This window comes from Dyella sp. C11 (assembly GCF_003121485.1).
Classification (GTDB): domain Bacteria; phylum Pseudomonadota; class Gammaproteobacteria; order Xanthomonadales; family Rhodanobacteraceae; genus Dyella.
In genome coordinates this window covers 57,672-115,342 of the sequence record NZ_QAVX01000007.1, presented here as the reverse complement: position 1 = coordinate 115,342, position 57,671 = coordinate 57,672, and the positions used below count along the sequence as shown (strand labels likewise).

Annotated in this window: 46 protein-coding genes and 1 pseudogene; 20 read left to right on the top strand and 27 right to left on the bottom strand. The window is 64.6% G+C overall.

Annotated elements, in window-relative coordinates; all coding sequences use genetic code 11:
* Positions 1 to 5: 5 nt before the first annotated feature.
* Positions 6 to 296: a hypothetical protein gene (locus DK366_RS09000; RefSeq protein WP_109125206.1), complete on the bottom strand. Its 291-nt coding sequence runs from the start codon at positions 294 to 296 to the stop codon at positions 6 to 8.
* A gap of 224 nt (positions 297 to 520) precedes the next feature.
* Here DK366_RS09000 and DK366_RS08995 point away from each other — a divergent pair, with 224 nt between their 5' ends.
* Both DK366_RS08995 and DK366_RS08990 read left to right on the top strand, forming a co-directional pair.
* Positions 521 to 1,099, top strand: coding sequence for a cysteine dioxygenase family protein (locus DK366_RS08995; protein ID WP_109125205.1), 579 nt, complete (start codon positions 521 to 523; stop codon positions 1,097 to 1,099).
* 37 nt (positions 1,100 to 1,136) lie between these two features.
* Positions 1,137 to 2,507 (top strand): FAD/NAD(P)-binding protein, encoded by a 1,371-nt coding sequence (locus tag DK366_RS08990; protein ID WP_109125204.1) that lies wholly within the window; start codon positions 1,137 to 1,139, stop codon positions 2,505 to 2,507.
* Positions 2,508 to 2,554: 47 nt separating this feature from the next.
* On the opposite strand, the gene DK366_RS08985 is transcribed toward DK366_RS08990, so the two are convergent.
* Positions 2,555 to 3,568: a zinc-binding alcohol dehydrogenase family protein gene (locus DK366_RS08985; protein ID WP_109125203.1), complete on the bottom strand. Its 1,014-nt coding sequence runs from the start codon at positions 3,566 to 3,568 to the stop codon at positions 2,555 to 2,557.
* An 86-nt stretch (positions 3,569 to 3,654) separates the two neighbouring features.
* Positions 3,655 to 4,878 (bottom strand): MFS transporter, encoded by a 1,224-nt coding sequence (locus tag DK366_RS08980; protein ID WP_109125202.1) that lies wholly within the window; start codon positions 4,876 to 4,878, stop codon positions 3,655 to 3,657.
* 142 nt (positions 4,879 to 5,020) lie between these two features.
* On the opposite strand from DK366_RS08980, the gene DK366_RS08975 reads away from it, so the two are divergent.
* Together DK366_RS08975 and cls are read left to right on the top strand one after the other, a co-directional pair.
* Entirely contained in the window at positions 5,021 to 5,950 is a 930-nt protein-coding gene (locus DK366_RS08975; RefSeq protein ID WP_109125201.1) for a LysR family transcriptional regulator, read from the top strand.
* A 66-nt stretch (positions 5,951 to 6,016) separates the two neighbouring features.
* Positions 6,017 to 7,420 (top strand): cardiolipin synthase, encoded by a 1,404-nt coding sequence (gene cls, locus DK366_RS08970; RefSeq protein ID WP_109125200.1) that lies wholly within the window; start codon positions 6,017 to 6,019, stop codon positions 7,418 to 7,420.
* A gap of 29 nt (positions 7,421 to 7,449) precedes the next feature.
* On the opposite strand, the gene DK366_RS08965 is transcribed toward cls, so the two are convergent.
* Together DK366_RS08965 and DK366_RS08960 are read right to left on the bottom strand one after the other, a co-directional pair.
* A complete protein-coding gene (locus DK366_RS08965) occupies positions 7,450 to 8,649 on the bottom strand; it encodes an MFS transporter (RefSeq protein WP_109125199.1) in 1,200 nt (399 codons plus the stop codon).
* A gap of 73 nt (positions 8,650 to 8,722) precedes the next feature.
* The gene (locus tag DK366_RS08960) at positions 8,723 to 9,094 is read right to left on the bottom strand and encodes a hypothetical protein (RefSeq protein WP_109125198.1); all 372 of its coding nucleotides are present in this window, start codon (positions 9,092 to 9,094) and stop codon (positions 8,723 to 8,725) included.
* A 203-nt stretch (positions 9,095 to 9,297) separates the two neighbouring features.
* Between DK366_RS08960 and pncA the strand changes: the two are divergent.
* Positions 9,298 to 9,840, top strand: a pseudogene (gene pncA / locus DK366_RS08955) (bifunctional nicotinamidase/pyrazinamidase); the annotation flags it as partial.
* A 109-nt stretch (positions 9,841 to 9,949) separates the two neighbouring features.
* Here pncA and DK366_RS08950 read toward each other — a convergent pair.
* From DK366_RS08950 to DK366_RS08940, 3 genes are all read right to left on the bottom strand, one after another.
* Positions 9,950 to 10,147, bottom strand: coding sequence for a CPXCG motif-containing cysteine-rich protein (locus tag DK366_RS08950; protein ID WP_109125196.1), 198 nt, complete (start codon positions 10,145 to 10,147; stop codon positions 9,950 to 9,952).
* A gap of 25 nt (positions 10,148 to 10,172) precedes the next feature.
* Positions 10,173 to 10,592, bottom strand: a complete 420-nt coding sequence (locus tag DK366_RS08945) for a hypothetical protein (protein WP_109125195.1) — start codon at positions 10,590 to 10,592, stop codon at positions 10,173 to 10,175.
* A gap of 74 nt (positions 10,593 to 10,666) precedes the next feature.
* On the bottom strand, positions 10,667 to 11,113 hold the full coding sequence (locus tag DK366_RS08940) for a putative toxin-antitoxin system toxin component, PIN family (protein WP_109125194.1): 447 nt from the start codon (positions 11,111 to 11,113) through the stop codon (positions 10,667 to 10,669).
* 56 nt (positions 11,114 to 11,169) lie between these two features.
* Between DK366_RS08940 and DK366_RS08935 the strand changes: the two genes are divergently transcribed.
* The 3 genes from DK366_RS08935 to DK366_RS08925 are packed head-to-tail and all read left to right on the top strand — an operon-like array spanning position 11,170 to position 12,909.
* The gene (locus DK366_RS08935; protein WP_109125193.1) at positions 11,170 to 11,442 is read left to right on the top strand and encodes a hypothetical protein; all 273 of its coding nucleotides are present in this window, start codon (positions 11,170 to 11,172) and stop codon (positions 11,440 to 11,442) included.
* The gene (locus tag DK366_RS08930) at positions 11,439 to 11,945 is read left to right on the top strand and encodes a M48 family metallopeptidase (RefSeq protein WP_109125192.1); all 507 of its coding nucleotides are present in this window, start codon (positions 11,439 to 11,441) and stop codon (positions 11,943 to 11,945) included. Before DK366_RS08935 ends, DK366_RS08930 begins: the two co-directional genes overlap by 4 nt.
* Before the next feature lie 49 nt (positions 11,946 to 11,994).
* Positions 11,995 to 12,909 carry an ion channel gene (locus DK366_RS08925; protein ID WP_109125191.1) on the top strand — a complete coding sequence of 305 codons (915 nt, stop codon included), beginning with the start codon at positions 11,995 to 11,997 and terminating at the stop codon, positions 12,907 to 12,909.
* 6 nt (positions 12,910 to 12,915) lie between these two features.
* Here DK366_RS08925 and DK366_RS08920 read toward each other — a convergent pair whose 3' ends face one another.
* Positions 12,916 to 13,878, bottom strand: a complete 963-nt coding sequence (locus tag DK366_RS08920; protein ID WP_109125190.1) for a quinone oxidoreductase — start codon at positions 13,876 to 13,878, stop codon at positions 12,916 to 12,918.
* 194 nt (positions 13,879 to 14,072) lie between these two features.
* Between DK366_RS08920 and DK366_RS08915 the strand changes: the two genes are divergently transcribed.
* Entirely contained in the window at positions 14,073 to 14,993 is a 921-nt protein-coding gene (locus DK366_RS08915; RefSeq protein WP_109125189.1) for a sulfotransferase, read from the top strand.
* A gap of 22 nt (positions 14,994 to 15,015) precedes the next feature.
* On the opposite strand, the gene DK366_RS08910 is transcribed toward DK366_RS08915, so the two are convergent.
* Positions 15,016 to 16,335: an aspartyl/asparaginyl beta-hydroxylase domain-containing protein gene (locus DK366_RS08910; protein ID WP_109125188.1), complete on the bottom strand. Its 1,320-nt coding sequence runs from the start codon at positions 16,333 to 16,335 to the stop codon at positions 15,016 to 15,018.
* 121 nt (positions 16,336 to 16,456) lie between these two features.
* Here DK366_RS08910 and DK366_RS08905 point away from each other — a divergent pair, with 121 nt between their 5' ends.
* The gene (locus DK366_RS08905; protein ID WP_232820979.1) at positions 16,457 to 18,037 is read left to right on the top strand and encodes a tetratricopeptide repeat-containing sulfotransferase family protein; all 1,581 of its coding nucleotides are present in this window, start codon (positions 16,457 to 16,459) and stop codon (positions 18,035 to 18,037) included.
* The gene (locus DK366_RS08900) at positions 18,034 to 19,551 is read left to right on the top strand and encodes a sulfotransferase (protein ID WP_232820978.1); all 1,518 of its coding nucleotides are present in this window, start codon (positions 18,034 to 18,036) and stop codon (positions 19,549 to 19,551) included. Before DK366_RS08905 ends, DK366_RS08900 begins: the two co-directional genes overlap by 4 nt.
* On the opposite strand, the gene DK366_RS08895 is transcribed toward DK366_RS08900, so the two are convergent.
* The 3 genes from DK366_RS08895 to DK366_RS08885 all read right to left on the bottom strand — a co-directional run bounded on the left by DK366_RS08895 (position 19,552) and on the right by DK366_RS08885 (position 25,524).
* Positions 19,552 to 21,378 (bottom strand): tetratricopeptide repeat-containing sulfotransferase family protein, encoded by a 1,827-nt coding sequence (locus tag DK366_RS08895; protein ID WP_198651489.1) that lies wholly within the window; start codon positions 21,376 to 21,378, stop codon positions 19,552 to 19,554.
* Positions 21,379 to 21,450: 72 nt separating this feature from the next.
* Positions 21,451 to 24,378: a TonB-dependent receptor gene (locus tag DK366_RS08890; RefSeq protein WP_109125185.1), complete on the bottom strand. Its 2,928-nt coding sequence runs from the start codon at positions 24,376 to 24,378 to the stop codon at positions 21,451 to 21,453.
* A gap of 354 nt (positions 24,379 to 24,732) precedes the next feature.
* Positions 24,733 to 25,524 (bottom strand): AMP nucleosidase, encoded by a 792-nt coding sequence (locus DK366_RS08885; RefSeq protein WP_109125184.1) that lies wholly within the window; start codon positions 25,522 to 25,524, stop codon positions 24,733 to 24,735.
* 179 nt (positions 25,525 to 25,703) lie between these two features.
* On the opposite strand from DK366_RS08885, the gene DK366_RS08880 reads away from it, so the two are divergent.
* The 3 genes from DK366_RS08880 to DK366_RS08870 all read left to right on the top strand — a co-directional run bounded on the left by DK366_RS08880 (position 25,704) and on the right by DK366_RS08870 (position 29,841).
* Positions 25,704 to 28,118 carry an acyl-CoA dehydrogenase gene (locus tag DK366_RS08880; protein ID WP_109125183.1) on the top strand — a complete coding sequence of 805 codons (2,415 nt, stop codon included), beginning with the start codon at positions 25,704 to 25,706 and terminating at the stop codon, positions 28,116 to 28,118.
* A 123-nt stretch (positions 28,119 to 28,241) separates the two neighbouring features.
* The gene (locus DK366_RS08875; RefSeq protein ID WP_198651488.1) at positions 28,242 to 29,186 is read left to right on the top strand and encodes a DegV family protein; all 945 of its coding nucleotides are present in this window, start codon (positions 28,242 to 28,244) and stop codon (positions 29,184 to 29,186) included.
* A 25-nt stretch (positions 29,187 to 29,211) separates the two neighbouring features.
* Positions 29,212 to 29,841 (top strand): DUF4124 domain-containing protein, encoded by a 630-nt coding sequence (locus DK366_RS08870; RefSeq protein ID WP_109125182.1) that lies wholly within the window; start codon positions 29,212 to 29,214, stop codon positions 29,839 to 29,841.
* A 607-nt stretch (positions 29,842 to 30,448) separates the two neighbouring features.
* On the opposite strand, the gene DK366_RS08865 is transcribed toward DK366_RS08870, so the two are convergent.
* Positions 30,449 to 31,231 (bottom strand): SDR family oxidoreductase, encoded by a 783-nt coding sequence (locus DK366_RS08865; protein ID WP_109125181.1) that lies wholly within the window; start codon positions 31,229 to 31,231, stop codon positions 30,449 to 30,451.
* Between the two features lie 93 nt (positions 31,232 to 31,324).
* Here DK366_RS08865 and DK366_RS08860 point away from each other — a divergent pair, with 93 nt between their 5' ends.
* Together DK366_RS08860 and DK366_RS08855 are read left to right on the top strand one after the other, a co-directional pair.
* Positions 31,325 to 31,543: a hypothetical protein gene (locus tag DK366_RS08860; RefSeq protein ID WP_109125180.1), complete on the top strand. Its 219-nt coding sequence runs from the start codon at positions 31,325 to 31,327 to the stop codon at positions 31,541 to 31,543.
* A 57-nt stretch (positions 31,544 to 31,600) separates the two neighbouring features.
* Positions 31,601 to 32,422, top strand: coding sequence for an ATP-binding cassette domain-containing protein (locus DK366_RS08855; protein WP_109125281.1), 822 nt, complete (start codon positions 31,601 to 31,603; stop codon positions 32,420 to 32,422).
* A gap of 134 nt (positions 32,423 to 32,556) precedes the next feature.
* On the opposite strand, the gene sppA is transcribed toward DK366_RS08855, so the two are convergent.
* Positions 32,557 to 34,416 carry a signal peptide peptidase SppA gene (gene sppA / locus DK366_RS08850; protein ID WP_109125179.1) on the bottom strand — a complete coding sequence of 620 codons (1,860 nt, stop codon included), beginning with the start codon at positions 34,414 to 34,416 and terminating at the stop codon, positions 32,557 to 32,559.
* A 108-nt stretch (positions 34,417 to 34,524) separates the two neighbouring features.
* The gene (locus tag DK366_RS08845) at positions 34,525 to 35,892 is read right to left on the bottom strand and encodes an MATE family efflux transporter (RefSeq protein WP_109125178.1); all 1,368 of its coding nucleotides are present in this window, start codon (positions 35,890 to 35,892) and stop codon (positions 34,525 to 34,527) included.
* 142 nt (positions 35,893 to 36,034) lie between these two features.
* Here DK366_RS08845 and DK366_RS08840 point away from each other — a divergent pair, with 142 nt between their 5' ends.
* The 4 genes from DK366_RS08840 (at position 36,035) to tal (ending at position 42,145) form a co-directional block, all read left to right on the top strand.
* Entirely contained in the window at positions 36,035 to 37,156 is a 1,122-nt protein-coding gene (locus tag DK366_RS08840) for a DUF3667 domain-containing protein (protein ID WP_109125177.1), read from the top strand.
* 473 nt (positions 37,157 to 37,629) lie between these two features.
* Positions 37,630 to 39,798: a primosomal protein N' gene (locus DK366_RS08835; RefSeq protein ID WP_109125176.1), complete on the top strand. Its 2,169-nt coding sequence runs from the start codon at positions 37,630 to 37,632 to the stop codon at positions 39,796 to 39,798.
* A gap of 46 nt (positions 39,799 to 39,844) precedes the next feature.
* Positions 39,845 to 41,131, top strand: a complete 1,287-nt coding sequence (locus DK366_RS08830) for an NAD(P)/FAD-dependent oxidoreductase (RefSeq protein WP_109125175.1) — start codon at positions 39,845 to 39,847, stop codon at positions 41,129 to 41,131.
* 39 nt (positions 41,132 to 41,170) lie between these two features.
* Positions 41,171 to 42,145 carry a transaldolase gene (gene tal, locus DK366_RS08825; protein ID WP_343125618.1) on the top strand — a complete coding sequence of 325 codons (975 nt, stop codon included), beginning with the start codon at positions 41,171 to 41,173 and terminating at the stop codon, positions 42,143 to 42,145.
* 589 nt (positions 42,146 to 42,734) lie between these two features.
* Here tal and DK366_RS08820 read toward each other — a convergent pair.
* The 11 genes from DK366_RS08820 to DK366_RS08770 form a co-directional block, all read right to left on the bottom strand.
* Positions 42,735 to 44,198, bottom strand: coding sequence for an efflux transporter outer membrane subunit (locus tag DK366_RS08820; protein ID WP_109125174.1), 1,464 nt, complete (start codon positions 44,196 to 44,198; stop codon positions 42,735 to 42,737).
* Complete coding sequence (locus DK366_RS08815) at positions 44,185 to 45,381, bottom strand: efflux RND transporter periplasmic adaptor subunit (protein ID WP_232820977.1); 1,197 nt, start codon at positions 45,379 to 45,381, stop codon at positions 44,185 to 44,187. The genes DK366_RS08820 and DK366_RS08815 overlap by 14 nt, the downstream gene beginning before the upstream one ends.
* Positions 45,374 to 48,583 carry an efflux RND transporter permease subunit gene (locus DK366_RS08810; protein WP_109125172.1) on the bottom strand — a complete coding sequence of 1,070 codons (3,210 nt, stop codon included), beginning with the start codon at positions 48,581 to 48,583 and terminating at the stop codon, positions 45,374 to 45,376. The genes DK366_RS08815 and DK366_RS08810 overlap by 8 nt, the downstream gene beginning before the upstream one ends.
* Before the next feature lie 453 nt (positions 48,584 to 49,036).
* The gene (locus tag DK366_RS08805) at positions 49,037 to 50,470 is read right to left on the bottom strand and encodes a HAMP domain-containing sensor histidine kinase (protein ID WP_109125171.1); all 1,434 of its coding nucleotides are present in this window, start codon (positions 50,468 to 50,470) and stop codon (positions 49,037 to 49,039) included.
* Positions 50,467 to 51,165, bottom strand: a complete 699-nt coding sequence (locus DK366_RS08800; RefSeq protein ID WP_109125279.1) for a response regulator transcription factor — start codon at positions 51,163 to 51,165, stop codon at positions 50,467 to 50,469. Before DK366_RS08800 ends, DK366_RS08805 begins: the two co-directional genes overlap by 4 nt.
* Before the next feature lie 114 nt (positions 51,166 to 51,279).
* Positions 51,280 to 52,137 carry an RNA polymerase sigma factor RpoH gene (gene rpoH, locus DK366_RS08795; protein WP_109125170.1) on the bottom strand — a complete coding sequence of 286 codons (858 nt, stop codon included), beginning with the start codon at positions 52,135 to 52,137 and terminating at the stop codon, positions 51,280 to 51,282.
* Between the two features lie 186 nt (positions 52,138 to 52,323).
* A complete protein-coding gene (gene ung / locus DK366_RS08790) occupies positions 52,324 to 53,025 on the bottom strand; it encodes a uracil-DNA glycosylase (RefSeq protein WP_109125169.1) in 702 nt (233 codons plus the stop codon).
* On the bottom strand, positions 53,022 to 53,864 hold the full coding sequence (locus tag DK366_RS08785; RefSeq protein WP_109125168.1) for a response regulator: 843 nt from the start codon (positions 53,862 to 53,864) through the stop codon (positions 53,022 to 53,024). Before DK366_RS08785 ends, ung begins: the two co-directional genes overlap by 4 nt.
* 148 nt (positions 53,865 to 54,012) lie before the next feature.
* A complete protein-coding gene (gene ftsX, locus DK366_RS08780) occupies positions 54,013 to 54,999 on the bottom strand; it encodes a permease-like cell division protein FtsX (RefSeq protein ID WP_109125167.1) in 987 nt (328 codons plus the stop codon).
* Entirely contained in the window at positions 54,996 to 55,673 is a 678-nt protein-coding gene (ftsE, locus tag DK366_RS08775) for a cell division ATP-binding protein FtsE (RefSeq protein WP_109125166.1), read from the bottom strand. The genes ftsX and ftsE overlap by 4 nt, the downstream gene beginning before the upstream one ends.
* 118 nt (positions 55,674 to 55,791) lie before the next feature.
* On the bottom strand, positions 55,792 to 57,528 hold the full coding sequence (locus DK366_RS08770; RefSeq protein ID WP_109125165.1) for a DEAD/DEAH box helicase: 1,737 nt from the start codon (positions 57,526 to 57,528) through the stop codon (positions 55,792 to 55,794).
* Between the last annotated feature and the right edge of the window lie 143 nt (positions 57,529 to 57,671).

The window sequence follows — 57,671 nt, the reverse complement described above, 5'->3', positions numbered from 1 at the left end:
GACGATCAGTTGGCGTTGGCTGGCATGGAGTGCGCCGGCCCGCGCGCCAGGCGCACGATGGCCCACACCACGGCCACGAACAGCATCACGGGAAGGCAAAGCGGCAGCAGCGCAAGCGCAACGATGGGCGCGGCGACAAGCAGTGCAACGCCGCCGAACACCAGACCGAGCACGGCGCCAACCACGCTGAAGAGGCCGCCGATCAGGGAAAAGACGAGCTTGAACACCAGGCCGATCATCGCGATGCCCAGCCACAAGCCCACCACGAACATCAAGAGCACGCTCAACGCAATCATGACGTTTCTCCTGCCGGCATCACCGCCGGCGACCGTTTCGCAAGGACGTGTTGTGGCGCCCGCCGCGGGTTTCAAGGTCATTGCAACGCCAATGTGCGCTTTTGCGTGACAGGGCGCATGTCGCGAAAGTCATGCCGATACCGATGGATCTATCGCCCCGGTGTTACGGGACTTTAACGATATGCGTGGTCCACTGCGCGCCGGTTTCCGTCGAGTAACATCGCATGGCCAAACACATGCAACACCTCAAGGCGCTGCGTGATATCGCGTTTGACTATGGCGTGGGCAAGCACCCCGACCTTGCCACCATGGCAAGGGAATTGAGCCGTACGGTCTTCCAGAACAAACAGGCGCTGGTCGATGACCTGGCCGACCTGCGTACGCCCAACAAGGGCTTTGAACGCTGGCTGGTCGCCCAGCGCAACAAGCCGGAGATCAGCGTGCTGGTCATGGCCTGGCCGGCCGACTACCACACGCCCATCCACGACCACGATGGCCTGTGGGGCCTGGAACTCGCCCTGCACGGCGCCCTGGAAGTGGAATCGTGGGATCGGGGCGACGACGGGAAGTTTTTGCGAATGACCGGCCGCGACTGGCTGGGCCCCGGCGATGTCACCTGGTTCGATGCCGATGACCGTCATGCACACCGCTGCCGGAACCTCTCCCGGCACGAAACGGCGCTGACGCTTCACGTGTACGGTGGCGATCTGGCACAGTACTTCACATACCAAGAAGCTGGCGAAGCCGGCCAGTGGACCAAGCAGATGCAGCGCAGCGCCATTACGGGCTACCTGCACGCCTGAGCCACACACGCTGAAACGTTTTTCTTAAGGGAGTGGCATGTATCGACGGGTCGCCATCATCGGCGGCGGTGCTGCAGCGTCAGCGCTGCTGAGTGAGCTGCTGGAACGCCAGCTGCCACAGCCGTTGCATCTGGACTGGTACACCGGCGGTGTCGGTGCGCCGCGCGGTGTCGCGTATGGCACGCGGTCCGACAAGCATCTCCTGAACGTGCGCGCGGCGTCGATGAGCATGTTCGCCGCCAAGCCGCACGGATTCCTCGATTTCGCGCAGCGTGGCGACGGCAGCATTGCCGGTACCGATTTCCTGCCGCGCCGCCTCTATGGCGACTATCTCGAAGCCGAAGTGGCCCGCTCGCTGGAACGCGCGCGCGCTGCCGGCCACGACGTGCGCGTACTGCCGTTCGCCGTGGACGCCCTCGTGCCGGAGAACGACGGCGTCACCGTGATCCATGGCGAAGAGAACGCACGCGTCGATGCCGCCGTGCTCGCCATTGGTTCGTTGCCGCCGCAGCCGTTGGGTGGCGTAAGCGAGGCCGCGCTGGAAAGCGGCCAGTACGTGACGGAGCCCTGGAGCTTCCTGGCCGGCGCCCAGTCGGACGCGCACCCGCGCAAGGTCGTGCTGGTTGGCCTGGGACTCACCGCAGTCGACGTGCTGCTGGAGCTTTCGGCGCTGTGGCCCAACGCCACGTTCGAAGCCATTTCGCGCCACGGCCTGCTGCCGGAACCGCATCTGAAGCACGCCTCCGCCCCGAGTGACGACGGCAGCGAGCTGATCGAATCCATGCGCGAGGCGCCATACATCCGCACGTGGATTCGCCTGCTCCGCGAAGCGGTGGAACAGAGCGACGACTGGCGCACGGTGGTGGATGGCTTGCGGCCGCATACGCCGTCGCTGTGGGCCCTGCTTCCGGAAGCGGAACGCTCGCGTTTCCTGCGCCACGCGCGCTGGGCCTGGGAACGCGTGCGTCATCGCATGCCTCCGCAGGTGATGGCGTCGATGCAGGCACTGGAAGACGCCGGCCGCCTTCATCGCCGTCGTGGCCGCCTGCAAGCGGTGGACGTGGCTGGCGACAAGCTGCATCTCGACATCCGCCTGCCGCACGGCAAGGGTATCGAAACGATGGATGCCGACCTGGTGATCCAGACGGTGGGCCTCAACACCGATGTGCGCCGCACGCAGCATCCGTTGATCCGTCAGCTCGCCACCAATGGCCACGTGGCGCCCGATCCGCTCGGGCTGGGCGTGGTGGCTTCTACGGAAGGTCGCATCATGCACGGCCAGCAGGCGTGGCCACGCTTTTATGCCATCGGTACGCTGCTTCGCGGCACCTTGTGGGAATCCACGGCCATGCCGGAGATCCGGCAACAGGCGCGTAATCTCGCCGATCGCTTGTTGAAAGGCGAATAAGAAAAAGGGAGCGCATGGCGCTCCCTTTTTTTATCGCCGTGCGCGCATCACCAACCGCTCAACACGACTTTGCCGATCGTGCTCGCGCTTTCCACCTGCGTATGCGCGCGCCGCAGGTTGGCGGCATTGATCGTCCCGATGTTCTCGCGCAACGTCGTGCGCAACACACCCGCATCGACCAGATCGGCCACTTCGTTGAGCAATACGTGCTGCGCCTGCATGTCGTCGGTGTGGAACAGCGAACGCGTGTACATGAATTCCCAATGCAACGAGAGGCTCTTGGGTTTCAGCAGCGTGATATCCAGCGGTGTCGCCGGATCGTCGATCAACGCCAGTTTGCCTTGCGGTTTCAACAGTTCGACCAGCGAACGAAAATGTTGCTCGGTGTGCGTCAGGCTGAGCACGTAGTCCACGCCCTGCGGCGCTACGGCCTTCACGGCCGCCACCAGGTCACCGTGATGGTTGACGGCGTGATGCGCGCCCATGGCCTTCACCCACGCCTGCGTGTCATCGCGTGACGCCGTGCCGATGACGGTGAAGTTGGTCAAGCGACGCGCCAACTGGATGGCCATGGAACCCACGCCGCCCGCGCCACCAATCACCAAGATCACACCGCTGCGCGCCGTGCTGCCACGCGGTACGTTCAATCGATCGAACAGCATTTCCCACGCCGTGATCGCCGTGAGTGGCATGGCGGCGGCTTCAGCGAAATCGAGCGTGGACGGCTTGCGCCCCACGATGCGTTCGTCCACCAGCTGAAACTGGGCATTGCTGCCCGAGCGGTCGATGGCGCCCGCGTAGTACACCGCATCGCCCGGCTTGAACAGCGTGACATCGGCGCCCACGGCGACCACCGTGCCGGCGGCGTCCCAGCCCAGCACCTTGTCGCTGCCTTCGGGGTTGTTGCGCTGACGCACCTTGGTATCCACCGGATTGACCGAGATGGCCTCCACCTGCACCAACACATCACGACCCTGTGGCACCGGCTGCGGCAGCTCGACGTCGATCAGGCTTTGCGTGTCGGTAATGGGCAGGCTGTTCCGGTAGGCGACCGCTTTCATGAAGCTCTCCTGGTGCAAGGATGGTGAGGGGACGATTCTGCGCCGGCGAAAGTCGTCAAACAGTCGTGCCCCTCGGAACGGAAAGATCAGGCGCCCACGGCACACTCGGCAGGGACCGTGCGACGGCGGCGCTCCAGCGCCGCGCTGGTCAGCGTCACCAGCAGGCCCAGCATGGCCACCACGGCGCCAGCGATGCTGACGGAAGGCAGGCCCAGATTCATGCTGATCATCGAGCCGCCGATGAAAGCGCCGATGGCATTGCCGAGGTTGAATGCGGCGATGTTGAGCGTCGAGGCAAGATGCGGCCCTTCGCTGGCCTGCTGCACCACGCGCATCTGCAACGGCGGCACCGTGGCGAACGCAGCCACGCCCCACACGAAGACAGTAACGATGGCGGCGATCGTGTTGTGCATGGTCCAGGCGAAGGCCACCATGATCAGCGCCAGCACGGCCAGCACGCCCATCAGCGAGGGCATCAGGCGCCAATCGGCAAGACGACCGCCCAGCATGTTGCCAATGGTGGTGCCCACGCCGAACAGGATCAGCACCCAGCCAGTGGCACCCACACTCACGTTCGACACCTGCTGCAGGATCGGCGCGATATAGGTGAACACGGTGAAGACGCCACCGAAGCCCAGCACGGTCATCAACAGCGCCAGCAGCACCTGCGGCTGGCGGAGCACACCCAGCTCGCGCTTCATGTTCGGCGACGGCAGGTCGGGCAGCGACGGCACCAGACGCCATACCGCGATGGCAGCGAGCACGCCCAGGCCGGTGACCGCGATGAAGGTCGAGCGCCAACCCGCCCACTGCCCCAGGAAGGTACCGAACGGCACGCCGAGCACGTTCGCCAGCGTCAGCCCGGTGAACATCAGTGCGATGGCACGGGCGGCCTGTCCGCGCGGCACCACGTGGGAAGCCACCACGGCACCGATGCCGAAGAACGAACCGTGACAGAACGCCGCCACCACGCGCGCCACCATCAGCACGCCGTAGTTCGGCGCCACCGCACAGAGCGCGTTGCCGAGAATGAACAGGCCTAGCAGAAGGAGCAGCGCGTTGCGGCGCTCCATGCGGGCCGTGAGCGCCGCCAGCAGCGGCGCACCCGCTGCCACGCCCAGCGCATAGCCGGATACCAGCAGGCCGGCGGACGGAATACTGACGTGCAGGTCCGCCGCCACTTCGGGCAGCAGACCCATGATGACGAATTCAGTGGTACCAATGGCGAAGGCCGCCACGGACAAGGCCAGCAGCGCCAACCGGGATGAACCCGTTGCCGGCACGGCGGCCTCAGAAGGGGAAGTGTTCATGGGAGGGTCCCAGAAGGAAACGGACGCTACTTTGCGCCTTGTCGATCCTTCCGTGAATTGAGCAAACTAGAGAGGCATCTTTTCCTGAAAGTTAAAGATGCCCGGTCATGCCCCTGCCCACGCGGCACCCAGGAAGCCCACGATGGTCGATTTCGAAGACATGCGACTGTTCGTCCGCGCCGTCACCGAGGGCAGCCTGTCGGCAGCAGGGCGCGAACTGGGCCTGTCGCCAGCCGCCGCCAGCAAGCGCCTCACCCGGCTGGAAACGGCGCTGGGCGTGAGGTTGCTGCAACGCAGCTCCCGGCGCCTGTCGCTTACCGAGGAAGGCACCATCTACTTCGAGCGGTGCCAGGCCATCATCACGGATGTGGACGACGCCAACTCCGCGGTCGGCCTGCGCCAGCTGGAGGTTCGCGGCCAGCTGCATATCTCCGCGTCGGTGGACATGGGGCGGCAGTACGTGGGCCCGATCGCCGCGAATTTCGCCGAACAGCACCCGCAGCTGCATCTGCGCATCACCAATTCCGATGCGATGCTCGACCTGTTCGAGGCCGGCGTGGATGTAGCCGTACGCGGCGGCACCATGGCCGACTCCCGACTGGTTTCCCGCCTGCTCACCAACAATTTCCGCGTGCTGTGCGCCTCGCCCGACTACCTGGCGAAACACGGCCATCCCCGTACGGTGGAAGAACTTCACGGTCACCGCTGCCTGATGCTTCACCGCCCCGGCCACAGCGTGCTGCCGTGGATCGTGCAGACTGCGGACGGTCCGCGCCCGCTGCGGGTCGAAGCCGCCATGACCTGCGACAACGGCGACCTGATGCGCACGCTCGCGCTGGCCGGCCACGGCATCGCCTTCAAGTCGGCCTGGGACATTGCCGAGGACGTGCGGGCGGGCCGGCTGGTGCCACTGAAGAGCGACGTGATTCTTCACGATGCCCACGTGTATGCCATTTACCCGAGCCGCGCCTACCTGCCTGCACGCATCCGCCTGTTCGTGGATCATCTGCAACAGGAACTGCAGGCGCGTGAGCAGGAGGTGCTCGATACCGTGCGCGCCGCGATGCGTTGATGAAAGGGGGAATGCCATGTCGCACCAGTTTCTATCCAACGTGTTTCTGATCATGGACATCACCGCATGCTGACGACCTTTATCGGTGCCGTCCTGCTCGTGTTGCACGTGGCGGGTGTGCTGGCCGCGATGCACGCCGTAATGAACACGCGCACGCCACAAGGCGCATTTGCCTGGGCACTGGGCCTGGTATTCCTGCCCTACATCACGCTGGTGCCGTATCTCTACCTGGGGCGCAGCCGGTTCCACGGTTACGTGGACCTGCATCGCGCACGGCGCGACCAGATGCAGGCACTGGCCGACGAACAACTCGCCAACGGCTCCGATGCATCAGATGTCGCCGAACGCTACGGTGAAATCGCCAGCATGCTGGGCGCGCGCTTTCATGACGGGCAGCAACTGCGCTTGCTGGTCAATGGCGATGCCACGTTCGAAGCCATTTTCGCTGCCATCGCCAAGGCGAAGCGCTGCGTGCTCGTGCAGTTCTTCATCATCCACGACGACATGCTCGGCAAGCGCATGCAGCAGGCGCTGATCGATCGCGTTCGCGCGGGCGTGGACGTATGCGTGCTCTACGACGGCATCGGCAGTCATGCGTTGCCGCGCGACTACGTGGAAACCCTGCGCGAGGAAGGCGTGGCCATCCATCCGTTTGCCACGCAGCGACGCAGCAATCGCTTCCAGCTCAACTTCCGCAACCATCGAAAGATCGTGGTGGTGGATGGCATGCATGGCTTCGTCGGCGGCCTCAATGTGGGCGACGAATACCTGGGCCTGAAGCCACCGCTGTCGCCGTGGCGCGACACGCACCTGGAAATCGAAGGCCCGGCCGTCGCCGACCTGCAACGCAGCTTCGCGGAGGACTGGCATTGGGTAACCGGCGAACTGCCGCCGCTGCTGCGGCCTGCACCGGGCACGGGCAGCGCCAACACGCTGATCGTGGCCACGGGCCCGGCGGATCGCCAGGAAACCTGCTCGCTGTTCTTCGTCTCGCTGATCCATTCGGCACGTCGACGACTATGGATCACCACGCCGTATTTCGTGCCCGACCAGGCGGTGATGTCGGCACTGCGGCTTGCCGTCTTTCGTGGCGTGGACGTGCGCGTGCTCATCCCTTCGCGACCCGATCATCACACCGTGTTTCTCGCCACGGGGCTTTATGCGCATGACGCCGTGCGTGCCGGCATCCGCGTGTTCCGCTATCAGCCGGGCTTCGTGCACGAAAAGGTGCTGCTGGCCGATGACGACACGGCATCCGTGGGTAGCATGAATCTCGACAACCGATCGTTCCGCCTGAACTTCGAGATCGGTGCGCTGAATGTCGATCCGCAGTTCGCCGCGGAAGTGGAAGCCATGCTCAGCGAGGACTTCGCGCATGCGCATGAAGTGACGGAAGCGGAATACCAGAAAGCGCCCTATATGCGCCGACTGGCCATGCACGTGGCACGGTTGTTCGACCCCGTGCTCTGACGCGAGCGAATCGTTCGCCTTGCGGTCGGTCAGCTGTCGGCGCGACTCCCATACACGACAAAGAGACTGACCGTAAGCAACGCCGCCGCCAGCGACATGCCTGCGGCCACCACGAACATGGGGCCGTAACGTCCGCCCGACGCAATCCAGCCGCCGAGGGGGCCGGTGATGCCCAGCGCCACGTCGATGAACACCGAATACGCGGCCAATGCCGCGCCGCGATTGCTGCCGCTCACGCGCTCCACCGCCACCACGCCGAGCGCGGGAAAGATCAGCGAAAAACCAATGCCGCTGAGCGCGGCACCCAACATGGCCACGCCCGCATGGTTCGCACACGCCAGCACGATAAGGCCTGCGCATTCCACCAGCAGCGACACCAGTGCCGTGCGATAGCCGCCAAAGTGCGCGATGGTCCAACCGAGTACCAGGCGCACGCCCACGAAACACACGCCGAACACGCTGAGCGTGAGCGCCGCGCCGGACCAACCCTGTTTCGCGTAGTACAGCGTGATAAAGGTGGCGATGACGCCAAAACCCACCGAACCCAGCGCCAGCCCCATGCCGTAAGGCGCCACGCGGCCGAACACGTGATGCATCGGCATGCGCTCGCCCACTTCCACCCGCACCGCAGGTCGGCGCCACGCCAGCAACAAACCGATCGCCATCAGCAGCAGACCGGCGGCGCCGATGCTGATGAAACCCGCCGCGCCATTGAGCACCACGCCAAGCGGCGCGCCAACGGCCAGTGCGCCGTACGTGGCGATGCCATTCCACGAAATCACTTTCGCGGTGTGCTCGGCGCCCACGCGGCCGATGCCCCACATGATGCAGCCCGTCGCCACGCAGCTTTCGCCCATGCCGAGCGCCAGTCGCGCCACCAGCATCACGCCCACGGAGGCCGTTGGCCATTCGCGCAGCAGTGCCGCCACCATCATCAAGGCGCCGCTGGCCGCGCAAGCCATCAAGCCGATGAGGGCCGAACGCTTGGGGCCTGCCGTGTCCGACGTGCGACCGGCAAAGCCGCGACTGAGCAGCGTGGCCACGTATTGCGTGCTGATCACCAGGCCTGCCAGCACGGCACCGAAGCCCAGATCGTCGTGCACGAAGGGCGGCAGTACCGCCAGCTGCATGCCGATCACCAGATAGGCCAGGAACGTGAAAAGCACGATCTGGACGATGCGCAGGGTCAGCGACGATCCGTCGGCAACCGGTTCAACCTGAGTAGTCATGGGTACAACGTAGGGAGAGGGAAAAAACAGTCAGCATGGCCGGCGCGAAGGGGGAATCGCCGGCCACGATCGATCATCCGTGCTGGCGTCGACGGTGAAACAGCAGCCAGCCGAGATAGACACCGACGCATACGCCGAGGAATTCGAACATCACGCGCGCGCCCAGGCTGTCCGGGTCGTGCACTTCGGCCAGGCGTACCTTCAGCAGCTGCAGCGATTGCACGCGACCGTAGTTGAAATAGACCAGGTTCCACAGGTCGCTGCCGCTGGCCAGCACCATGGCGATGACCGAGGCCCAGCTGATTTCCAGCGCGGCGCTCCAGCCCTGGGTGCGTCCGAACAGGTGCAGCAGCCCATAGACGACCAGGGCGATGGCCAATGCGATGGCACCCGCTTCCAGCGCTCCCACGAACCCGTACCCCATCCAAGACTGGTCGAAAAACATGCCGCGCGTTCCCGTCGGTTGCCGTGGCACTCATTATGCCTGCGACGGCCCGCCCGACGGGCGCCGACCTTCGTCGCGGTAGGATTTTCCCTACCCTGAACACGGGATAGCGCGGACAGATCACCCGTCGAGCGCGTCACATCACGATTCCGCTGGGCCGACTAGACTTTCTGGCGCAACCTTTTACGAGCCTCGCCGCGACCATGAGCCATTCCATCAGCCGCCGCGCCGCCCTCATCCTGGTCGACGTGCAACCGGACTTCATGCCCGGGGGCGCGCTCGCCTGCCACGAGGGGGACACCATCGTGCCGGGCATCGACGAACTGCTGAAGCGCGACGTGTTCCAGCACGTGGTCGCCACCCAGGACTGGCACCCCGCCGACCACATCTCCTTCTCCACCTCCCACCCCGGTCGCGAGCCGTTCGAGCGCATCCCGCTGTACGGCCACGCGCAGACCCTGTGGCCGCCGCATTGCGTGCAGGACACGGCCGGCGCCGCGCTGCACCCGTCCATCGACTGGTCGCACGTGGATACGGTGATCCGCAAGGGCGACGACCGCCGCGTGGATTCGTACAGCGGCTTCCGCGAGAACCACGGCCCGCACGGCAAGCGTCCGGCTACACCGCTGCACGGCTGGTTGCGTGAGCAGGGCGTGGACGAGGTCTATGTGTGCGGACTGGCGCGCGATGTGTGCGTGTTGTGGACGGCGCAGGATGCGGTGGAGCTGGGCTATCGCACGCACGTGTAGTGGGATCTCACCCGCCCGGTATCGCCGGAATCGGATATCCCCACGCGCCTTCGCTTCGAGAACATGGGCGTGGACGTGCTGGAGTCGTCCGCGCTGGGCTGAGGCTTCAGCCGTCGTTTTCCGAGGCCACGCTCACGTGCGGCTCGCCGTTGTCATCGACACTCACGTTGATGTCGATGGGACGGCAGCAGACCTGGCAATCCTCGATATAGCTCTGGTGCTCGACGGAGCCATCGACGAGGATCTCGATGGCTTCGCCGCAATACGGGCAATGGATGAGGACGGGTTCGAGCTGGTCGCTCATGTCATCTCTCCTTGCCGGCGGTCGCTCAGCGCTTGGCCAGCGACAGCGACGAACCCCACTTGTTCACCTCGACCACCGCGCTTTCACCGGCCTGCAGCGAAGTATCCACGTGCGCGTCGTTGTCCACCTTGTGGCACGCGCCGGAATTGCGCAGCGCCACGGTGTGCGCACCGCTGGGCACGTAGAACGTGGCCTGCTCGCCGGTTTCCAGCTGCGCGGCGAACTTGTCGTCGATGATCACCTGGCTGGAGCAGCCGGCGCCAAAATAGCCATTGGCGCGCACGATCTGCAGCGTGGCGTTGCCATCGCCGGGGGTCTGGTAGAGGAACTGGCGGTTGGACACCACGTCCTTGATCACCTTGTCGTGATCGTTGGTCACGCCACAGCCGGTCAGCGCCAACACTGCCAACACTGCCGCTCCTGCCGCGTACTGCATGGTCTTCATCACCGAACTCCGTTTGAAATGGTCAGCGGGCTGAGCATCGCCAACCGGCGATCAACCGCCTGTGAATCGTACGCTCAGGCGGCAGGCGGTTCCCATGCCGAAGGACACAGGATGAGGAACCAGCCTTCCCGCGCCGTACGCCGGGCCAGCTGAAGCAACGCCTTGTCCTTGCTGAGCAGGCATTGCGCGCCCGCAGCGTGCGCCAGTTCGAGGAACTTCTGGTCGTCCGGATCGGCGCAGCGCGGCAGCTTGACCGCCGGCCGCGGCAGGTCCCATGGCAGCAGCCTCACATGCTGGTCGAACGCCTCGGCCGCCTTGCCGCGCGCCTCGGCGTCGAGCGAAAACGCGGGGTACTCCAGCACCGCCAGCCACTCTGCACGGCACGGCTCGTCCACCACCGCCTCCACGCGACCTTCCTGCAGTGCCTTCATCAGCGCCTGGCAGGCGGGATCGTGAAAGACGAACAGGTCGAGCGCGACGTTGGTATCGAGGACAAGGCGGGAAGCGGGCATGGCGCGCATGGTCGCACAGCGACGCGGTTAAAATGGTCGCCTCGACGCCACCCCGGATCACCGACATGACTGAACGCCTCTTCGACCATTACCGGGTCCGCGCCACGGCCGTTGCCGAAGGTTCGCGCTACTCGGCGTGCATCGTGGTCGCCCCGCGCGAGCGCACCGGTTTTCCCCAGTATTTCGCCATCTGCGAAAACCGCAGCTTTCGCGACAAGTCGCTGGCGGAGGAAGCGGCCATCAAGGCGCTGGCGGTCATCGAAACGCTGGAAGACGACGGCACGCCCGTGTTCCCCGAGGGCTACACCGGCTTCGACGACGAACCACCTGCCGCATGACTCCGATGAAGTACCTCGGCGGCTACCCACCGAACGTGCTGGACAAGGTGCGTCAGCTGATCGAACGCGACGAACTTGGCGAATATCTGCAAAAGCGTCACCCGGGCCGTCACGACGTACAGAGCGACAAGGCGCTCTACGCATATACGAATGCCATGCGCCAGGAGCATCTGCGCAATGCACCCGGCATTGATCGCGTGTGGTACGACAGCAAGCTCGACGTGATCAACAAGGCGCTGGGCATGCACCCCGCCATCTCGCACGTGCACGGCAGCCGCATGAAGGCGCGCAAGGAAATCCGCATCGCGTCGCTGTTCCGCGACACGCCGCCGGAGTTTCTGCGCATGATCGTGGTGCACGAGCTGGCGCACCTGAAGGAAGCCGAGCACAACAAGGCCTTCTACCAGCTGTGCGAATACATGCAGCCGGACTATCACCAGCAGGAATTCGACCTTCGTTTGTACCTGACGTGGCGTGACGTGTTGGCCGTAAGATCTGCGTGACGCACTTCCGCCGCAACCACGGCGCCGTTTCATTCCATCGGTAGCGCACATGCCTCTTTGGTTTCGCCAGTGGTCCAATCGTCCCCGCACCGTTCAAATCGGCGACCGGCCCTTTATCAGCGAAGGACTGACACAGCGGCTGTGGGATGACATCTACCATTTCGCGCTGACCATTCGCTGGCCGGCGTTTTTCGGGTTGGCAGGTGCCATTTTCCTTGCGGTCAATGCCGTGTTCGGCGTGCTGTACCAGTTGGGCGATCACGCCATCGCCAACCAGTTTCCCCGTGGTTTTGCCGGCGCGTTTTTCTTCAGCGTGGAAACGCTGGCCACGGTTGGCTATGGCGACATGCATCCGCAAACGGTGTACGGCCATATCGTGGCGACGGTGGAAATCTTCACCGGCATGTTGAGCATCGCCCTGGTCACCGGCCTGGTGTTTGCACGCTTCTCGCGCCCACGGGCCAAGATTCTGTTCGCCGATCACCCCATCATTCGCAAGGTCCACGGCCAACGCACCTTGATGATACGCGCGGCCAATGCGCGCCAGAACGTGATCGCCGAAGCCTCGGCCAAACTGCATTTGCTGCTGCGCGAAAGCTCACCGGAAGGCTTTCGCCTGCGTCGCATCCACGACCTCAAGCTCATGCGTGACCGGCATCCCATGTTCATGCTGAGCTGGAGCCTCATGCACGTCATCGACGAGACCAGCCCGCTGCATGGCATGAGCGAGGACGATCTTCAAACCACCGAAGCCACGCTGATGCTCAGCATCGAAGGCATCGACGAAACCACGTCGCAGTCCATGATGGGCCGGCGGCGGTGGAACCAGCGCGAATGGCGCTGGAATCACCGTTATGTCGATCTGGTGCATGACGACGAAAAGGGCATCGGTCACATCGACTACAACGTGTTCCATCTGGTGGAGCCCGTCGATGATGACAACGACGACATCCACCACTTCTGATGGCGTTTACAGCGTAAGCAGCACCTTTCCGATCGCGGCGCGGCTTTCGAGAAATGCGTGGGCACGCGCGCCATCGCGCAATGCATAACGCGCCGCGATGCGCGGTGTGACCTGGCCCTGACGAATCTGATTGAACAACGCTGCCGCGCGTTCGCGGCGTACCTCGGGGCCGGTCAGCACGTTCCACAGGTCGCCGCCCGTGAGCGTGAGCGAGCGATCCATCAGTACGCGCGGATCGACCGGATCGGGATCACCCGCCGCCATGCCATAGAACACCACCGTTCCACCGATGCGCGCCGTCGCCAGGCTGTCGGTCAGCGTGCGACCCACCGAGTCGTAGACCACGTTGGCGCCATGGCCGCCAGTGAGTGAACGCGTGGCCTGTACCCAGTCGCCATAATCCGCGGCCACATCGGCGCCGGCCTGGATCACCGCATCGCGCTTGGACTCGCTGGAAGCGATGCCCACCACCACCGCGCCCAGCGACTTGAGCATCTGCACCAGCAGCAGGCCCCCGCCACCGGCCGCCGCGTGCACCACCGCAACATCACCGGCACGTGCCTGGAAGCTGTCAGTGACCAGGTACTGGGCGGTCAGACCCTGCAGCAGGACAGCGGCGGCCGTATCGAAGTCGATGTCGTCCGGCAGGGGGATCAGACGATCGCGATCCACCGCCACCAGTTCGGCGTTGGCATGCGGCATATCGGCAAAGCCCACGCGGGTGCCCGCCGGGAACTGCGTATCCCCTTCGACCGGCACCTCGACCACGCCGGCACCTTCGTAACCGAGCACCCAGGGCGCCTCGCCACTGAGGTGGTAATTGCCATTGCGACGGTACACGTCGGCGAAATTGAGGCCCACGGACTTCATGCGGACCAGCACCTGCCCCGGGCCCGGCACCGGGTCCGGACGCGGGGTCCACTGGAGGACGTCGGCGGCACCGAAGCGATCGAAGGTAAGTGCGTGCATGGCAAAGGCGTCCAGCGAGGGTCGAACAGCATGACAGATTTGTCCCGTCAAGCCTTTCGACGGGCCGCTTGCGTGACAAAGGTGTCGCTTTTTCCTTACGGGAAGCTGTACTTTTGGTCAACGCTTTGCGAAATCACGCGTTATTCACCGTCATTGGCCGCGCCGTCGCGGCCATTGTTCAGGGAGACAGCGCCATGCGGCGAACCTTTGTCGTGGGCTGCCCACGTTCGGGGACCACCATTGTCCAGGCTCTGCTGGCGCGGCATCCGGCCGTTTACACCCTGCCGGAAACCGCGTTTTTCGAGCAGCTGCATGGCGACCTGGCCTGGCGCTGGGGCGACGCCGGAATGCAGCCGCGCCGCCGCCGGTGGCGGCAATGGCTGGGGCTTACGCGCCAGCACATGCGCGCGACCTTCGCCGCCTTGCATGTGCAGCTGACCGGCCACCGGCCGACGAAACCGGCGGCCGTTCACTGGCGCCTGCTGTCGACCCAATTCCTGACGCTGCTGGACCAGACCGCCAACGCCGAAGGGCGCAGCATGTGGCGGGAGAAAACCCCGAACCACCTGCTCTACATCCCCGAGATCGAGGCCCTGGCGCCGGACGCACGCTTCGTCCACGTCGTGCGCCGTGGCATGGATGTGCTGGCCTCGCTGGCGGATGTGTACCTGCGCTTCGAAAACGACGACGCCTTCGGTGGCGGCACCGTGCATTGGGCGCGACGCTGGAACCGCGCCATGGATATCCACGGGCAGCACGTGGGCCGCGCCAACCACCACTTCGTGTTTCTGGAAGACCTGGTCCGCCAACCGGACATCGAATGGGCCCGCCTGTGCGCCTTCCTCGACCTGCCCCCGGACGCACCACTGGAAAGCGCTCCCCAGCAGTCCATTGCCAACCTGCGCGATGAACCCTGGAAGGTGACGGCCATTGAAGGCCAGGTGCGCGAGGCCGATCGCAAGGTCGACGGCCTGTTCGGTCCCAAGATGCAGCGCTGGCTACAGAACCGCCTCGCTTCCTACGATGACCTGCGCGCCCAGTGCCGCGCCGCCCGCCCCCGGGTCACCCCGCGCGCGCGCCGCGCGTTCGACCAACGAACGGCCGGGGTTGGCTGAGCGCCACCCCGACCGCCTCGATTCACCCCTGCACCGGGACGTCCGACGACCGGTTGAACTCACCGATGGCCTCGACCAGGTCGGTCACGGCCAGGCGCTCCACCTCGGTCAGGTCCGGATTCCAGCTGTCCAGGATCACCACCACGCGCGTGCTGTCGCTGCGGTTCCACGCCTCGTGCTCGAACGTGTCGTCGAAAGTGACGCAGCGCCCCTCCTGCCATGCGTGCAATTCACCACCCACGCTGATGGCGCAGTCCGATGGCACGATCAGCGGCAGATGCGTGACGAGGCGTGTGTTGGTCACGCCGCGGTGCGGCAGGATGTGCGTGCCCGGTCGCAACACGGAGAACAGCGTCTCCGGTGCGTGGTCGCGAATGCGCACCAGGGGCACCTTGTCCAGCACGGCCGACGTGCGCGGACAACGGGCGTGGTGCTCGTCGAAACGGACGCCGTGCCGGTAAAAGAAATACCCGTCCCAGCCGGCCGGCTCCGCACTCGAAGAACGCAGGTGGTCCTTGAGATTCTCCTCGGACTGCTCGCCGAGGAACGGTTCCAGCGACTGGTTTTCCGCCAGCACTACGCGCAATTCTTCGCGCACGATATCGGTGGCGGCTTCCAGCTCCCGTTGCCACGGGAAGCGATCGGTCGAGTAGTAGGGCTGGCTGGGAATGCCGGGAAAATACAGGAATTTCGGCTTCTGGCGCGGATCGGGCAACGACGCCTGACGCTCGCCCAGGTAAATCGCCAGGCATTGCTCCACGCGGCTCAGTTCCGAACGGCCATAACGCGCCCGCAGCGGTTCCAGCACCGCGTCGAACGTCTGGCGCCGGCCCATGTCGATGAAACGCATGGCATGCTTGACCGCCTCGCGCAGGGCCGGCGCCGTGGTCTCGTCGCTCATCCAGCGGCCCAGGGCCTGGGCCTGGTTGACGGCGGCGAAGTAGGTGATGAGGGCTTCCTGCCGCTGGCCCAGTTGTTCGAGCACGGTACCCAGGCGCAGGCGCACCACGAAATGCTGGGGCAGCGCCCGCACGCTCTTGCGCAATGATTCGGCCGATCCCTGCAGGTCGCCAGCCACCATCTGCACCATGCCCAGCTCGTGCAGCACATCACCGTCGCCAGGTTGCGCGTTGTGCGCGGTTTGCAAACACGTGATGGCGGCAGCGGCATTGCCGCGCTGCAGGTGCCGGCTGGCGATGAAGCGCAAGGCTTCAATGTCCAGCGCCGACGAATCGAGCAACGCCCGGAAATGCTCTTCCGCCGAGCTTGCGTCGCCCGCCTGCAAGGCCTGGTGCGCTCGCTCGCGAAGCGCCGAGACACCGCCCTGGAAACCGCTATTCATCGTCTGATTCACTTCGATTGCCTGTGGAGGAAAAACGCCGACAGCGCGCCGGCCCCGGGCATAATAAGCACGTTTTCGCCCACGCTGTGCATTGTGCAGTGGGCCTCGCTCCGGGAAATCTATGAATCGCCTGCACGGGCTGGAAGCAGCCGCTATTCCGCACCTGATGTCCGCCGCCGAAGCGCTTGAATACGGTCGCGCGGACGAAGCCGAAAAACAGCTGGCGCATGCCGCCGCCCATCAGCCCAACCATCCGGAAGTACAACGCCTGCGCGCGGGCATTCTCGGCTTGCGCGGACAACCGGTGCAGGCCATCGACATCATGCGCCAGGCGTTGGCCCAGCGCCCTCAGGACGCGCTGTATCACAACACGCTCGGCACGTTGCTCGGCAACGCCGGCATGTACGATGCTGCAGTGCAGTCGCTGCTGCAGAGCTGCCGGCTGCAGCCCTCGCTGGATATTGCGTGGTTCAACCTCGGCATCATGCTTACCAAAAGCGTGCGCAATGACGAGGCCATCGAAGCGTTCCGGCGCGTCGTGGCACTGCAGCCCCGACACGTGCCGGCACGCGCGATGCTTGCCGACATGCTGCGCACGCAAGGCAAGACCGCCGAGGCAACCACCGAATACCGCGCATTGCTGGCGATCCAGCCAGCATCGGGCGCGGCATGGTGGGGCCTGGCGGACATCAAGAATCAGCGCTTCGACGAAAACGACATCGCGCAGATGCGTGCCGCGCTGCAACGCGCGGATACCAGCGAGAACGACCGCAACGCGATCGGCTTTGCCCTGGCTCGGGCACTGGACGACCAGGGCCTCTACGCCGATGCATTGGCTGCGCTGGAACAGGCGCACGCCATTGGTCGCCGGCAATACCCGTGGGACGCCGCTGCGTTTTCCGCCAACGTGCGCGCAGGCGTCCAGGCTTTCGCCTCGTCGGCGACCAGCGAAGGCGATACGCAACGCGGCCACGAAGTGATCTTCGTGGTCAGCCCGCCGCGCTCGGGATCGACGCTGGTGGAACAGATCCTGGCCTCGCACCCGCAAGTGGAAGGTGCGGGCGAATTGCCCGACCTGCCCGGCCTGCTGTTCGAGGAATCGCGTCGCCGCGGCAAGCATGTTCCGCAGTGGGCCAACGAGGCCACGCCCGCCGACTGGCAACGTCTTGGCGAGGCCTACCTGGAACGCACCGCGCGCTGGCGCACGCAACGCGAACGGTTCATCGACAAGCTGCCCAGCAACTGGATGCTCATCGGCGCGATCCGCGCCATGCTGCCCGGCGCGCGCGTGGTAGTGGTACGACGCGATCCGCTGGAAACGTGCTTCGCCTGCTATCGCCAGCGGCTGGATCACTTGAACGGCTATGCGCGCAGCTTTGACGATCTCGCGGCGTTCTGGCGCGACTTCGACTACAGCGCCAGGCACTGGGGCGAGCGGTATCCCACGCACGTGCGCGAACAGAACTACGAGGCGCTGGCGTCGGATACGGAAACGCAGATCCGCGCCCTGCTCGAATTCGTCGGCCTGCCGTTCGACGAAGCCTGCCTGCGCTTTCACGAAAACACTCGCGAAGTGCGTTCGCCCAGTGCCACGCAAGTCCGCGAGCCGATGCGTCAGGACACCGCACGCACGGACAACTACGGCAGCCTGCTCGATCCCCTGCGCCTCGCGCTTGACCTGCCGGCGTGGCGGGGAGCGTGAACGACGCGGTGCAAGCCGCGCTTGAGGACGGCCGCGCACGCTTGCTGCGCGGTGATACCGCCGGCGCGCTCGCGACGTTCGAGTCGGCCTATGCACAACAACCCGACGCCGGATCGTTGCTGCTCGCGCTCGCCGGTACCTGTTGGCAGGCACAGCAGTACACACGTGCGGAAACCTTGCTGCGCCACTGGCTCGACGCGCATGGCACCGACGCCGATGCCGCCTTGCTGCTTGCACGACTTCTGCAGGAACAGGGGCGCGCGCAGGCGGCCGCGCAGGTCTGTCGCGCCTTGTTCGCCCAGGCGCGACAGCCTGTCGATACCTTGCTGCAGGTCGTGGAATTGCTCGAAGGCCACGGCCGCGCGGAAGATGCCGCCGCCCTGTGCGAAGCGGAGATCCGTGCCGGCAGCACGGATGCGCGCGTACATGCGTATGCCGGCATGCTGGCGCTGGAACTGGGGCAGTACGAGCGCGTGCGTGAGCGCTATGCCTTTGCATTGGCGAATGCACCGGAAGCCGTGGACTGGAACATCCCCATCGGCCTTTCCACCCTGCAGCGCTACAGCGATCCAAGCCATCCAGACCTGGCGTTTTTTCGCGATGTGCTGGCAACGCCTGCATTGAACGAAAACACCCGCACGACCACCTTGTTCGCCCTGGCCAAGGCCAACGACGACCTTGGGCATACCGCGGAAGCAGCGCGCCTGTTCGCCGAGGCCAACGCGCGCGCGCATGCTGCACGACCGTGGCCACGCAAGGCCTGGAAACGCATGGCCGACGCGCGACTGGCCGGAACGTCTCCGCCGTTTACGCTGGAAGCGGACGCCTCATGGACACCCGTGTTCGTCGTCGGTGTGCCGCGCTCGGGTACCACCTTGCTCGCCGAACAATTGGCGAAACATCCCGGGGTATGCAACCGGGGCGAGCTGGGCTGGCTCGATCTCACCGCACGGCAGCTGGAAACCGCCCCTCGCGTGCGTGAAGTGTTTGAACAGGCGGCAGCGCGCTACGCCGCACAATTGCGCCAGGACGACGGCGATGCGACGTGGTTCATCGACAAGCAGCCGCTGAACCTTCTGCATGTCGACCTGATTCTGGCGTTGTGGCCCAACGCGAAAATCGTGTATTGCCAGCGCAACGCGCGCGACACGGCGCTATCGCTGTGGATGCAGAGCTTCAGCGATCCGGCGCACGACTACGCCTACGACATGGCCGACATCGGCCTGGTGATTCACCAAAGCCGCCGACTGATGGCGCACTGGCAACGACGTTTTCCGCACGCCATCCACACCGTGCGCTACGAAGCTCTGGCAGCCGATCCGGAAGCGACGGTGGGAACACTGCTCGAGTGGCTGGGCGTGCCCACGCGTGAAGGCATCGCCACCTCCGCACCGCAAGCCATTCGTACGGCGAGTGCATGGCAAGCCAGACAGCCAGCGCATACGCGCTCGGTGGGCCGCTGGCGTGACTACACGGCCCTCATTCCCGAATTGTCGAATTTGCCCGACGACTGATTACGCGTCGACCTCGTAGCCCCAATGCCTGAGCATCGGATCGAGCGTCGGCAGCACCGGCTCAATCCACTCGCGATACTTCTGCCAGCGCCCCATGGCCTTGCGGTTGACCGGCTCGATCACCTGCGAATAGCTGGGCGTGCCGATATAGGTCTTGCCGCGTGCGTGCTCATGGAAGCCCAGCATGGGCGAGGCATCGTCCAGGCCGAGGAATTGCGCGATGCGCTGCGCCTGTCCAGGCAGGTCGTCCACCACGTCCTCATAGCGCAGGTTCATCGCCGCTGGTTGCAGGATGGTGGACTCATCCACCCAGCGTTGCATGACCTGCACGTAGCCGCGAGCGAGACGGTCAAGGCTGGTACAGGCCAAAGCCAGCGTAGGGGCACGGAAGTCCTGCATGTGGCAACTCAGGATCACGTCGCACGGATGACGCAGCGCAAGGATGATCCGCGCATTCGGAAACAGCCGGTTGATCAACGGCAGCCACATCGTGTTAAGCGGGTTCTTGTCCACGATGCGCACACCCGGACGCCGCTGCACGCGCTCATCCACCATCGCGTAATAGCTGCGACGGAGCTCGTCGGCATCGTACTGCCGCAACACGCTGAGATCGTCGAGGATGCGCTTGTCGTGCGAGGTCAGCAGGTCGGCCAGGCGGTTGAAGAACGGGTTTTCGTCCATCGACTGCAGTTGCGGATGCGCATCGAGCATCTGCTCCAGCAAGGTGGTGCCTGAACGCGGGAAGCCCACCACGAAGACCGGCGAATCCTGTGCCTCGGGTGCGATTAGCTGAGGCCAGCGGCGATACGATTCCACCGTAACCTGGGGCATGTCGAAAGCCACCGCCGGCGCACCCGGCACGACGGCTTCGGGCATCACCACGCTCAACTGGGCAAGCTTTCGCCGATGGGCCTCGCCCAGCGCGCGCATGGCAGCATGAGTGTCCCCGAGTTTGTCGGCGGCGGCAGCCAGCTCGAAGAAATGAGCGGTGTCATCGGCGCCATCCGGCCCAGCCTGCTCCAGCCATTGGCGCGCAGCAGCCGGCTGGTTCCGCCGCATGGCCACCGTCGCCAGCATGTTCATCGCGGTGATGCGCTCTTCGGGCGAGCTGGCAACGCTGCCATCGAGCGTGGAAAGCAACAAGGCTTCCGCCTCGTCCAGGCGGTTAAAGCGCTCGCAGAAGCCGGCCCGCAGCAAGCGAATATCGATGCTGTCGAAACCGCGCAAGACCAGGTCATCAAGTACCTCGGCCGAGCCGGTGACATCAGCTGACATCGAAAGCACCTTGCACAGCTCCAGCTGCAGCTCGGCGTCTGCCATCGGCAGCCATGAACGCCATGGGCGCAACAGGGCCCATGCACCATTCATGTCAGCGCTAAGCGAGCAGGCGCGGGCCGCATAGATGCGGGCCTCCGGCAGGTCGCGCGCGAGATCGTATGCATCGAGCAACACCAAGCGAGCCGAGGGAAAATCACCCATGCGGATCAGCAACAGCCCGTATTGCTGCAGCAGCGTGCGCACGCCGGGATTGAGTGGGATGGCGCGTGCAAAGGCATCACGCGCCTTGAGCAGTTGCCCCGTGGCATCGAGCACGCTGGCGTAGTTGCTCCAGTACACACCGTTGGACGGATGAGCGCGCAACATCTGCTCATACAGTGGAACGGCCTCGGCATGACGCCCCTGGTATTGAAGGCAGAACGCCAGCAGTTGCTGAAGGTTTTCATCCGCAGGCGCGTCCAGCAGGGCCACGCGGCTCATCTGCTCGGCTTGTCGGTATTGGCCGGTGCTGATCACCGCGGCAATCGAATCGTAGGAGTTCTTGGTCATCACACAGCACATGAAAAAAGGGCTGCGTGGAAATCCACGCAGCCCTTGGAGGTTAAAGCACGAACGTACCGATTAGAACTTGACCGTCACGCGGGCCCACCAGTAGCGGCCGATCAGGTCAAAGTCGCTCGGGTCGGTGTTGGCGTTGAGCGTCATGTTCGCGTACAGCAGCGGCGGCTGCTTGTCGAACAGGTTGTTCACGCCGAAGTCCACACGCGTATTGATCGGGGTCAGGTTGTAACCGATCGAGACGTCGTTGTAGACCATCGCGCCGTACTTCAGCACCGTGCCAGCCGGCGCACCCGTCGTTTCAGACACGGTGTCTTCCGGCGAACCAGCAGCGCCACCGTTCTGGAAGCGACCGATGTAGCGCATGCGCCAGTTGGCTTCCCAACCACCGAACTGGTAGTCCACGAAGCCCTGTGCACGCCAACGCGGCATCAAGCAAACGCCGGAGTTGGTCGGGCAAGCGCTTTCGGCGGCCGAACCGTAGGGCAGGAAGTGACCCGCCACGTTGAACGTCGTGTTGCCCGCGGTACCCGGGGCAGTGTTCATCGTGAAGTACTTCAGGTACGTGCTGTTCACGCCGATGTTGATCTGGCCGAACGAGAACTGCGGCAGCTTGTAGTTAGCCGACCAGTCGATACCGCTGGTGGCCATGTTGCCGAGGTTGACGAACGGTTCGGTCGTGGTGACAGCCAGGGTGCCCGAGGCGGTGCGCTGGATAGCGCTGCAGAACTGGGTCAGACCATTCGCGCAGGCATCGAGCACGCTCTGCAGCGACAGCTCGGTGATCTGGTTGTTGAGGTTGACGCGCCACAGGTCGACCGTGGTGGACAGGCCCGGCACATAGGACGGGCTGTATACGAAGCCGAAGTCATACGACTTGCCGTATTCCGGCTTGATCGGCACGCCAGCCACCTTGGCGCCAGCAACAAGCGCGCTGACCTGGTTGCCTTCCTGCGTGTTACGGAACGAGCCATCGGTCGGAACGTTCTTACACGCAAGGGCGAGGTTGGCCTGACCGGTGTAGCCATCGCACGGATCGGACGACAGGAACGGCGCGTCGGCCACTGACGTGTACAGTTCCGTGAAGTTCGGCGCGCGGAAGACGTCTTCCATCGTGCCGCGCAGCAGCAGGTCGTCGAACGGCTTCCACTCGAGCGCGAACTTCCAGTTGTTACGTGCGCCGGCGATGCTGTTCTTCGAATAGCGGTCGCCGATGGTCAGGTTCAACGACTGCACGCCAGTCATGCCACTGAGCAGCGGCAAGAAGGTTTCAGCGTACACGTCGCGGTTGAAGTAGCCACCCGACACCGGGTAGGCGCACTGGCTGCCCAGGGCGCAGGTGCCGCCCGGCACCGGCACCAGGCCGGAATCAGGCTGGGAGCTGGAGTAGTCGCGGCGGAACTCGTAACCCAGGGCGAGCTGGGCCATACCGGCCGGCAGTTCCACCAGGTCGCCGCTCAGGCCCGCGTGCCAGGTCTTCTCGATTTCCATCGAGGTCACCGGAGCGGTCGTGGAGGCGAGCTTTTCGGCGGCGATGCTGGCGGCCGAGTTGGCGTCGAACGGGTTGAAGCCGCAAGCCACGGCGCTGACACCGGCCGGGCAGGTCACCGAACCGTCGGCGTTGAGCGTCGAGTCACCGGTGTACAGCGCGCTCTGGTTCAGCAGGCCCGTCACGCCTTCGGTCTGGCTCTCATGGCCGAAGTTGAAGCCAACGTCCCACGACCAGTTGCGCTCGGCGAAGTTGAAGTCACCACGGAAGCCCGTGTTGATCTGTGCATCTTCACGACCGAAGAAGCCCGAGCGGTTGCCCAGACCCGTAAGGCGGGTCGAGAACAGATTGCCGCTGCTGCTCCAACCCGTGCCCGGGGTCGGGTTGTAGGCGTTGCCAGCAGACACCTTGGCGCCAGTGGAGGCGCTGCCGTACACAGCAGGAGCCAGCTGGAAGTTCGACGACGTCTTCTGGTAGATCGCGTTGACATACGCGCTGACGTGGTCGGTCAGGTGGTAGGCGGCATTGAGGAAGCCGCCGGTGCGTTCCTGCGGGGTCTCAATCAGGTTGACCGTGTTGTAGTTGTAACCGTCAGCGCGGGTGTAGCAGTGGTAGCTGCTGGGGCCGCCCTGCGGGTTTGCGCCGGCGTTGAGGATGGCGCTGCCGCTGGCGCAGGAGCTGGCGAAGTCGCCGAGCGCACCGTCCGCACCATAAATGTGCACGTTCGGCGTGGAACCCGAACCGCCGGCCACGACGCCGCCGTTCGCGGTCCGGCTGAGGGCGTTCTTCGAGAAGGCGCGATTGCCCTGCTCGATGCCGTCCTGCTTGCTGTAGCTGATGCCGGCCATGATGCTGCCCTTATCGGACGTCTGGCCGAACGTGAACGTGTAACCGCTCTGGTCACCGTCGTTACGATCGGACTCGCCGACGTTCGCGGTGAAGGTGGCACCCTGGTAGTTCTTGCGCAGGATGAAGTTCACCACGCCGCCGATGGCGTCCGAACCGTAGGTGGCCGACGCACCGGTCGGCAGCACTTCGATGCGCTCGATGGCATCGGCCGGAATGGCGTTCGGATCCTTGCTCAGCAGGCGCTGGCCGTTGACGAGGATCAGGGTACGCTGCGAGCCGAGGCCGCGCAGGTTGATCGACGATGCGCCGGTACCGCCACCGTTGTTGGTCTGCGGGTTGACGTTACCACCGGTCATGGCCGGCAGCTGCTGGACCAGGTCACCGAGGGTCATCTTGCCGGTCGCCTGGATGGCGGCGCGGTCGATGGTGACGACCGGGCTGGCCGTCTCGACGTCGACGCGGCGGATCAGCGAGCCGGTCACGGTGACCGTTTCGAGAGTCTTGCTCTTGGCCTGATCAGCGGCCGGAGCCGGCGTCGTGGTCTGCTGCGCGTCCTGCGCGAAAGCTGCAGTGCCGTAGGTGCTCGCTGCGAGCATACCCAGCGACAGTGCCAGGCGCACCGACGTGCACAGTTTATTTTCCCCGAACTTCATGAGAACACCCTCCCGTTATTTATATTGACTGGGGTTGAAAGATTTCCCCGCCTCAAACCCGCGCCCGAGTCACCCAAACAATTTAGGTGCAGACCAGCCCGAAGGTGGTCCACAGCGCTCGGCATTTATCACGCTTTGCTTACAGATAGTCAATAAAATCTATACGGCAAGAAAACACTATGTCATGGCATTCATCGCATATTCTTGCGATTAAGTAACCCCATGGACACACCCCTGCCGGCACGCGCGTCATTGCTGCGGCGCACCGACCTTCGTTGGAATGGGGTGAAGCGGCGGTGAAAAAGATCTGGCGGCTCATGCAGCTAGCCGCCAGACCACTGATTTGGAAAGGTTTCAATCGAAAGAGTTGTCGTCCTCGAAACGCAGGTGTTTGACGCTGCGCCCCCTGCGGCGCACAAGCTTCAGCGCTTCAATACCAATGCGTATGTGGCGTTCAACAAATTGCGCCGTCACGCTGCGGTCGCTTAATTCCGTCTTAACGCCTTCGGGGATCATGGGCTGGTCCGAGACCAGCAGAAGCGCCCCGCACGGAATCTTGTTGGCGAAACCCGCCGCGAAGATGGTGGCCGTCTCCATGTCGATGGCCATGCAGCGGGTGCGGCGCAGGTAATCCTTGAAGGCGTCGTCGTGTTCCCAGACGCGGCGGTTGGTGGTGTACACCGTGCCGGTCCAGTAGTCGTAGCCCAGGTCGCGGATCATGGTGGATACACCACGCTGCAACTGGAAGGCCGGCAGCGCGGGCACTTCCGGCATCAGATAGTCGTTGGAGGTGCCCTCGCCGCGGATGGCGGCAATGGGCAGCACCAGGTCGCCAATGGCGTTCTTCTTCTTGAGGCCACCGCACTTGCCCAGGAACAACGCAGCCTTGGGATGGATGGCGCTGAGCAGATCCATCACGGTGGCGGCGTTGGGGCTGCCCATGCCGAAGTTGATGAGGGTGATGCCGTCGGCGGTGGCGTTGGGCATCGGCCGGTCGCGGCCCCGCACTTCCACGCCATGCCATTCGGCGAACAGATCCACGTAGTGGCCAAAATTGGTCAGCAGAATGTGCTGGCCAAACTCCTCCACAGGCGTGCCGGTGTAGCGCGGCAGCCAGTTGGAGACGATCTCCTGCTTGTCTTTCATGAGACCCCTTGAGGTCGGCGCAACGTGGGATGTTCGTTGCGCGTTACCGGCGACGCCACGCCGGCACGATGCCAATTCAGTGCAGGCATCTTAGCGGGTGAAGGCCCCGGCTGGACGGTTTGTTGTCATTTTCTTGAACCGGCCCTCTCCACGATGGCGCGCGATACAAGGAGAAGACCATGCTGCTGATCGGTTGGATCGTCGCCCTCGCCGTGTTCCTCGGCTTTGCGTTCGCGGGACGCGGATGGCTTGCCTGGGTGTTGGCCCTGGCCGTGCTCTTTGTCACCTGGGTGGTGCGCGGCGTCGACTCGCCACTCCTTTTATATGGACTGCTAATCGCGAGCGCATTGGTTGCACTGGTAACCGGTTTTCCGCCGCTGCGGCGCGCGTTGTTCGCCCGCTCCCTGCTGCCCGCGCTGGGCAAGGTGATGCCGCGATTGGGGGAAACGGAACGCATTGCGCTGGAAGCGGGCACCGTGTGGTGGGACGCGCAGATCTTCTCCGGCATGCCCGATTGGACTTACCTGCAAAGCTTCGAGTGCAAGCCACTGACCGCGCGCGAGCAGGCTTTCATGGATGGCCCGGTGACACAGCTGTGCACCATGCTGGACGACTGGCAGGTCGAGCAGCAACGCGACCTGCCCGCCGAGGTGTGGGACTTCATTCGACGCGAGCGCTTCTTCGGCATGGTGCTGCCCGAGAAATACGGCGGACTGGGCATGTCCGAGATCGGCCACTCGCGGGTGGTCACGCGCATCGCCACGCGCTCGGTCGCTGCGGCCGTGACGGTGATGGTGCCCAATTCGCTCGGGCCCGGCGAATTGCTGGTGCACTACGGCACCGATGCGCAGAAGGATTACTACCTGCCTCGCCTTGCCGACGGTCGCGAGATTCCCTGCTTTGCCCTGACCGGCCCTGAAGCGGGCTCCGACGCCGCCGCCACGCAATCGGAAGGCGTCGTCGAATGGGGCAAGTGGGAAGGCAAGGATGTGATCGGCCTGCGCCTCAACTGGAACAAGCGGTACATCACGCTGGCGCCGGTCGCCACCTTGATCGGCCTGGCTTTTCGCCTGAAGGACCCGAACGGCCTGCTTGGCGGCCCAGCGGACCGCGGCATCACCTGTGCGCTGATCGCGCGTGATTTGCCGGGCGTGGTGATCGGACGGCATCACGACCCGATGGGCGTGCCCTTTGCCAACGGCCCCACCGAAGGCCACAACGTGTTCGTACCCATCGACGCCATTGTCGGTGGCGTGGAACAGGCCGGGCACGGCTGGCGCATGCTGATGGAGAGCCTTGCCGCAGGTCGTTCCATCTCGCTGCCCGCCCTGGCGGTGGGCGCAGCGCAAATGGCCACGCGCATCTGCGGCGCCTACGCCACGGTGCGCGAACAGTTCGATACGCCCATCGGTCGCTTCGAAGGCATCGAGGAACCGCTGGCCCGCATCGCAGGCCTTACTTATCTGATGACGGCCACCCGCACGCTCACCTGCGGCGCGCTCGATGCCGGCGAAAAACCTGCCGTACTCGGCTCGATCGCCAAGGCCTACCTCACCGACGCCATGCGTGAAGTGGTAAGCGATGCGATGGACATCCGCGCCGGTGCGGCGATCCAGCGTGGCCCGCGTAACGCGCTGTCGCACATGTGGATGTCCGTGCCCATCGGCATCACGGTGGAAGGCGCCAACATCCTCACGCGCTCGATGATCGTCTACGGCCAGGGCGCCATCCGCTGCCATCCGTGGGTGCAGAAGCTTATCGATGCGATTGCGGCGAGGGATTTGAAAGCGGTAGATACCTGCGCTTTCGGTTACATCAATTTCGTGTTCACCCGTGGCGTGCGCGCGTTGTTGCTCGGCCTCAGCGGGGCACACCTGGCCCGGGTTCCCGAGGGCGACCTGTCTCGCCAGTACCAGCACCTCACGCGATTCGCCTCGGTGTTTGCGTTCGTTTCCGACATCTGCATGGCCACACTGGGCGGCTCGCTGAAACGACGGGAGAAAATCTCCGGCCGCCTCGCCGATGCGCTGGCCTGGCAATACCTCGGTGCAGCCACCCTCAAGCGCTATCACGACGAACCCAAGATCGCACCGCACTACGACCTGGCACGCTGGGGCGTGGCGTTGTCGCTCTATCGCACCCAAGAGGCGCTGCGCGGCGTGCTGGACAACCTGCCCTCCGGCTTCGCTGCCGGTTTCGCGCGCCTGCTGGTGTTTCCGCTCGGTGCACGGTTTCGACCGCCGTCCGATCTGCTGGGACAGCGCGCCGCCCGCGCCATCCTCGAAGACCGCGAAGCGCGCATCCACCTCACGGAAGACATCCACGTGCCGGGCCCTACCGAACCGGGCCTGGGCCAGCTCGAAGCGGCCCTGGACAAGGCCGTTCGCGCGCTGCCGGTGGAAACCAAGCTGCGCGACGCCATACGCGCAGGCCAGCTGGATCGCGCGGCCGGCAGCGAACTGGGCGAGCGCGCGCTGGCGGCCGGCATCATCACGCAAGCCGAATACGACGCGTTGAGCGAGGCGGACGAAGCCCGCGATGCGGTGGTGCAAGTGGATGCCTTCGACCCCGACACCTACCGCCAGTTGCGCTGACGATGTTGCACCGCAATCCACAGGACCCGAAAAAAACCATAGCATCATGGCCCAACGGTCAGGGTCGGCACGTACGGGGGTGCGTGCTATGTTGCCTGACGCAGTCATTGGGGAGCGACAATCATGCGGATGGGTTTGGCGATCGATGCGGCCTGCGATCTGCCGCAGGACTTTTTGCAGAAGCACAACATCGCGGTGATGCCCATCACCATCCGCATCGATGATGAAATCTTCATGGACAACCGCAACCAGGTCGAGCTTCATCGCTTCCTGGATCGCAAGCTCGGCAGCCGCAGCCATTCGGCCGAGACCATCCCCTGTTCCGTCGAAGATGTGCAGAAGCTCTTTCTCGAAAAGCTGGTGCTGGAGCAGGACTGCGTGTTCTGCCTCACCATCACCGCCACGCGCAGCGCCATCAACGACCATGTGATCAAGGCCAGCTTCGCGGTGCTGAAGAACTACCGCGGCGTGCGCGAGAAGAACAACATGACCGGTCCGTTCCTGATGCGCGTGATCGATACGCGCACGCTGTTCGCCGGGTCGGGCCCCGCCATCGTGGAAGCCACGCGCCTGATCGAAGCCGGCGAAGTGCCAGCGGCGATCCGCGAGCGGCTCACTTACATCGCCAACAATTCGTACGGCTACATGCTGCCGCGCGATCTCTACTACCTCCGCGCGCGTGCCAAGAAAAAAGGCGATCGCAGCGTGGGCTTGTTCAGCGCCATGCTCGGCTCGGCGCTGGACATCAAGCCGCTGCTGCGCGGCTACCGTGGCGAGACCGCTCCGGTAGGCAAGGTGCGCGGCTTCGATCACGGCGCCGAAACGCTGTTCAACTACGCAGCGCAACGCGTACATGCTGGCCTGCTGGTACCGGCAGTGTGCGTGAGCTACGGCGGCGACCTTGCCGAGCTTGGCAAGCTGCCCGGTTACGCGGCGCTGCGTACCGCCTGCGAAGAATGCGGCGTGGATTTGATGGAAGCACCGATGAGCATCACCGGCATGGTCAACGTGGGCGAAGGCGCCGTGACGCTGGGTTTCGCGGCCGAGGAACACGCCGTCGATTTCTGATCGAGCACACGTTCAGGGGGAACGCATGATCCGCTGGTGTCTGCTGGCCACGCTTCTCCTCTTCAGCCTGCCCGCTGCTGCGGGCACGGCATACCAGTGCACTGACGCCAGCGGCAAGACGTCGTTCCAGGACAAGCCGTGCAGCGCCGGCCAACGCCAGCAGGTGCTGCAGCTGGACGACTCGCCGGCCTACACGCCGCCACCATCCGAGCCTGAGCCGACACCGGCGCCCGACCAACCGCCACCGCCTCCACCGCCACTTCCCGCCAGCGAACTCCCCGAGATGTTCGCGTGCGTGCGCGCCACCGATGGCACCACCTACACCAGCAGCCATGGCGATCCGCAGCCCTATCAGGTGCCTTACGGCATCCTCGGCGCATCGCAGCTGCCGTTATCGCAGGTCTACGGCGGCCGTGGCGCAGCGGGCGCGTCCGCACCGGAACTCAATCGCGGACGCATTACGCCCGGGCTCATCGCCAACAACTACGTGTGGGTGCAGGACCAATGCCGCGAGCTGACCCGCGCTGAAACCTGCCGCGCGTTGCGCGATGCCTACGAAGACAACGAGACCAAACTTCGCCGCGCCTTCAAGAGCGACCAGCCGCCCCTGGAGCGACGCGAGCGCCAGCTGCTCTCACAACTGCGCAGCTGTTGATATCTGCGCGCTGAGTATTTTTTGCGCAAACCCATGCAAGTGCATGTTGCGAAACGCCAGTATCCGGTTGTCCACAGGCTTGCCACCAGGCTTTCCCCAATCGCTGTGGACAAATAAGCCTGCGCACGCTGGCGCACATGTGATCACGATGATGAAACTGTGCTGGTAACGGCCACTTGCATCACCTATCCACAGGCTTGCCCCACGGCATTCCACATGTGCTGTGGAAAAGTGCGCATCAACGCTGCTGCAAAAATGCGCACGCTGCTGAAAACGTCGTGCGGGCGCGCACTTGCGTCATCCATCCACAGGCTTGTCCATGCGCCATCCACAATCGCTGTGGAAAACACGCGCGCACGGGCTGATGCAAATATGCGCACGATGATGAAACCGCGGCGATGTCATGCACTTGCGTGATCTGTCCACAGGCTTGCCCACGGCCCGTCCACACCAGCTGTGGAAAAACACATGGGTCGTGATGAAAACCTGCGCAGTGTGGTGAAACATTCGCCGCAGCAGTGACTTGCGATGCCTATCCACAGGCTTGCCCACGCACCATCCACACCTGCTGTGGACAGCGGTTCAAACCGGCAACGCGAGATGCCCGCTAGAACCCGTAATTGAGGAACCCGCCATCCACCGCGAGCACTTGTCCGGTGACGTAGCTGGCTGCCGGAAGACAGAGAAAGGCAATCGCCGCGGCGACTTCCTCCGGCTCACCGATGCGGCGCAGCGGCGTGCGGTCCAGCACCTCGTCCAGATATTCGTCGTTCGCGAGTGCGGGCTCGGAGCGCTGCGTGCGGATGTACCAGGGCGCCACCGCATTCACGCGGATGCCATCGGCCGCCCATTCCACCGCGAGGTTGCGTGTGAGCTGGTGCAGCGCGGCCTTGGTCATGCCGTAGGGCGAACCGGTGCGCACGTGCGTGACGCCCGAGACGGAGCCGACATTCACGATGGCCGCATTCGCATGCTGCACCAGTTGCGGATGGGCCAGGCGGCACATTTCGAACGCCGAAAACAGGTTCTGCTCGAAGATGGTGCGGTATTCGTCTTCGCGATACGCCAGCGTCGAGTCAGGACGGTTGCCTCCCGCGTTGTTCACCAGCAGCGACAGCGGCGCGCCGAGATCGGCCACCCAGTCGAACACGGCAAGACGCTCTTCCTGTTCGGCCAGATCCGCACCGAAAGCCAGCACTTCGATGCCAGGGAAATCGTCCAGCAGCTCCACGCGGACCTGCTCAAGATAGTCGGCGTCGCGCGCCACCAGCAGCAGGTTGGCGCCCAGTGCCGCCAGCTCGCGGGCGGTGGCGTAGCCGATGCCTTTGCTGGCACCCGTGATCAAGGCGGTATGCCCCTGGAGTTGCCAGGCGTCGATGCGTGCGTTCATGCAACGAGCTTAGAGCCTGCGCACGTTCGTCGCCAAGCATTCGCCGGTACGATGGGCACAGGACGCGGCATCCATCCTTCGGCGAGGCTTTACATGAAACGGTTTGCTCCCCTGCTCTGCTTGATCTCCCTCGCCGCCTGCTCCGGCAAGGCACCCGCGCCCGAAGCCGCTCCGGCAAGCGCCAGCACGGCGCGCGTGGCCACGCCGTGGGACGACATGGAGAAGGACAAGCAGCGTGCCCGCGACGTACAGAAGGCTGTCGACCAGCAGGCACAGAAGCAACAGCAGCAGCTGGACGCCACCCAGCAATAGCCGCCCGCCAGCCAAGGGACTTGGCAATCGGACGTCCGAACGTGCATGGTGTCCGGCATGAACGCCCACCATGACCACCTTGCCAACGCGCCGCTGCTGGATATCGACGATGCCAGCGTGATGCGCGGTGAACGCCTGATCCTCGACCGGTTCAGCCTGCGCATTGGCGCAGGCGAGCACACCGCCATCCTGGGTGCGAACGGCGCGGGAAAATCCACGCTCGTGCGATTGATCACGCGCGAACTCTATCCGCTCGCACGCGGCGACGGTCGTGCGTCGATGCATGTATTCGGTCGCGACCGCTGGCATGTCTCGGATCTGCGCGGACTGCTGGGCATCGTGTCGCCTTCGCTTCAACACGACTGCACCAGCGACGCCACGCTGGAAGTTTCCGAAGCGGTGCTGTCGAGTTTTTTCGCCGCACAGCGACTGGGACTGAACCACCATGTGACGCCTGCCATGCGCGAACGTGCCGCCAATGCGCTGGAACAAGCCGGTGCCACGCATCTGCTCGGCCGCACGATGGCGAGCCTTTCCACCGGTGAGGCGCGACGCGTGTTGATCGCACGAGCCCTGGTGCATCGTCCACGCGCCTTGCTGCTCGACGAACCTTGCGCGGGGCTCGACATGGCCAGTCGCCGGCGTTTCCTGGAAAACCTGCGCGGACTGGCACAGCACGGCACCACGCTGCTGCTGGTAACGCATCACGTGGAAGAAATTCTTCCCGAGATCCAGCAGGTGGTCCTGCTGCGCGATGGGCGATTGCTCAAGCAAGGCAGCAAGGCCGACGTGCTTACCGGCCCGCTGCTTTCCGAAACGTTCGGCATGCCCGTATGCGTTGAACGGCACGGCGAGTATTTCAACGCGGCCATCGCATAAACCCGTCGGGGCGCCATCGCGCGCTCACGTAACGATGATTCGTTCAAGGCATGAAAAAACCGCCACCGTTTCCGATGGCGGTTCGATGCCTTGCAGCGTTGCCGAGCCCTGACCCGGCAATGTCCGCGCCGTTGTTACGGCGAGCAGAAGCAATAGGCGTACACGTTGGGACCGCCCGACTGCGCCGTGCGCAACAGCTTCAACTCCGGTGCCATCGTCTGGATATGTCCCACCCAGGCCGGCAACTGCACGCCATAGGAGCGAGCCATCTGCACGGTGGCGTCGTCGTTGAGCCGGATCAGGAATTGCTCGAACTGGCCCATCGGCTCTTCCACGTAGCGCACCGGCGCGTTCTTGGCGAGCTTGGCGCGCTGCGAGGCATCGGCCACCGCCTCGCCCAGGCCACCGAGCTGATCGACCAGCCCACGCTCCAGCGCCTGCTGGCCAGTCCACACGCGGCCCTGCGCAATAGCGTCGATGGCATCGTATGGCTTGCCACGTGCCTTCGCCACCTGGCCCACGAAATCGCGATAGCCCTTTTCGATGGTGGCCTGGATCACCGTGCCCACCTTGGGGTCCAGCGGACGGGTGATGTCGAACGCGCCGGCCAACGGGCTGGTGCCTACGCCATCGCTCTTCACGCCAAGCTTGTCGAGCGTACCCGGCACGGTAAGCACCATGCCGAAGATGCCGATGGAGCCGGTGATGGTGTTGGGCTCGGCGTAAATGCGGTCGGCATTCATCGAGATCCAGTAGCCGCCACTCGCCGCCACGTTGCCCATCGACACCACGACCGGAATGCCGGCTTCGCGCGTCAGTGCCACTTCGCGGCGAATCTGCTCGGCGGCGTACACCTCGCCACCCGGCGAGTTCACGCGCAGCACGAGTGCCTTGGTGCGCTTGTCTTCGCGCGCGGCGCGAATCAACGCTGCGGTGGAATCACCGCCGATCGAACCCTGCGGCTGCTTGCCGCCGGTGATTTCACCTTCGGCCACCACCACGGAAACACCCGGCGTCTGCGTGATGTCTTCAGAGATCGTGGACGCGTAGCGCTGCAGCGATACCTGGCGGAAGCCCTCGCCTTTCTTGCCGGCCGGCACGCCTTCCTTGCGCATCATGGCGTCGACTTCCGCCGGCGTGGCAACGCCGTCCACCAGATGTTCGTCCAGCGACAACTGGCCGAGATCGCCCTTGGCCGTGGCGATGCGCTCCGGCAGCGCGTCGATGTCAGCGCGCAAGGTGGCCGGATCGATCTTGCGCAGCTTGGCCACGTCGTTGACGTAGCTGTCCCACAGGCCGCCCATCCAGAAGCTGTCGGCTTCCTTCGCTTCCGCCGAGGCGTGGTCGAGGATGTACGGCTCGGCCGCACTCTTGAACTGGCCGACGCGGAACAGGTGCACGTCCACGCCCAGTTTGTCGAGCAGGTCCTTGTAGAACAGTCGGTAGTTGGCGAGGCCCGTGATCATCACGCCACCCTGCGGATCGACCAGCACGCGGTCGGCGTGCGCGGCAAGGTAGTACTGGCCCTGGTCGAAGCTGGGCGCCCACACGATCACTGGTTTGCCGGCCGCGCGGAAGCGATCCAGCGCCGCGCCCACTTCGCGCAGCGAGGCAAACCCGCCGCCCTGCATCTCGCCCGGCTTGAGCAGGATGCGCGTGATGCGCGAATCCTTCGCCGCGGCATCGATGGCACCCACGATATCGCGCAGCTGGGTCTGCTTGGGCGTGTTGCCCGACAGGCTGGCCAGCGCGCGTTGCATGGGGTCGCTGCTGTACTGCTCGACCAGTTCGCCCTTCGGCTGGATGACCAGCACGCTGTCGCCCTGGATGTTGTGCTCCACGTGCGTTCCCGCGAACGCCACCAGCAGCACCAGCAACACGATGAACAGGAAAGCGAAGAAGATCAGGTTGAGGATGGTCAACCGGACAATGTTGATGCCGCGTCCGAGGACGCAGAGAAATGCCCAAAAGCCGGTATTGCGGGGCTCCGCCATTGCCTAGTTCCTCAAGGTGTTGCAAACAGCGTAGCTGTTCGCGCGGCGAAGGTCATGTGGGGCAAAAGACACATGCCCGGGCCGCCCGGCAACTTGCGGCGGGCCGGCTCAGGCGGGGCGTTGCCAGCGCGCGCGGAAAGCGTTGCGCCAGAAGCGGGTGAACAGCAGCACGGCCGCCACGGTAAGCCCGGCGATCAGCCCCATCCACATGCCACGCGCGCCCATGCCCTGGTGGAAGGCCAGCCACCAGCCCACCGGCATGCCGACCGCCCAGTAGGCGAAAAGGGTGATGACCATCGGTACGCGCGTGTCCTTCAGGCCGCGCAGCGCGCCGTTGGAGGTGACCTGGATGCCGTCGGAAAACTGGAAGAAACCGGCCAGCACCATCAACTGCACGGCCAGGGCGTTCACTGCCGCGTCGCGCGTGTACATGCTGGCAAGCACATGCGGCAGACCCAGCATCACCGAGCAGGAGACGGTCTGCACGACCAGCGCCAACGCGATACCGCAGAACCCGGCATAACGCACGCCACGCTCGTCATTGCGACCTACCGCGTTGCCCACGCGCACGGTAATCGCCATGGAGAGTCCCAGCGGTATCATGAAGAACACCGTGGCCACGCTCAGCGCGACCTGATGGCTGGCCACCACCGTCTCGCCCAGTGTCGCGATGGCCAGCGCCACGGCGACGAACAGGCCGCCCTCGGCGAGCAGCGTGATGGACATCGGGCCGCCGATCTTCAGCAGTTCGAGGATCATGTGCGGCCGGGGCCAGGCCAGGCCTTCGCGCAGTCCCACGTCGCGGTACGCCGGATGTTTGATCACGTACCAAAGGAAGCCCAGCATCTCCAGCCACAGCACGGTGGCCGTGGCGATGCCGCTGCCCAGCGAGCCGAGCGCCGGCAGGCCGAACTTGCCGTACATCAGCACATAGCCCAGCGGCGCCAGCACCAGCAGGCCACCGAAGCTGAAATACATGGATGGCCGCGTCATCGACAGGCCTTCTGACAAGCCACGTATCGCGAAATAGCTGGTCATGGCCGGTGCCGCCCAGCTGATCGCATGCAGGAAGTGCGTCACGTCCGTGCGCAACGTGGGCACCACGCCAATCCAGCCAAGCAAGGGCGTGGCATGGCGCACCAGGAACCACAGCACGATGCCCATGCCCCAGGCCAGCCACATCGCCTGCACGAACACCGCACCTACTTCATGGCGGCGCCCGGCGCCGTCCAGCTGGGCCACCGATGGCGGCACGGCCATCATCATGCCCAGCGCGCTGACCAGCGCCAGCGCCCAGATGCTGACCGCGGTGGTAACCGCCGCCTGCACGTGCGCACTCAAATGCCCCGCAAGCACGGCATCCACGAAATTGGGGCCGACCGCGGCGAGCTGTGCGGCGATCAGGGGAAGGGCAAGACGCACCGTGGCGCCGACCTCGTGCGCCACCCTGGCGCGATCGGGGCGGAAAGACAGCATAGAAGGACTCCTGGGTCGGGCATTCTAGCGCACCGCTACAGCAGGCTTTCCGACGAACGGCCAGGGCAAATGCCGACCCCGACAGCTGTTGTCGCTCATGGCTTGTGCCAACATCGCGAGCTGGCCGGCCCGGGGGAGAGTCATGACGAAGGAAGTGGTGTCGTTCGAAGGCGTGCACTGCGCCAACTGCAGCACGCCCATGCAGGGCGAGTTCTGCCACGAATGCGGGCAATCCATCCACACCGTGTTGCGCCCCATGCACCACATGGTGGAAGACACGCTGGACATGGTGCTGCACGTGGATGGCCGCGTGATCCACACGATCCCGCCGTTGTTCCTCAAGCCCGGCTTCCTCACGCTGGAATATTTCTCCGGCCGCCGGCAGCGCTATGTCGCGCCGTTCCGGCTGATGTTCGTGCTGTCGTTGCTGGCGTTCTTCATGTGCCACCTGGTGGTGGGCAACATGGACATCCTGAAATACAACTCGGACGCCGCCGAGGGCACGGGCCAATACGCCACGGATGCCACACCCGATGCGGTGCGCACGCATTTCGCACAGGTCAGCGACGATCTGCTCAAGGCCAAGGGCCAGGAAGGCAAAGGCAAGAAGGCCTACAACAAGCTGGTCGAGATCGAGCGCGATCACGCGAACCACCGCCTGGCCGAGCTGAAAGCGCAGCCGCTGCCGGTGCTCACCGCCGACGGCAATGACCTGACCAACGTGCAGGAGCTGCACATTGCGTGGGCGCCCGATTCCGTCAACCACAGCCTCAACCGTTCGGTGGCCCGTGCGGCCAGCAATGTCAGGGCGATCATGACGGGCGGGGAACAGGGCCGCGAAGCACAGGAACGCCTGATCGCCTCGACCTTCCATGTGCTGCCGCAGACGCTGTTCGTCCTGATGCCGCTGTTCGCCCTGCTGCTGAAGCTCACCTACTTCTTCAAGCGCCGCCTTTATATGGAACACCTGATCGTGGCGTTGCACAGCCACGCCTTCCTGTTCCTCAGCCTGCTGCTGGGTATGGTGATCTACATGCTCAACGGGTGGCTGGTGCCGCATGCCGCCTGGCTGTCGCTGCCGCTTCACCTGCTGCTCTGGGGTCTTTGGGTGTGGTCGCTGATCTACCTGCTGCTGATGCAGAAGCGCGTCTACCGGCAGGGCTGGTTCATGACCTGGGTGAAGTACCTGTTCGTCGGCTGGTGCTACACCTTCATGGCGTGTTTCGCGCTGGCTTTTGCCGCCGTTCTGGGCATGACCAACTGAACCATGCGCTGGCGGACTTCTGTGACACAAATCACACACGAATCGCACAACGGCGCCGTTTCCCGGCGCCCCGAAAGCGCTTTCAGAGGGGGTTTTGCACAGCGTCACACGGCTGTCAAGGCAAGTCCCGTGCCTGTGGCAGTTAGATGAACCCCAGCCAAGCAACAATTTTAAATCACTGTATTTATTGACGTTTTTAGGGTGGCTAAAACTTGAACAGCGTGTACTGAAAGCCGTTTTCATGCGCCCTAGAGGCCTCCTTCAACGGGCCATCCACAGAGTTATCCACAGACCTTGTGGATAAGCGCAAAAGCCCCCTGCCATTAGTCACTTAGCTGCCCTTCCTAGATGACAGGGCAGCAAGAACCTGCAAGCCGGTGCCGGCCGGCCAATCAGGTTGCCGACGCATTTCACCCGGCTGGAATCTCGCGGGCTGCAACGGCCCGGTTACACTGGTCCACCGAGAGGTATTCATGCCCGCTGTCCTTCGCGTCGCCCTGCCGGTACCCCTGCCAACCCTGTTCGACTACCTGCCGCCGTCCCACGGCGATGCGGTGGCGGGCAGCCGGGTGCTGGTGCCGTTCGGCAAGGGCAAGGCGGTCGGTGTGGTGGTGGAAGCCAACGTGGAATCGGCGGTTGGCAATGCCCGCCTGAAACGCGTGCTCCGCGTGCTGGACGACGCCCCGCTGCTCGACGCCGAGCTGATGGCCACGCTGGCCCGCGCCGCCGACTACTGGCTTGGCGCACCCGGTGAGGCTTACGCGAACGCACTTCCGCTGGCCCTGCGCGAAGACCGCCCACTGCCCGAGGTGGACGAGGAAGCCTGGACGCTCACCGCAGCCGGTCGCAGCGCCCTCGATGCCGGCAGTCGACGCGGCGGCAGCCGTGCCCTGCTCGATGCCCTGTCGCGCGGTGCTCAAACCGCCGAATTGCTTCACGAGATGTTGCCTGGCTGGCGCGATGCCGCGCGGCGGCTGGACCAGGCCGGCCTGATCGAACGCACCCGCGTCGATGCGGCGTTACCGCTGCCCGTCACTGCCGCGCCGTCCCTGAGCGACGAGCAGCAACAGGCGGTCGCTTCGATCACCGAATCGCTGGGCCGCTTTCAGCCGTTCCTGCTCGATGGCGTCACCGGCAGCGGCAAGACCGAGGTGTATCTTGCGTTGATCGAGCAGGTGATCGCCCAGGGCAAGCAAGCCTTGTTGCTGGTACCTGAGATCGGCCTCGCGCCGCAGACCGTGCGCCGACTGCGCGACCGCCTCGGCGTTGCCGTGCAGGTGCTGCATTCCAACCTCGCCGAAGGTGACCGCGCGCGTGCCTGGCTGCGTGCGCGCTCCGGCGAGGCGAAAGTGATACTGGGCACGCGCTCGGCCATCTTCACGCCGTTGCCGCATGCGGGGTTGATCGTGGTCGATGAAGAGCACGACAGTGCGTACAAGCAGCAGGAAGGCTTCCGCTACCACGCGCGCGACCTCGCCATCCTGCGTGGCCGCGCACTCAACGTGCCCGTCGTGCTGGGGTCTGCCACGCCCTCGCTGGAATCGCTGGCGAACGTGCAGGCAGGCCGTTACAACGCGCTGCACCTGCGCGCGCGACCCGGTGCGATCCGGGCACCGCAGGTGCAGATCGTGGACATGCGTGCGCAACGCCTCGATCACGGCCTTTCGCCCACGCTGCTGGCCGCTGTTGCCGACACGGTGGCGCGTGGCGAGCAGGTGCTGGTGTTTCGCAATCGACGCGGGTATGCGCCGGTGTTGCTCTGCTACAGCTGTGGCTGGCATGCCGAATGCCCGCGCTGCGAACACCCCATGACATTCCACGCCGGACGCCGCGCGCTGATATGTCACCACTGCGACTACACCACGCGCATGCTGGCGCAATGCCCGTCCTGCTTCTCGCCGGAATTGAAACCGCAAGGGCAAGGCACCGAGCGACTGGAAGAAGCGCTCGCTGCCCAATTCCCCGATGTTCCGGTGCTGCGCATCGATCGTGAAACCACGCGCCGCCGCGATGCCTTCGAACAGCTGCTGGAAGGCCTGCACGAAGACAAGCCCGCCATTCTCGTCGGCACGCAGATGCTGGCGAAGGGACACGATCTGCCGAACCTCACGCTGGTCGCCATCGTCGGTGTCGACGAAGGCCTGCACAGCGTCGATTTTCGTGCGAGCGAACGACTCTCGCAGCTGGTCGTTCAAGTCGCCGGACGTGCGGGACGCGCCAGGAAACCCGGACGCGTGCTGCTGCAAACGCATCATCCCGACCATCCCCTGCTGCGCCAGCTGCTGTCGCAGGGTTACGCCGCTTCCGCGCGCACGCTGCTGGATGAGCGCCGCAGCGTGCAGCTGCCGCCCTTCGGTCATCAGGTATTGCTGCGCGCCGACGCACATCAGCGTGAACATGTCGATGCATTCCTTGGCGAAGCGGCGAACGCACTCGCCGGTACACCCGTGCAACTGGCAGGTCCCATGCCCGCGCCCATGCCGCTACGTGCAGGCCGCCATCGCGGACAACTGTTGATTGAAGCCGACACGCGCGCGGCATTGCATGGCGCGCTGCGGCCCTGGTATCCCGCATTGTCGGCGCTGCCCTCGGCGCGTCGCGTACGATGGTCGCTCGACGTCGATCCCATCGATCTGTACTGACGATGTCGAGACCTTCAATGAATCCTTACTTCGCTGGAGGCTTCACATGGAAGGCAACGCAACGTCCAACACGCATCCGCATGTCGTCGTTATCGGTGGCGGTTTTGGCGGCCTGGCGGTAGCGAGAGAGCTGGCGCATACCGACGCGCGCGTCACGCTGATCGACCGGCGCAATCATCACCTCTTCCAGCCACTGCTTTACCAGGTGGCCACCGCGGGATTGTCGGCACCATCCATCGCTGCACCGCTGCGGCAGATCCTGCGCGGGCAGCCCAACGTGACTGTGTTGATGGACGAAGCCATCGGCGTCGACCTCGATCAGCACACGGTGAAACTCGCACGCGGCGATATCACCTATGACGCGCTGGTGGTTGCCACCGGCGCCACGCATGCGTACTTCGGCCATGACGATTGGGAGCGCTACGCCCCCGGCCTGAAGACGCTGGAAGATGCGTTCGCCATCCGTCGTCGCGTGCTCGTCGCCTTCGAGCGCGCCGAGCGCGAGAACGATCCGGCGCAACAGCAGGCGTGGCTGAATTTCGTGATCGTCGGCGGCGGCGCCACCGGCGTCGAGCTCGCCGGCACCGTGGCAGAAATCGCGCGTCATACGCTGCCACGCGAATTCCGTCGCGCCGATCCGCGGCGCGCCAACGTGCTGCTGATCGAAGCCGGCCCCCGGCTGCTGCCGGCCTTTGCGCCCGACCTCTCGGACAAGGCGCGCAAGCAGCTGGAGAAACTCGGCGTGGAAGTTCGCCTGGGGACGTCGGTCACCGACATCGACGCCCAAGGCGTCATGTTGGGCGACACGCCTTATGCGGCCCGCACCGTGCTGTGGGCGGCGGGCGTCGCCGCGTCACCGCTGGGACGCCTGCTCGGCGCGCCGCTGGATCGCGCGGGCCGCGTACTGGTGGAACCCGACTTGAGCCTGCCTGGGCATCCGGATGTCTTCGTAATCGGTGACCTTGCCAGCGTCACGCAGTCCAACGGCCAACTCGTGCCCGGCGTCGCGCCCGCGGCCAAGCAGATGGGTCGCTATGTCGCCCAATTGCTCAAGGCGCGCTGGCGTGGGACCACCGTGGACAAGCCCTTCCGCTACCGTGACGACGGCACCCTCGCCACCATTGGCCGCATGGCCGCCGTGGCCCAGTTCGGACGGCTGAAACTGTCCGGCATCCTGGCCTGGTGGGTCTGGCTGATCGCCCACATCGCCTTCCTCATCGGCTTCCGCAACCGCCTGGTGGTGATGCTCGACTGGGGCTGGGCGTACTGGACCTACCAGCGGCACGCCCGCATCGTCACCGGCATCGATGAACGGGACAGGCCGCGCGAATAGCGTAATCACGCGTCAGGGTGGAGAATCGGGGTTTTCCCCATGCCGGATATCGCCGTGTCCACCCAACTCGAACAATTGCGCCAGTACACCACCGTGGTCGCCGACACCGGCGACCTCGAAGCCATCGCCCGCTGGAAGCCGGTGGACGCCACCACCAACCCGTCGCTGCTGCTGAAGGCCATCGAGAACCCCAAGTACGCGCCGTTGATCGAGGAATCGGTGGCGTGGGCGAAGGGCAAGAGCAACGCGCGCGAGCAGCAGCTGGTGGATGCCAGCGATCACCTCGCCGTGGCCGTGGGCCGCAAGATCCTCGACATCGTGCCGGGCCGCGTGTCCACCGAAGTGGATGCGCGCCTGTCGTTCGACATCGACGCCTCCATCGCCAAGGCCGAGCGCCTGGTGGGCCTGTACGCCGATGCCGGCATCCAGCGTGACCGCATCCTCATCAAGCTCGCTTCCACGTGGGAAGGCATCCGCGCCGCGGAGCAGCTGGAAAAGCGCGGCATCAACTGCAACCTCACGCTGCTGTTCTCGTTCGAACAGGCCGTGGCCTGCGCCGAGGCCGGCGTGTTCCTGATCTCGCCGTTCGTCGGCCGCATCATGGACTGGTACGTCGCCAACACCGACACGAAGACCTACGCGCCGGACGAAGATCCGGGCGTGAAGTCGGTGCGCCGCATCTACGGCTGGTACAAGGAACACGGCTTCAAGACCGTGGTGATGGGTGCGAGCTTCCGCAACATCGGGCAGATCCAGGCGCTGGCCGGTTGCGATCGCCTCACCATCAGCCCCGATCTGCTGGAAAAGCTGGACCACGACACGTCGTCGCTGCCGCGCGCACTCAACGACACGGGCGCCACCAAGGCCGCACCGAAGCCGATCACCGAAGCCGAGTTCCGCTGGGGCCACAACGAGGACGCGATGGCGACGGACAAGCTCGCCGACGGCATCCGCAAGTTCGCCGTGGACCAGCGCAAGCTGGAGAAGCTGCTGACGGAGAAGCTCGGCGGCTGATCGCTTGCCTGATCTGATGGAAACAAAAAACGCCCTGGCAGAACCGGGGCGTTTTTTTGTGGAGCAAACTGTGTGGGAGCGCACCCTGTGCGCGACAGCAATCTTGCCGTGTACGCTTCGATCGTGTCGCGCACAGGGTGCGCTCCCACAAGGTCGAGCCACTTACTTGATGCCCCAGGCTTTGGCTTCCTCCCCCAGGCGTCACGCACACGGCTGATTGCTTGCCCTGATGGAAACAAAAAACGCCCCGGCAGAACCGGGGCGTCTTTTTTTTTGGGAGCAACCCCTGTGGGAGCGCACCCTGTGCGCGACGGCAATCTTGCCTTGTACGCTTCGATTGGGTCGCGCACAGGGTGCGCTCCTACAGAAGAGCAAAAATACCTGATGCCCTTGGCCTTGGCTTCTTCCGCCCGGGGTCGCGCCGACGGCTGATTGCCCGCTCTGACGAAAACAAGAACGCCCCGGCAGAACCGAGGCGCTCTTGTTTCCATCAACCCCCTGTGGGAGCGCACCCTGTGCGCGACAGCAATCTTGCCTTGTACGCTTCGATTGGGTCGCGCACAGGGTGCGCTCTTACAGAAGAGCAAAACTACTTGATGCCCTTCGCCTTGGCTTCTTCCGCCAGCCGCTCCGGCGCAATGTCCTCACCGGTCCAGCCGCCACCCAGTGCCTTCACCAGCGCCACGCTCGCACGCAGCTGGTTGGTCTGCAGCGAGAGCAGGCCCAGGTGTGCATTGAGCGAATCCACCTGCGCCGTCACCACGTCGAGGTAGCTGTTGGCGCCCTGCTTGTAGAGCGCGGTGGAGAGCTTGAGCGTCTTGTCGGCCGCGTTGGTCGCGTCGTTCTGGTCCACCAGCGCCATGCCGTAATTGCTGAGCAGTGACTGGTTGTCCTCCACCTGCTGGAACGCGGTGAGCACGGTGCCACGGTAGTGCGCGCTGGCTTCGTCGAACGCCGCATGCGCCGACGCCACCTGCGCGCGACGACGGCCGCCGTCGAACACGTCCAGCAACAGGCTCGGACCCAATGCCCACATCTGGCTCGGCGCGCTGATCAGGTTGCCCCACGCGCCACTGCTGTAACCGCCGCCGGCAGTGAGATTGAGCGACGGGAAGAACGCGGCGCGCGCCACGCCGATCTGCGCATTGGCTTCCGCCGTGTGGCGTTCCGCCGAGGCGATGTCCGGGCGACGTTCCAGCAACGTGGACGGCAGGCCCACCGGGATGGCCGGCAGGTTGGGCAGATTCGTCTGCGGTTCCAGCGTGAAACTCGATGCCGGCTGGCCGACCAGCACCGCGATGGCGTGCAGCAGCACGTCACGCTGTGCCTTCGTCTGCGACAGCTGCGAACGCGTGGACGACAACTGCGTCTGCGCACGATCGACATCCAGGCCCGACACCGCGCCGCCCTGGTGCAGCGTCGTGGTGAGCTGCAGCGCACGCTGGTACGCATCCACTGTCTTCTGCAGCAGGTCAATCTGGCGATCCACGCCGACCAGCTGCACGTAGGTGTCGGCCAGCGTCGCTTCCAGGCTCAGGCGCGTGGAAGCCAAATCAGCTGCCGACGCCTGCATCGAGGCGCGACCGGCCGCGACGTTGTCGCGCACCTTGCCCCACAGGTCCACTTCGTACGAGGCCTGCAGGTTGGCCGAATACAGGTCGTAATGCTTGGGCGACGTCGCGCCATGCAACGGCGAGTTCAGCGAAGCGCGATCACGCTCCGCACCGGCGCCTGCCTGCACCTGCGGGAACAGGTCGGCACGCACCTGCGCAAGGTAATCGCGCGACTGCTCGTAGCTGGCGAATGCGGCAGCCAGATCGGCGTTGTGCTCGCCCAGCTGCTGTTCCAGGTTATCCAGGCGCGTGTCGCCGTAGATCTTCCACCAGCCTTCGTGCGGCAGCTGATCGGACGGTTGCGCCGTGGTCCACGGCGTCACCGACTGGAAGTGCTCGGCCACCGGTGCATCCGGCTTCTTGTACGTCGGCGCCATCGAGCACGCGCCGAGCACCAGCGTTGCCGCGATAACTGCGGCAAGTTGCTTAGGCTTTGTCATGGGGCTTGCCCGCCTGCGGATTCTTCGCGATGCGCACTTCGTCGCCGTCGGCCAGGCCATCGGGCGGGTTGATGATCACGCGATCGTTTGCATCCAGGCCCGAACCGATCTCGATGGTCTTGCCGTAGTCACGGCGAATGGTGACGGTCTTGAAGTGCGCGTGGTCGCTCGCATCGAGCGTGGCCACGTGCAGGCCCTTGTCGTCGAAGATCAACGCTTCGGCCGGCACGCGCAGACCGAGCGCACCGGAGCCGATCTTGAACTTCACGCTGGCATAGCTGCTGGGCAGCAGCTTGCCATCGGGGTTGTCCACCAGCAGCTGCACGAGCGTGGTGCCGGACGTCGGCGTGATCGCGCGCGCGTCGGCTTCCACCTTGGCGGTGAACGACTTGCCCGGATACTCCGGCACGTCCAGCGCCGCTTCGTCACCCTTGTGGATGGCCGGTGCGTAGACCTGAGGCACGCGAACGTACACGCGCAGCTTGCTGGTGTCGGACACGGTGAACAGCGGCGTACCGGTGCCACTGCTGTCGGCCGTGATCAAAGCGCCCACGTCGGTGTTGCGCGCGGTCACGCGACCATCGAAGGGGGCAACGAGCTTGGCGTACGACTTCAGCGCCTTCAGGCGATCAAGGTTGGCCTGCGATGCGTTGACCTGTGCCTGCTTGGCGGCCAGGTCGCCGTTGTACTGGTCCACCGACTGCTGCGAGACCGAATCGGGATCGGTCTGGCGCAGCACCTGCCAGCGCTTGGCGGTGGTGGCGGCCAGCGCGGCATTGGCCTTGGACGTGGCCAGATCGGCCTGCGCCTGCAGCAGCTGCTGGTCGAGATCCGGCGTGTCGATGATGCCGAGCACGTCGCCCGCCTTCACCGGTGCGCCGATGTCCTTCGCCCACGACTTCAGGTAGCCGCTGGTGCGTGCGTAGATCGGTGCGTTGGTGAACGCATCCATCTGCGCAGGCAGTTCGAGCGGTGCCGAGCCGTTGGCGTTCTCCGGCTCGGAGATCACCACCGTGGGGATGGCCTGCTCGTCGGTCCACTGGTGCAGGTTGCGAGCCTGCACGATGCGCGACGTCACGCCGATCACCACGATCGAGCCGAACACGACGGCGCCAATCACGGCAGCCAGGCGCAGGCGGCGCGGGGAGATGTGAACTTCAGGAAGTTGCGTATGTTCAGACATGGGCGGGTACTCCGGCATGGTCAGCCGAATCAGAGTCAGGCGCGTGCTTGTAACGCGCATGCACGATGGAGAAAACGACGGGAACAAAGATCAGCGTGGCCGTGGTGGCGAACAGCAGGCCACCGATGACGGCGCGACCCAGCGGCGCGTTCTGCTCGCCGCCATCGCCAAGGCCCAGCGCCATCGGCACCATGCCGATGATCATGGCCAGCGCAGTCATCAGCACCGGGCGGAAGCGGACGAAGCCGGCTTCGCGCGCCGCCAGCAAGGCATCGCCATGGATGGCAAGGCGCTCGCGGCAGAAGCTCACCACCAGCACGGAGTTGGCGGTCGCCACGCCCATGCACATGATCGCGCCGGTGAGTGCCGGCACCGACAGCGTGGTATGCGTGACGAACAGCATCCACAGGATGCCGGCCAGCGCCGCAGGCAGCGCCGTGATGATCACGAACGGGTCCGTCCACGACTGGAAGTTCACCACGATCAGCAGGTACACCAGCACGATCGAACCCAGCAGGCCGAACAGCAGGCCCGAGTAGGCGTCGTGCATGGTCTGCACCTGGCCAAGCAGCACGACATTCGCACCCTTTGGCTTGTCCTTCGCCGTGTCGTTGACGACCTTCTCGATGTCGCCGGCCACGGCACCCAGGTCACGTCCCTGCGTGGCGGCGAAAATTTCCACCATCGACTGGATGTTGTACTGGCTGACGATGGTGTTGCGATGCGTGCGGTTGATATCCGCCAGCGCACCCAACACCTGCGGGTTGCCACCGCTCTTGGCCGTGATCGGCAGGTTGTTGAGCTGCGACAGCGAGTCGAGCTGGTACTGCGGCACCTGCGCGGAGATTGGGTACGTGACGTTGTTGTCCGGGTTCAACCAGTACGTGGGCGCCACCTGCGCCGTACCGGAAAGGTCCGCGATCAGGCTATTGGTCACATCCGCCTCGGTGAGGCCGAGCAGCTGTGCGCGCGTGCGGTCCACGTCGATACGGAACGCCGGCTGCGCCTGCGACTGCTGCAATCGTGCATCGACCACGCCGGGGATCTGGCGAATCTTGTTGAGCAGCTCGTTGGCGTACACGAAATCCGCCCCGAGCTTGCCGCCGCGAACCTGCAGGTCTATCGGCGCCGGCGAACCGAAGTTCAGGATCTGGCTGACGATGTCTGCCGGCGGGAACGAGAACGTCGTGCCCGGGAACAGGCGCGGCAGCTTCTCGCGCAGCACCTTTACGTACTCTGCACTCGGATGGTGGCCATCCTTCAACGAGATCTGGATGTCGCCATCGGCTTCACCGATTTCGCCAGTGTTGTTGTAGATGGTGTTGATCGAGCTGGAATACTGGCCGATGTTGTCCACCACCGCTTCCAGTTCTTCCGCCGGAATCACCTGGCGAATGGCTTTCTGGATGTCCGCAAACTCGGCCGACGTGGTTTCCACGCGCGTACCCACCGGAACGCGTGCGTGCACCAGGATCTGTCCGCCATCCACGTCCGGGAAGAAGTTGCTGCCAAGGCCCGGAAGCAGAGCGAACGACAGCAGCACGAACGCCAGGAAGCCCACCCCGAACACCTTGCGATGCTCAAGCGCCAGATGCAGCACGCCGCTGTAGCCCGCACGGATCTTCTCGAAGCGATTCACGAAGCCTTGCTGGAAACGGCCCAGCACGGTCTTCGGCGCCGGCTGCTCGATGTGCTGGCCATGCTCGTCCACCGTTGCAGGGTGTTCCTGCAACAGGTACTTGGCCATCGTCAGCACGAGCGTACGCGACAGGATGAAGGAGAAGATCATCGCGAAGATCACCGCCTCCGCCATCGGCACGAACAGGTAGCGCGCCACGCCCGGCAGGAAGAACATCGGCACGAACACGATGCAGATGCAGCACAGCGACACGAACGCCGGCACGATGATCTGTGCGGAACCGTCCACGATGGCCGTGATGACGTCCTTGCCCTGCTCCAGATGCCAGTTGATGTTCTCGATGGTCACCGTGGCTTCGTCCACCAGGATGCCCACCGCCAGCGCCAGGCCGCCCAGCGTCATGATGTTCAGCGTCTGGCCAATGGCCGACAGCGTGAACACCGAACCGAGCACCGCGAGCGGAATGGACGTGGTGATGATCAGCGTCGAACGCCAGCTGCCGAGGAACAGCAGGATCATCAAGCTGGTGAGCGCGGCAGCGATGATGCCTTCGCGCACCACGCCATCAATGGAGGCGCGCACGAACACCGACTGGTCGCCGATGGGCGTCACGGTCAGGTTGTCCGGCAGCGCATCCTTCATCTGCGCAAGCTTTTCGCGCGCGCCGGCCACGATGGCGAGCGTGGAGGTGGAGCCGTTCTTGAGGATGGACAGCAGTGTCGAGCGCTTGCCGTCGACGTGCACGATATTCGTCTGCGGCGGGTTGCCGTCACGCACGTGCGCCACATCGCGCATGTAGATGGTGGTGCCGTTGACCTCCTTCACGGGCAGGTCTTCCAGCTCCTGCACGTGGACGGCGGCGTTGTTCAGCTCCATCACGTATTCGTACTTGCCAATCTTCTGCGTGCCGATCGGGCTGATCTGCTGCTGATTGGCCAGTGCGTTGGCGATGTCCTGCGTGGACAGCCCGCGCGCCTGCAGCTGCGCCGGATCCACATCCAGCTGCACCTGGCGCGTCTTGCCGCCGAACGGATAGGGAATGGCCGCGCCCGGCACCGTCACCAGCTGCGGGCGCAACTGGTTGAGGCCAAGGTCGCCCAGCTGCTGCTCGGACAGTCCGTTGCCGGACAACGCGAGCTGCAGGATCGGCACCGTCGAGGCGTTGTAGTTCACGATCAGCGGCGGCGTGGCACCGGCCGGCATCTGCTTGAGGATCGTCTGCGCGATGGCCGTGACCTGCGCATTCGCCGTGGCGATGTTCACGCCCGGCTGGAAGAAGATCTTCGTGATGCCCATGCCGCTGATCGACTCCGACTCGATGTGCTCGATGTCGTTGACGGTCGTAGTGAGCACGCGTTCGAAGGGCGTGTTCATGCGGCCGGACATCTGGTCGGGCGTCATGCCGGTGAACTGCCAGGAGACGGCAATCACCGGAATATTGATTTCCGGGAAGATGTCGGTGGGCGTACGCACTGCCGACATCACACCAAAGATGAGAATGGTCAGTGCAAGAACAATAAAAGTGTAGGGCCGCGTGAGCGCGATCCGGACGATGCCAAGCATGCGGGGGATTTCCGTGCGCGAAATGATGCGTCGCCACAAATTTTCGCACGGGCCCGCTGGCGCAAGGAGGGGCCAGCGGATGAAGATAATTTCATGTTGTTTAATGAAGGCGCGGTGCGGGCCTGGATGAAGAAATCTTCATGCGGTGCGCGACTGACGCGCCTTCGACTTCATGACCCGTTATCCGCCACCGTTATTCCCTCCCTCGCCGCTACTTCCCCCTCACCGCTATTCCCTCCCTCACCGTCATTCCGGCGAAGGCCGGAATCCAGTGACTTTCGTTCTATCGCTTGATCGGGCCAAAAGCAAAGGCGCTGGATTCCGGCCTTCGCCGGAATGACGGTGAGGGGCTACAAACCGTGAGGGGCTACAGACGTTGGGGCTTAGAAACGATGAGGGATGCAACACGTGCGCGAACGCTTGCCCCAGCCAGCCCCGCACCCTCTCCCCACCTCACACCGTCATCGGCGCCACTTCCGGCACCGAACGCGTCAGGCAGGTACCCACCTTGTCGTCCGGCCCCAGCGCATAGCAGTGCAACGTCAGGCGCGCACCGTTGCTGCTCGCATCGCCAATGTCGAGTGCATATCCATGCAGGCGCACGATGGCGCTGACGATGCTCAGGCCCAGGCCCGAGCCGCCCGTGGTGCGGCTGTTGGCGCCGCGATAGAAGCGCCGCGTCACCGCATCGCGTTCGTCGGCCGGAATGCCCGGGCCGCTGTCGATCACATCCACGCGCGGCCCACGCCGATCCATGCTCGCACGCAGGCTTACCTTGCCGCCCGTGGGCGTGAACTTGATGGCATTGCCCACCAGGTTCGCCAACGCCTCGAACAATAGGTGCGCGTCGGCGCGTACCGGCGCCAGCGACTGGATGTCCAGATCGAATGTCTGCCCGCGATCTTCCGCCACCGGCGCGTAGAACTCGTGTACCTGGCGAAGCACCTGGCCGATGTCCACTTCGTCGAAGCACGCCGCGCGATGACGATCTTCCAGCTCCGACACGCGCAGCAACGCGCGGAAGCGCGTCAGTACTTCGTCGATGTCGACGATGCACGATTCCACCAGGGCGGATTCGGGTTCGCCACCCAGTTGCTGCTGCGTGCGATACAGGCGTGCGCGCAATCGCGTCAGCGGCGTGCGCAGGTCGTGCGCGATGTTGTCGCTCACGCCCTTCACTTCATTCATCAGTCGCTCGATTTCGCCCAGCATCGTGTTCACGATGCCCGCAAGCTGGTCGAGCTCGTCGCCACGACGGCTTACCGGCAGACGCTTGGAGAGATCGCCCTGACGAATCGGATCGGTCGCTTCCTGCAACGCACGAATGCGCTTCTCCGGACCACGGCGCAACAGAAAGCCGCCGAGCAGGCCGGGAATGATGGTCAGTGAAATGCCCCACAGCAGCGCGCGTCGAATGATCGCGCCAATGCCGTCGATGGTGCTGATGTCCTTGGCAATCACCAGGATGTCGCCGTTCGGCAGCGTGGTGGCAAGGCCACGCGCACGCACGCGTTCGGCATCGCGGTCCGGGCGCGGCAAGCCATGCTTGAGCAGATGCACCTGGCCGTCGCGCAGCAGCGACGTCGGCAGGTGATCGATATTGCCCGCCACCGGCTGGTGATCCTTGTCGAACAGGCCTACCGACATGATGCCGTGCGGATCGATCGCGGCGGCATTATCCACCGTGGTCGACAGGCGCGCGGGATCGGTCGAGGCGATGTAGTGCATGCGCTGCTGCAACATCTGGTCGATGACCGTGTTGAGGTAGCGCGTGGTTTCCCACTGGATCACACCGACAAGCACCGCACCCCACACGACGAACAACGCGCCGTAGATGAAGATGAGCCTCGACGTGGTCGAGTGCCAGCTGTTTGGACGTCCGTTCATGACACCACCGAAGCGGATTCGTTGGCGGCCGCGATCATGTAGCCGGTGCCGCGTACCGTGTGGATCAGCGCCGACTGGCCGGTGCCGTCGATCTTGCGCCGCAGTCGTGCGATGTGCACGTCGATCACGTTGGTGCCGGGGTCGAAATGAAAACCCCACACCGTCTCGAAGATCATCGTGCGCGTCAGCACCTGCCCCGAGTTCCGCATCAGGAATTCGAGCAGGCGATATTCCGTGGGCAACAGCGTCAACGGCTGCCCGCCGCGATAGGCCACGTGACTCACCAGATCCAGTTCCAGGTCTGCCACGCGCAGGCGCTGCACAGGCTGCGGCTGGCGACGCCGCAACAGGACCTCGACGCGCGCGGACATTTCGTCGGGCGCGAACGGCTTGGTGAGGTAGTCATCGCCGCCGGCACGCAAGCCACGCACGCGTTCGTCGACATCGCTCAGCGCGCTGATCATCAGCACCGGCGTATCGCGTCCTTCACGTCGCAATTCAGCCACCACGTCGATGCCGTCCATGCCGGGCAACATGCGGTCCAGCGTGATCAGGTCGTACTCGCGCTGCAGGGCGTTCGCCAGACCTTCGCGGCCGTTGGCGACCCATTCGGCCAGCATGCCGTGCGCACTCAGCTCTGCGATGATCTCGCGCGCCGTGGTTTCGTCGTCTTCGATAACCAGCACTTGGGGCATGGCAGCCATGAAAAACTCTGGAGTCCGGTTCTGTGAAAGCGGAGGCAGTCCTGTCGCCGCAAAGCCAAATGGCCCCGGAAGGGGCCGTTGGTCATCTTACGCCTAGCGTGAAGATCAGGCGGCGAACAGGCCGCGCATCTTCTTCATGGCATTGGCTTCGACCTGGCGGATGCGTTCGGCAGAGACACCGTACTCGTCCGCAAGATCCTGCAGCGTGGCCTTTTCTTCGTTGAGCCAACGGCGCTGGATGATGTCGCGCGAGCGCTCATCCAGGTTCTGCAACGCCGAGGACAACGTATCGAGCTGGTTGTCGGCCTGGTCGGCGTCGGCCACGTTGTCGTACGGGTCCGCGCCTTCGTCGATCAGGAACGCTTCCGGTGCCGGCTTGGCATCTTCGTCCGCATCGGCCGGGGCCTCGAAACCGATGTCACGGCCTGACAGACGCGATTCCATCTCGCGCACCGTCGCTTCCGGCACACCCAGATCCTTCGCCACCACGCGCACTTCCTCGGCGTTCATCCAGCCCAGGCGCTTCTTGCTCTTGCGCAGGTTGAAGAACAGCTTGCGCTGCGCCTTGGTCGTGGCGACCTTGACGATGCGCCAGTTGCGCAGGATGAACTCGTGCATTTCGGCGCGAATCCAGTGCACGGCGAAGCTCACCAGGCGCACGCCCTGATCCGGGTCGAAACGCTTCACGGCCTTCATCAGGCCGATGTTGCCTTCCTGGATAAGGTCGCCGATCTGCAGGCCGTAGCCGCTGTAGCCACGAGCCACGTGCACCACGAAACGCAGGTGCGACATGACCAGCTTGCGGGCCGACTCAAGATCGTTGTCTTCGTTATAGCGACGCGACAGCGTCTGCTCTTCTTCCTGGCTGAGCACCGGAATCCGGTGGACCGCCGAGATATAGGCATCCAGACTGCCGACGACACTCGGCACCGGCAGGGTGGCGGTCACCAAAGCTTGAGACATGGATGGAACCTCCTGAATAGGGGATCAGCTTAGCACTCGGGTATTGAGAGTGCTAAAGGTCCCGGAAGGTTCCGGGACCTTTTGTTGAACTGAATAGTACAGGAATTTGGGTCACCTGTCCAGCAGGCCACCCAGGGGAGGCTTGACTATGCCGTGCCTACGGTTCAGCGACCGTGAAGTGCCTGTTTAGGCAAGTTCCGATCGCGGCGGCAGGGACCAGTCGATCGGCGCTACTCCCCGGCTCTCCAGGTACTGCTTGGCGGCCGAGAAGTGCCCGCACCCGATAAAACCGCGGTGCGCTGACAAAGGAGATGGGTGCACGGACCGCAAAATGCAATGGCGGCTACCGTCGATCAGCTGGCCCTTTTTCTGGGCGTACGAGCCCCACAGCATGAAGACCAGCCCTTCCCTTTCCCGGTTCAGGGCATCGATGGCGGCGTCGGTGAAGCCTTCCCAGCCCTTGCCCTGGTGGGAACCCGCCATGCCCTGCTGCACCGTGAGCGTGGCATTGAGCAGCAGCACGCCCCGGTCGGCCCAGGGCGTCAGGCAGCCGTGATCCGGCGCATTGAAACCCAGGTCGCGGTGGATCTCCTTGAAGATGTTCTGCAGGGACGGCGGCGTCTGCACGCCCGGGCGCACGGAGAAGCACAGGCCATGCGCCTGGTTGGGGCCGTGATACGGGTCCTGACCCAGGATCACCACCCTCACGGCGTCGAAGGGCGTGTGGTCGAACGCGGCGAAGATGTCCGGCCCGGGTGGATAAATCACCTTGCCGGCCTGTTTCTCGTTCCGCAGGAAGCCGGAAAGCTCCTGCATGTCCGGCCGTCCCAGGTAGTCGCCGATCCTCTGCTTCCAGGACGGCTCCAGCTTCACGCGATCGTCGGTCATGCAGCTTCGTCGTGCGCGCGCAGGTGCTGGGACACGCGCAGCTGGAACAGCAGCTTGGTCATCAACAGTTTTTCCTCGATGGGCTTCTCGACGAGGTCGTTGGCACCGGCGCGCAGCAGCGCAGCCTGGTTCACGGGGTTCTCGTCGCCCGTCATCACCAGCACGGGCAGCCGGCCCTTGCCGTAGTGGTATTCGCGGCGGATGCGCTCCAGCAGGTCGCCACCGGTGAGTTCGCCCTTCAGGCTCACGTCGGTGAGGACGATATCCGCGCCCACCTTGCCCTCGTCCTTGGCCTTGTCCAGCAGCACCAGGGCATCTTCCACGCTGACCACGTGGCGCACGGTCAGGCCGTGTTTTTCCAGGATGCGACGAGTGGCCAGCGCGACCACGCGGCTGTCCTCGACATAGAGCACTTCGCCCTCGGCCGATTCGGCAGGCTTCACGTAGCCGCGAATGAATTCCGCCAGCGCCTGGAAGCCCAGCGACTTGTCGAAATAGTCGGTGACGTGTTCGCCCAGCGTGCGGCTGTGCAGGCGGCCGTCGACGTCGCCGGACACCACCACGATGGGAACATAGGCCTGCGAGGCGGACTCGCGCACGTGGCGTGCGAGTTCCAGCCCGTCCATGTCGGGCAGGCGCAAGGCGATGGTGATGAAGTCGAATGCGCTGCCTTCCATCAGCTCCTTGGCTTCCGCGCCGCTGCCGGCGCCGACCACGTCGCTGTCGGGCAACTCGGCCTTCAACACGCGAGCGATCAGCTGGCGTACCACCTTGGAGCCGTCCACCACCAGCACTTTGGGCGCCGATCCCACCGCACGACTGCTGAAACTTCCACTCATCCCCTGTCACCCACGTGTTGGCTGGCGCTCCCTGCCCGCACTATGTCGACGCACCGTCCCGGCGCCGGGTAACCCCGAGCCGGCATGCTGCACCATCCCCGCCAACCTTGCATTACGGCATTGCCACGGCCGTGAGCCGGCGCACGCTTCATGCCGCCTTGCGCAGCTGCCATGCGCTGACCAGGCGGGCGCCCAGCCAGCCGAGCACCGCCGCCGCTACTGGCACAGCGGCCAGCAACCACACCGGCAGCGCGTCTACCTGCAACTTGCCCGCGTAGACCTGCCCCAGTTTCTGCACCGGCTCGGCCAACGCCAGCTCCACCAGCATGGCGAAGCCCACCGCCAGCACGCCGGCAAACAGGCCATACCAGATGCCGGCATAAAGATAAGGACGGCGCACGAAGGCACGGCTGGCGCCCACCAGCATCAGCACGCCGATTTCCTCGTGCCGGCTGGCAATGTCCACGCGCACCGTATTGCCCACCACCAGCAGCACGGCAACCGCCAGCAAACCGGCAAGTATCAGGACGATGCGCTCGCCCACGCCAAGCAGGGCTTCCAGGCGCTGGCGCCAGGTGCCGCCATCCTGCACCTGATCCACGCCCGACATGCCGCGCATGTCGCTGACGAGGCTGTCGACGCTGTCGGCACTCGCACCCGGCTTGGGCAGCACTTCCAGCACGAACGGCAGCGGATTCACGTCCAGCGTGTGCAGCGCGCCGGAAAAGCCCTGCATTTTCGCCAGCTCGTCCATGCCCTGGTCGGGCGACTTCACCTTGACGTCGGCGACCTCGCTGCGCTCGCGCAGCTTCTTGGCCATCATGTCGGCCGATGCCACGCTCTGGCCCGGCTGCAGGAACACGCTGATGGTCTGGTTCTGCCCGAGCGCGTCGCCCATCTTCTGCAGGTTGCCCAGCAGCAGGTAGAACGTCAGCGGCAGCGCCAGCGCAATCGCCATCACGGCGACCGTAAGCAGCGTACCGACCGGGCGCGACATCAACCGGCGCAGGCTCGCCGCCGCGCTCCAGCCATGATGCTCGCGCCAGCTCGCCACCGGCCGCGGCTTGCTGCGGATGCCGCGCGACTGATCGGACAGCAGCGGGCTTTCCATCGGAAATTCGGGTTGCGTGCTCATAGCACCTCCTGCGCGGCCACATCGGCGACGAGACGGCCGTGGTCGAGCACGATCACGCGCTTCTTCATCTTCTTGATCAACGGCAGGTCGTGGCTGGCGATCAGCACGGTGGTGCCCACGCTCTGGAATTCGGCGAACAGGCCCATGATCTCCACCGCCAGCGTGGGGTCCAGGTTGCCCGTGGGTTCGTCGGCAATCAGCAGCATCGGCTTGGCCACGATGGCGCGGGCAATGCCCACGCGCTGCTGCTCACCGGCGGAAAGGGTGGCGGGAAGCTGCCGCTCGTAAGCAAGCAGGCCAACCTTTTCCAACGCGGCGCGTACGCGCTTGCTGCGTTCCGGCGGCGCCATGCCACCGATCATCAACGGCAACTCGACGTTGGCGAACACGGTGCGGTCCATCAGCAGGCGATGATCCTGGAACACCATGCCCACGCCGCGACGCAACTTGGGAATGCCGCTGCGGCCCACTTTCGCGAGGTTCTGCCCTTCCAGCGTGACGACGCCGTGCGAAGGACGCTCGATCAACCCGAGCAGTTTGAGCAGGGTGCTTTTGCCGGCACCCGAATGGCCGGTGACGAACGCCATCTCGCCCGTCGCCACTTCAAAGGAAAGTTGCGACAGGGCCTCGTGGCCACCTTCATAGCGTTTGCTGACTTGGTCGAAGCGGATCACCGCGCATCCCCAATCCTGAATACGGGAAGGATAAGGGATGCGTGCGTGAAGGTCAGTCGGTTTCGTCTAGCTGTGCTGCCGCGGATTCAGCCCGCGACAGCCCTTGGCAAGCGATGGCTCAGTGACCGAACAGCTTGCGGCTCAGGCGACGGAAGAAACCGACCTTCTTCGGTGCTTCCTGTTCGGCCGGCTTGCCGGACGTAATCGCCACGTGGCGCGACGGACGCGAGTGATTGTTGCCTTCGCCCGCGTTGCGCTCGCGCGGCGGGCGACGCTCGCCACGCGGTGCGCGGCCACCTTCGGCGGCCTGGTTGGTGGTCACTTCGGCAGCCTGCACATCGCCACCCTCACGGCGACGATTGCGGCCACCGCGGCGACGGCGACGCTTGCGCTCCGCACCCTCGGCGGATTCACCCTGCGCCGGCGCGGGGGCCGTTTCGGTCTTCACCGGTTCGGTGCCTTCGCTGCCAGCCTCGGGGCGCGGCTTGCGCGGTTCGCGCGGCTTGTCGCCGCGCGGGCGATCACCGCTGCGACCGCCACGACCACCGCCACCGCCGCTGCCGCTGCGCGAACCCTTGCGCGGCGAACCGTCCTTTTCACGCTGCTCCACCTTGTCGCCGAACGCGGCGCTGTCGGCCGCGGCATCGGCGACGCACTGGGCATCCTGCTCGCGCGGCTGCGGCATCACCAGCATGACCGCCTCGATGTTGGCCACCGGAATGCGCTGACCGATGTAGGTCTCGATGTCCGGCAGGCTCATGGCGTACAGGTCGCAGGCGAAGCTGATGGCGTCGCCTTCGGCACCCAGGCGCGCGGTGCGGCCGATGCGGTGCACGTAGTCTTCGGCGTCCTGCGGCAGGTCGAAGTTGAAGACGTGGCTGACGGCCGGAATGTGCAGGCCGCGCGCGGCCACGTCGGTGCAGACCAGGATGTCGAGCTGGCTTTCCTGGAAGCGCTGCAACAGCTTCTGGCGCTTGAGCTGCGGCACGTCGCCGGACAGCGCGCCCACGCGGTAGCCGTAGCGCTTCAGGCGATCGGTGATCTTCTCGGCGGCGGCCTTGGTGTTGACGAAGATGATGCTGCGCTCGGCCTTGGTGCGCTCAAGCAGGTTGAGCAGCAACGGCATCTTTTCTTCCTTGGCCGGGAAGTAGACCACCTGGCGCACGCGGTCGGCGGTGACGTTTTCCGTCTCCACTTCCAGCTTCTCGGCGTTGTGCATGTGCTCGTAAGCCAGCTCCAGCACACGATGGCTGAGCGTGGCGGAGAACAGCAGCACCTGGCGCTGCTCGCGCGCCGGCAGGCGGCGGAAGATGAAGCGCACGTCCTTGATGAAGCCAAGGTCGAACATGCGGTCCGCCTCGTCGATCACCATCACTTCCACGGCGTCCAGGCTGAACACGTGCTGCTTGAAGTAGTCGAGCAGGCGGCCCGGCGTGGCGATGATGATGTCGCAGCCATCCTTGAGCTGCTGGCGCTGCTTGTCGTAATCGACGCCGCCGTAGATGAGCGCGGTGCGCAGGCCGGTGTGGCGGCCGATGGACTTGGCGTCCTTCTCGATCTGGATGGCCAGCTCGCGCGTCGGCGCAATGACCAGGGCGCGCGGGTCGCTGTCCTTGCGCTCGGCCACGGCCGGCGTGGTCAGCAGGCGATTCATCATCGCCACCAGGAAGGCGCAGGTCTTGCCCGTACCCGTCTGCGCCTGGCCGGCGACGTCGCGACCCGTCAGCGCGACCGGCAGGGTCAACGCCTGGATCGGCGTGCAGCGCGTGAAGCCTGCATCGTCGAGGCCTTTCTGGAGCAGCGGATGGAGATCGAAATTGGTGAAAAAGGTATCAGTGAGAACAGTTTGGGACATTGCGATAGGTATCTGGATGCAGGCAGCGCCTATAAGGCCGCCTGGCTCCTTGCCGGTGAGACGCTAACAAGGAACGGGTGGATGGTCGGCGCAACCGGGAGGTGGCGGCAGGCGAACCCGGTGGGGATCGCGCTTGCCAGCGC

Bases quoted from the DNA above. Each gene is read 5' to 3' on its own strand.
- DK366_RS08890 (WP_109125185.1), bottom strand. From the start codon at position 24,378: ATGAAGTTCGGGGAAAATAAACTGTGCACGTCGGTGCGCCTGGCACTG.
- DK366_RS08910 (WP_109125188.1), bottom strand. From the start codon at position 16,335: ATGAATAGCGGTTTCCAGGGCGGTGTCTCGGCGCTTCGCGAGCGAGCG.
- ung (WP_109125169.1), bottom strand. From the start codon at position 53,025: ATGACCGACGATCGCGTGAAGCTGGAGCCGTCCTGGAAGCAGAGGATC.
- DK366_RS08815 (WP_232820977.1), bottom strand. From the start codon at position 45,381: ATGTCTGAACATACGCAACTTCCTGAAGTTCACATCTCCCCGCGCCGC.
- DK366_RS08830 (WP_109125175.1), top strand. From the start codon at position 39,845: ATGGAAGGCAACGCAACGTCCAACACGCATCCGCATGTCGTCGTTATC.
- DK366_RS08835 (WP_109125176.1), top strand. From the start codon at position 37,630: ATGCCCGCTGTCCTTCGCGTCGCCCTGCCGGTACCCCTGCCAACCCTG.
- DK366_RS08800 (WP_109125279.1), bottom strand. From the start codon at position 51,165: ATGCCCCAAGTGCTGGTTATCGAAGACGACGAAACCACGGCGCGCGAG.
- cls (WP_109125200.1), top strand. From the start codon at position 6,017: ATGCTGACGACCTTTATCGGTGCCGTCCTGCTCGTGTTGCACGTGGCG.
- DK366_RS08865 (WP_109125181.1), bottom strand. From the start codon at position 31,231: ATGAACGCACGCATCGACGCCTGGCAACTCCAGGGGCATACCGCCTTG.
- DK366_RS08945 (WP_109125195.1), bottom strand. From the start codon at position 10,592: ATGAAGACCATGCAGTACGCGGCAGGAGCGGCAGTGTTGGCAGTGTTG.
- DK366_RS08965 (WP_109125199.1), bottom strand. From the start codon at position 8,649: ATGACTACTCAGGTTGAACCGGTTGCCGACGGATCGTCGCTGACCCTG.
- DK366_RS08985 (WP_109125203.1), bottom strand. From the start codon at position 3,568: ATGAAAGCGGTCGCCTACCGGAACAGCCTGCCCATTACCGACACGCAA.
- DK366_RS08995 (WP_109125205.1), top strand. From the start codon at position 521: ATGGCCAAACACATGCAACACCTCAAGGCGCTGCGTGATATCGCGTTT.
- DK366_RS08870 (WP_109125182.1), top strand. From the start codon at position 29,212: ATGATCCGCTGGTGTCTGCTGGCCACGCTTCTCCTCTTCAGCCTGCCC.
- sppA (WP_109125179.1), bottom strand. From the start codon at position 34,416: ATGGCGGAGCCCCGCAATACCGGCTTTTGGGCATTTCTCTGCGTCCTC.
- DK366_RS08810 (WP_109125172.1), bottom strand. From the start codon at position 48,583: ATGCTTGGCATCGTCCGGATCGCGCTCACGCGGCCCTACACTTTTATT.
- DK366_RS09000 (WP_109125206.1), bottom strand. From the start codon at position 296: ATGATTGCGTTGAGCGTGCTCTTGATGTTCGTGGTGGGCTTGTGGCTG.
- DK366_RS08950 (WP_109125196.1), bottom strand. From the start codon at position 10,147: ATGAGCGACCAGCTCGAACCCGTCCTCATCCATTGCCCGTATTGCGGC.
- DK366_RS08805 (WP_109125171.1), bottom strand. From the start codon at position 50,470: ATGAACGGACGTCCAAACAGCTGGCACTCGACCACGTCGAGGCTCATC.
- DK366_RS08920 (WP_109125190.1), bottom strand. From the start codon at position 13,878: ATGCACGCACTTACCTTCGATCGCTTCGGTGCCGCCGACGTCCTCCAG.
- DK366_RS08845 (WP_109125178.1), bottom strand. From the start codon at position 35,892: ATGCTGTCTTTCCGCCCCGATCGCGCCAGGGTGGCGCACGAGGTCGGC.
- DK366_RS08935 (WP_109125193.1), top strand. From the start codon at position 11,170: ATGACTGAACGCCTCTTCGACCATTACCGGGTCCGCGCCACGGCCGTT.
- DK366_RS08855 (WP_109125281.1), top strand. From the start codon at position 31,601: ATGAACGCCCACCATGACCACCTTGCCAACGCGCCGCTGCTGGATATC.
- DK366_RS08785 (WP_109125168.1), bottom strand. From the start codon at position 53,864: ATGAGTGGAAGTTTCAGCAGTCGTGCGGTGGGATCGGCGCCCAAAGTG.
- DK366_RS08930 (WP_109125192.1), top strand. From the start codon at position 11,439: ATGACTCCGATGAAGTACCTCGGCGGCTACCCACCGAACGTGCTGGAC.
- DK366_RS08880 (WP_109125183.1), top strand. From the start codon at position 25,704: ATGCTGCTGATCGGTTGGATCGTCGCCCTCGCCGTGTTCCTCGGCTTT.
- DK366_RS08990 (WP_109125204.1), top strand. From the start codon at position 1,137: ATGTATCGACGGGTCGCCATCATCGGCGGCGGTGCTGCAGCGTCAGCG.
- DK366_RS08820 (WP_109125174.1), bottom strand. From the start codon at position 44,198: ATGACAAAGCCTAAGCAACTTGCCGCAGTTATCGCGGCAACGCTGGTG.
- DK366_RS08980 (WP_109125202.1), bottom strand. From the start codon at position 4,878: ATGAACACTTCCCCTTCTGAGGCCGCCGTGCCGGCAACGGGTTCATCC.
- DK366_RS08875 (WP_198651488.1), top strand. From the start codon at position 28,242: ATGCGGATGGGTTTGGCGATCGATGCGGCCTGCGATCTGCCGCAGGAC.
- DK366_RS08905 (WP_232820979.1), top strand. From the start codon at position 16,457: ATGAATCGCCTGCACGGGCTGGAAGCAGCCGCTATTCCGCACCTGATG.
- DK366_RS08940 (WP_109125194.1), bottom strand. From the start codon at position 11,113: ATGCGCGCCATGCCCGCTTCCCGCCTTGTCCTCGATACCAACGTCGCG.
- DK366_RS08975 (WP_109125201.1), top strand. From the start codon at position 5,021: ATGGTCGATTTCGAAGACATGCGACTGTTCGTCCGCGCCGTCACCGAG.
- DK366_RS08925 (WP_109125191.1), top strand. From the start codon at position 11,995: ATGCCTCTTTGGTTTCGCCAGTGGTCCAATCGTCCCCGCACCGTTCAA.
- DK366_RS08915 (WP_109125189.1), top strand. From the start codon at position 14,073: ATGCGGCGAACCTTTGTCGTGGGCTGCCCACGTTCGGGGACCACCATT.
- DK366_RS08840 (WP_109125177.1), top strand. From the start codon at position 36,035: ATGACGAAGGAAGTGGTGTCGTTCGAAGGCGTGCACTGCGCCAACTGC.
- DK366_RS08960 (WP_109125198.1), bottom strand. From the start codon at position 9,094: ATGTTTTTCGACCAGTCTTGGATGGGGTACGGGTTCGTGGGAGCGCTG.
- rpoH (WP_109125170.1), bottom strand. From the start codon at position 52,137: ATGTCTCAAGCTTTGGTGACCGCCACCCTGCCGGTGCCGAGTGTCGTC.
- DK366_RS08770 (WP_109125165.1), bottom strand. From the start codon at position 57,528: ATGTCCCAAACTGTTCTCACTGATACCTTTTTCACCAATTTCGATCTC.
- tal (WP_343125618.1), top strand. From the start codon at position 41,171: ATGCCGGATATCGCCGTGTCCACCCAACTCGAACAATTGCGCCAGTAC.
- DK366_RS08895 (WP_198651489.1), bottom strand. From the start codon at position 21,378: ATGACCAAGAACTCCTACGATTCGATTGCCGCGGTGATCAGCACCGGC.
- DK366_RS08885 (WP_109125184.1), bottom strand. From the start codon at position 25,524: ATGAAAGACAAGCAGGAGATCGTCTCCAACTGGCTGCCGCGCTACACC.
- ftsX (WP_109125167.1), bottom strand. From the start codon at position 54,999: ATGAGCACGCAACCCGAATTTCCGATGGAAAGCCCGCTGCTGTCCGAT.
- DK366_RS08860 (WP_109125180.1), top strand. From the start codon at position 31,325: ATGAAACGGTTTGCTCCCCTGCTCTGCTTGATCTCCCTCGCCGCCTGC.